Source organism: Rahnella sp. 2050 (genome assembly GCF_040544515.1).
In the GTDB taxonomy this organism is placed as follows: Bacteria; Pseudomonadota; Gammaproteobacteria; order Enterobacterales; family Enterobacteriaceae; genus Rahnella; species Rahnella aceris.
On sequence record NZ_JBEPKE010000005.1, the window covers coordinates 286,920 to 344,590 of the forward strand.

The following is a 57,671-nucleotide window of genomic DNA, read 5'->3' on the forward strand; positions in this document are numbered from 1 at the left end:
ATGCGCTGATTGTGCCGGATACGCTGACGCTTTCCGAAGCACTGGAAAGCTTCAAAGCGGCAGGCGAAGACTTTGCCGTGATCCTCAACGAATATGCGCTGGTGGTGGGTATTATCACGCTTAACGACGTGATGACCACGCTGATGGGGGATCTGGTGGGTCAGGGTATGGAAGAACAGATTGTGGCCCGTGATGAGCATTCATGGCTGGTTGAAGGCGGTACGCCAATCGAAGACGTGATGCGCGTGCTGCATATCGAAGAATTCCCGCAATCCGGTAACTATGAAACCATCGGCGGCTTCATGATGTTCATGCTGCGCAAGATCCCTAAGCGTACGGATTTTGTGAAATTCTCCGGCTTCAAATTTGAAGTGGTCGATATCGACAGCTATAAGATTGATCAGTTGCTGGTGACGCGTATTGTCGACCAGCCTGCTGCACCGCTGCTGCCAAAAACGCCGCAGGAAATTAAAGACGACAAGAAAGCGCAGGGGTAAGGCGCTTTTTCAAGCGTGGAAAATTCAAACGCCAGAAACACTAACGGCTCCTTCAGGGAGCCGTTTCTTTTTGCGCACGCTGCTATAAAGCAGTGACAACACGCAGGGCACACTTAGCCCATTTCTGCCTGCAAATGCGTAACCTGACGGTTAACTTCAGACATCACGCTAAAGTGGCGCTTATCGCGTACCTTTGGCAACAGGATCTTGCCTTGGTCGAATTCAAAAGCGCCGACGTCCTTGATATACAAACGTCCACGAAACAGTGTCTTAACGTACTTTGCGACTTTCATCGGATTGTAACGCTGGAATATTCTCATTTTTCTATTGTTCTCCGTTAAATCACTGCAGGTACCGGCCACGTCGCAAGGCGACAGATACCGGGACAGAAAAGTGTTTTGCAGTGAAGAGACCTATAACATAGCAGGGCACTCAGGTATTGCCAGTGGATTTAACTGCTTTTACATTGATTTTCAGTATTGTCTTAAACCCTGACATTCAAACACAGTATAACCCTGCTTTATGTGGCAATTTTGTAATCAGCAACACAAATTTAACATACCAACAGGACAGACCACTTAGGGCGTCCTATGATTGGCGTGACTGTTCTTTTGCGCCCCGGAGAATCTATGCTTTTAAGAAGTCTTTTTGTGATCACTTTTATGACATTTTCGCTTTTTGCATCTGCCCACAACTTTACCGTCGGCCAGCGTCTGGCACCGGTTGGGGTGGATGATAAAGGCGAACTGAATGACGTTAAGGATGCATTCAGTTACAGCAAATGGAACAGCGCAAAACTTCCTGGAAAAGTGCGTATTGTGCAGCACATGGCGGGAAGAAGCAGCGCCAAGGCCCTGAACGAACCGCTAATTACGGCGATCAGAGCCGCGAATTTGCCCCATGACCGTTATCAGACCACGACTATCGTCAATACCGACGACGCTATTATCGGTACCGGCATGTTCGTCCGTAAAAGCATAGAAAGCGGCAAACGTGAATTCCCGTGGTCGCAGGTAATTGTCGACAGCAACGGTGCGGTGAAAAAGGCATGGGACCTGCAACCGGAAAGTTCAGCGGTGGTGGTTCTGGATAAACACGGGGTAATTAAATTCGCCAAAGACGGGCAGTTGTCACCGCAGGAAGTCCAGCAGGTGATTACGCTGGTGGATCAGCTGGTAAAAGAATAAAACGTAAAAACCCCGGCGTAAACCGGGGTGTCATATCAGAATAAAGACACTCTGAAGCCCGGATTCAGGAACGATTCGCGTGGCACGTAGTTCAGCGTCTGCCCTTTCCAGTCATGTACCTGCGCACCGGCAGCCAGCGCGACAGCATGACCGGCGCCGGTATCCCAGATATTAGTCGGTCCGAAGCGCGGATAAAGTTGTGCCGCACCTTCCGCCACCAGACAGAATTTCAGCGACGAGCCGATCGCTACCGTCTGATGTTCGCCCAGTTGCGCCAGGTAATCCTGCAATTCAGGGTCATTACTGAAGTGTGAACGACTGACGACCACCAGCGGCGGATGCGCTTCTTTCACTGCAATCTGCTGACGTTCGCCCTGCTCTTCTTTCCAGGCTTTGCCTTCTGCGGCGCTGTACATCACCTTGGTCACCGGCACGTACACCACGCCTAACACCGGGATACCGTCTTCGATCAGTGCAATATTAACGGTGAATTCACCGTTACGTTTCAGGAATTCTTTGGTACCGTCCAGCGGATCAACCAGCCAGTAACGCGTCCAGTTCTGACGCTCGCTCCAGCTTTGCGGGTCTTCTTCCGACAGCATCGGCGTTTGCGGATCCAGCGTTTGCAGGCCGGCTTTAATCACGTTGTGCGCTGCAATATCTGCTGCGGTGACCGGCGAATCGTCTTTTTTATGGCGCGCATCAAGCGGTTGTTCACCGTCATACACCGCCATGATCGCGTCACCCGCATCGCGCGCTAACTGACAAATTTGCTCTAACATCGTTTACCTCAGTGCTTTGATTCTCATTTCTCAAGCCTAGTTTTTTTTGCCGCGAATAGCCATCCCGTAATGTGAACACGTCATAAAGCTGTTACATCTCACATTTATCCATGACAACTGATTACATTCTCAGCAAATTTTGAGATACATATCCGGTTTTCTCTTACGGGCATCATCCCTTTCTCTGGAGGCAAGGCAATGAATAAACGTCATCTGACGTTATCCCTGCTGGCGGTACTGACGGCAGCATCCGTTCAGGCGTCACAGGTGGATCTGCGCATTATGGAAACCACGGACCTGCACAGCAACATGATGGACTTCGATTACTACAAAGATAAACCGACCGATAAATTTGGACTGGTGCGCACCGCGAGCCTGATCCATGCGGCACGGAACGAAGTCACCAACTCAGTATTAGTCGATAACGGCGACATCATACAGGGCAGCCCGCTGGGCGATTACATGGCGGCGAAAGGCCTGAAACAGGGCGACGTCCATCCTGTTTATCTGGCGATGAATACACTCGATTATGCGGTCGGTAATCTCGGTAATCACGAATTTAACTACGGTCTGGATTATCTGAAAAAAGCGCTGGCCGGGGCGAAGTTTCCTTACGTAAATGCCAACGTCATTGATGATAAAACCGGTAAGCCGCTGTTCACACCATTCCTGATCACCGATAACGCGGTAAAAGACCGGGAAGGTAAAACCCATAATCTCCGCATCGGCTATATCGGTTTCGTGCCGCCGCAAATCATGGTCTGGGACAAAGCTAATCTGCAAGGCAAAGTCACTGTGGCGGATATCACCGAAACCGCTAAAAAGTGGATCCCCGAAATGCGTAAGCAAGGTGCCGACATCATTGTCGCCATCCCGCACTCTGGTCTTTCCGGCGACCCATACAAAACCATGGCAGAAAACTCGGTGTATTACCTGAGCCAGGTGAAAGGCATCGACGCCATTATGTTCGGCCATGCGCACGCGGTTTTCCCGAGTGAGGAATTCGCCAGCATCAAAGGCGCGGACATCAGACAAGGCACGCTGAATGGTGTTCCTGCCGTGATGCCCGGCATGTGGGGCGACCATCTTGGTGTCGTGGATATGGTGCTGAACAACGACAGTGGCAGCTGGAAAGTCGAAACGGCTAAAGCTGAAGCGCGCCCGATTTACGATAAAGAGCAGAAGAAATCTCTGGCGGCGGAAGATCAGAGTCTGGTGAAAGTGCTCGCCCCTTCTCATGACGCAACACGTAAATTTGTCAGTAAGCCAATCGGCAAATCCACCGACAACATGTACAGCTATCTGGCACTGGTTCAGGACGACCCGACGGTACAAATCGTCAATAATGCGCAGAAAGCCTATACCGAACATTTCATTCAGGGTGACCCGGATTTAGCCGATCTGCCGGTACTTTCTGCTGCTGCACCCTTTAAAGTCGGCGGACGTAAAAACGATCCGGCCAGTTTCGTGGAAGTGGAAAAAGGCGAGCTGACTTTCCGCAATGCGGCAGATTTGTATCTGTATCCGAATACACTGGTGGTGATGAAAGTCACCGGACAGGAAGTCAAAGACTGGCTGGAATGTTCTGCCGGACAGTTTAATCAAATCGATATTCACAGCACCAAACCACAACCGCTGATCAACTGGGATGGCTTCCGTACTTATAATTTTGACGTTATCGACGGCGTGAAATATGAAGTTGATGTCAGCCAGCCGGCAAAATTCGATGGTGAATGCGCACTGATTAATAAAGATGCAGAACGCATTAAAAACCTGACCTACAACGGTAAGCCGATAGACCTGAAAGCCACCTTCCTGGTCGCCACGAATAATTACCGGGCTTACGGCGGAAAATTCGCAGGCACCGGCGATAAACACATTGCTTTCGCGTCACCGGATGAAAACCGTTCCGTGGTTGCGGCGTACATCAGTGCCGAAACCAAAAAAGCAGGCGCGGTCACGCCAACGGCGGACAACAACTGGAAGTTGGCGAAAATTGCAGCAACGCAACCGCTGGATATCCGTTTCGAAACGTCTCCTGGCGACAAAGCGGCGGCCTTTATTCAGTCTCACGCGCAATACCCGATGATGGCCAAAGGCACCGATGCCATAGGTTTTGAGATTTATCAGGTCGATTTGCAAAAATAATGCCCTGTCAAACGCCCCGCCCGGGGCGTTTTTTCTTTCTGTACTTCCTTTGAGCTATAGCCGCGCCTTAAACATGCATTTATAATACATGTTATAAATTCTTTCATTTAACGAGGCTTCATCATGGACTATCGCGACCAACCCCTTGGCGCTCTGGCTGTTGCCATTCCGCGCGCTACCCGTCTGTTCCGTCAGTACGATCTCGATTTCTGCTGTGGCGGTAAACAAACCCTGCTGCGCGCCGTCACCAAAAAAGAGCTGGATATTGATCTCATCGAACAGCAGATTGCTGAAATTGCCCGGCTGCCGGATACCTCCACTGACTGGAAAACCGCACCGCTGGCGCAAATTATCGATTTTATTATTCCTCGCTACCATGACCGCCACCGTCAGGAGCTGCCTGAACTGGTTCTGATGGCAGAGAAAGTGGAACGGGTACACGGTGACAAATTGCCTTGCCCCCATGGTCTGGCGGTTCAGCTGCAACTGATTCTGGAAGAACTGACCAGCCACATGATGAAAGAAGAACAGATCCTGTTCCCGATGATCCGCGGCGGAATGGGCCGTCAGGCTGCCGGTCCGATTTCAGTCATGGAACGTGAGCACGATGATGCGGGACAGATTCTTGAAGAGATTAAACGTCTGACCAATAACGTGACGCCGCCGGAAGGGGCGTGTGTGACCTGGCGGGCGCTGTACGCCGGGATCAACGAATTCATCACCGACCTGATGGAGCATATCCATCTGGAAAACAACCTGTTGTTCCCGCGCGCGCTGCGTGGCGAATAATTCAGGTTTCAGAGGTAAAAAAGGGCGCATATGCGCCCTTTCTTGTTTCTGCTATCCGGAAGGAATTACAGAATTTCCAACAGCTCAACTTCGAAGATCAGCGCGCTGTATGGAGGGATGGAAGCCCCCGCGCCACGTTCGCCGTAAGCCAGGTTATGCGGGATATACAGCTCCCACTTAGAACCGACAGGCATCAGGGTCAGTGCTTCGATCCAGCCCGCGATCACGCCATTGACCGGGAATTCAGCCGGCTCGCCACGCTGTACGGAGCTGTCAAACACGGTACCGTCGATCAGTTTACCGGTGTAATGAACACGTACGCGATCCTGACGGCCCGGAATGGTGCCTTCGCCCTGGGTGATGACAGAGAATTGCAGACCAGACTCGGTGCTGCTCACGCCTTCGCGCTGTGCATTTGCAGCCAGGAATTCCTGACCCTGAACAGCCAGAGCTTCCTGGCGTTCACGACGAACAGCATCAGCACGTTCGTGGACTTCACGCAGTGCGCGGTGAACCACATCAACAGGAACGGCTGGCGTATTCCCTTCCAGCGCGTCGCGTAAGCCTGCCAGCAGTGCGTCAGGCTCTAAACCCTGCAAACCTGATTCCTGCAACTGTTGACCGACCTGCAGGCCGATACCGTAACTTGCCTGCGCTTCTACGCTGTCAAATGAAGGGGTAGTCATGAAATTTCCTTAGCTCTTAAAAATGTCGAACGCGCAGCATAGCAGCGCAAGGCTTTTGGGTAAAATTCTCTGTGAGGCAACATGACGGCAGGCGCAGTTCCTTTCCCTTTTCGGTAAATTTTTCGCATTTGACGCCATTCACGACATCGTTCGGGTGATATTTGTGCTTTGTCCCTTTCCGCATCAAGCAGTTAAACGGCTATACTAGGCAGCAACAGGCAGTCGACATTACGACAGTTAACAAGAGAGGTCGTCATGGGCAGAATCCCGCCCAGGAGAAGGAAAGCCATCCGTATTTATCAACCCATGTTGAGATCCTGGATTGCCATTATGAAAAGGCCGATGCGAGACACCACAGCACCGCAGAGTGAAAGCGAGAGTGAAATCACTTCTGCAGAAACGGAAACCGGTACTTCCGCCGCCGCCCGGGGCAAAACGCTGCTGAGCAAAATCTGGCACATGAGCGACGATTTCCACTGGTTGTCGCCCCTGCCGTATGCGCACCGCCGCGGCATTATTCTGGCTGTGCTGGTCATCCTGCTGGCATTACTGTGGCCCTATACGCCAGAAAACACCTATGCGCCGTCGCAACCGCAACAACCGGCAAGTATCCCGATGCAGGCCGATTTGCGTAACGATCAGGGCCGCACAACGCAAATGGCGCAGCCTGAGCCTGTTCAGCCGCAGAGTAATGACAACAGCGGCACGTGGCGCAGTTATCAGGTGCAGTCGGGTCAGACGCTGGCGCAGTTGTTCCGCGATAATAATATGGCAGTAAATGACGTATTTTCGATGGCACGGGTAGAAGGGGCGGACAAACCACTGAGTACCCTGAAAACCGGGCAGGAAGTGAAGATACAGCGTGATGCGCAGGGGATGGTCATGGCCCTGCAAGTGACAACGGATCAAAATGTTACCGTGACGTTTACCCGTCAGCCGGACGGCAGTTTCCAGCGCGGTAACTGATCGGCTTCTTATCTTTGCATTGTTCATCATGCAGAAAAGCAAAACGCCGGCACATGGCCGGCGTTTCACAGGTTAACTTCAGCGCTATTACGCTTCAGCAACCACAACTACGTTCAGTTTAGCGAATACGTCGCTGTGTACCTGGAACTCAACTTCGTGTTCACCAGTGGTACGCAGAACGCCATTCGGCAAACGAACTTCGCTTTTAGCAACTTCAACGCCAGCAGCAGTTACTGCATCAGCAATATCGCGAGTACCGATAGAGCCGAACAGTTTGCCTTCGTCGCCTGATTTAGACGCGATGGTTACTGAACCCAGTTCGTTGATTTTAGTTGCGCGAGCTTCAGCAGCGTTCAGAACGTCAGCCAGTTTGGCTTCCAGTTCTGCACGACGTGCTTCGAAGAACTCAACGTTTTTCTTGGTAGCAGGAACAGCTTTGCCCTGTGGTACCAGGAAGTTACGAGCGTAGCCCGCTTTAACGTTAACTTGATCACCCAGGCTGCCCAGGTTTGCTACTTTATCAAGCAGAATAACTTGCATTACTTTATCCTCTCAAAGTCGTTAATAGACAGTGGCCGATTACTGATGACGATCAGTGTATGGCAACAATGAAAGGTAGCGAGCGCGCTTGATGCAACGAGCGAGCTGACGCTGGTATTTTGCACGAGTACCGGTAATACGGCTCGGGACAATTTTACCGCTTTCGGTAATGTAGTTTTTCAGTGTAGCGATGTCTTTGTAATCAATCTCTACAACGCCTTCCGCGGTGAAACGGCAGAACTTGCGACGACGGAAATAACGTGCCATTAGGCTAGTCTCCAGAATCTATCAAATCAATCTGCTCGGCATGTAACACCACTTTATTCAGACCATTGCGCCCTTGATGGCAGCTAATGAATCCGGTCACAGTGAGTTGCGTGCCGACCGTTATACTGTGAGTTAATGCTTGTGACGCTTGTCCACTGACAACCACGGGCATTCTGCACCATGCTTGTCGGTTAAATCCGGCTTCCTGCTGCGACGATTTGTGCTCTAGCACAAACTGGCAGTGTGGAATGCCCGAAGGACTGACTTTACGAATGGGGGTCTTGCACACAGTGCCCGACAACACCAGACGATTCGCCGTCACGGCAATTACTCTTCAGAATCCCCAGCTTCAGCATCATCGTTAGCTTCAGCAAAGTCTTCGCGGCGATCACGACGCTCGTCTTTTGCTTTAACCATTGGAGATGCTTCAGTTACCGCGTGTTTAGTACGCATAACCATGCTACGGATAACGGCGTCGTTGAAGCGGAAGTTAGTTTCCAGCTCATCGATCGCTTCCTGCGGAGCTTCAACGTTCAGCAGAACGTAGTGGGCTTTGTGCAGTTTGTTGATCGGGTAAGCCAGTTGACGGCGGCCCCAGTCTTCCAGACGGTGAATCTGACCAGCTGCGTTAGTGATTACTGCACTGTAACGCTCGATCATGCCCGGAACCTGTTCGCTTTGGTCAGGGTGAACCATAAAAACGATTTCGTAATGACGCATCGAATTGCTCCTTACGGATTATTCAGCCTCCTGTCAGGGTCAACCGCGGCCCATGGAAGCAAGGAACGTGTTTGTGTGCGGTCGAAAAAATGACGCGCAATTATATGTACAGCCTGTGGGAAACTCAAGGAGAAAGGCAGATTAATTTCTCTACAGCTTTGCAGCGAAGAATGCCGTGACTTCTGCCAGCGCATGAACCGAGACTTTATGCTTCGCGCCAGCTTCAGAAATAAAGGTCAGATTATCATCTGCACCGCTTTCAGCCAGTTCCTGCCGCAAGCGCTGGCTTTCAGCAAAAGGCACCACATCATCTTCTTCACCGTGCCAGACAAACAACGGAATATCTGCGATTAACGCCGCTTTCCCGGTGAAATCCAGACTCAGCAAAGGCGCGATTTCGCGTTCAAATACGTCACGCTGCACAATGCCACCGGCGTTGTAAGCTGGAAAAAGGTGGTGAGATAAACGCGCGAAATAACCAGAGCCCATCAGGTTAGCCGCCGCTTTAATCCATGGGAATTTGATCAGCGCCGCCATGGTGGTCATGCCCCCCATCGAAACCCCAGCGACGCCTAAACGCTGCGGATCCGCCAGACCGCGTCCGACAAACTCGTCTTTCAGACACGCCAGTTCATCAATGTTGTTCTGCAAAATGCTCCAGAAATTCGCCAGACATCGCGCTTCGTCGTTTTCTGCGCGCGCACCGTGCATTAATGCATCAGGCAATATCACGCGAAAACCCGCCTTTGCCAGCGTGTAGCCGAAATATGAGTAAATCTCTTTGGAAGACAGAAAACCATGATAGAAAAAAATCGTCGGAAGTTGTTGCTGATACTGTCCGGCTGGCACGGCATGAATGATCTGGATCCCTTCAATATTTTCTTCGTACATCTCAACCATCGTGCTTTCCCCTGTGCATTTAGAAAAAATATCGGCCTCTGTGAGTTTTGACATTCTACGGGTCTGCAAAACGGCGACCACAACCTTTTTCGTATGATTTATAACCCGTTATTCAAAATCCGCATTTTTCAGTTGGCTGACCTTAATTCAAATTCACACATTTATATTTATTTCATTGATTCAGATCAATTTTACATGAAATAAATAGTTACATTTGATCGTTAATCCTTTCCCGTTCTCCGCCGTTAGTGCGCTATCAGAAGCTAACGGGAAAAACCCATGAAAACGGCATCAAAACGCTCATTTCGACGGTGGAGCATTGGCGCAAAACTGGCCAGCATCGCCTCCCTGCTGGTCGGTTCCTTATTTATTATTTTCACTTTGTCACTGACTCACTCCGCCGGAAAGCAGGTCAATGAACTGGCCGTTAACGCCATTTCCGAGCAGGTGACCGGGGTGGTAGACATGATCGAAATGTACAATGCCAGCCTGAATGCGGAAGTGGACAGCTATACGCGTCTGTTCAGCCATTTTCTGCCATCGGATTTCGAACTTGATACTACCAGCCCGATGATGGTGGGCGATCAGTCAGCACCTGTCATAAAAGCAGGCGGTACGCCACTGAATCTGGATAGCAAAATCCCCGATGATTTTCTGGCGCGCACCGGCGCAATTTCCACAGTGTTTGCACGCCGCGGCGATGACTTTATCCGCGTAACCACGTCCCTGAAAAAACAGGACGGCACCCGCGCCATCGGCACCTTACTCGACAGTAGCAGCCCGGCTTACGCACAGATTATGGCCGGACAATCCTTCAACGGGCTGGCGACACTGTTCGGCAAGAAATACATCACCAAATATCAGCCGGTGCGCGATACGCAGGGCAGCGTGATTGGGATTTTATTTGTGGGTGTCGATATCACCCAGGAATATGCTGATATGCGCCAGAAGATCCTGTCCAAACGCATTGGCGAGAAAGGCTATTTCTTTGTGCTGAACAGCGCACCCGGTAAAGATCTCGGTAAATATCTGGTGCATTTCACTGATGAAGGAAAAACGCCAGCGTGGCCTGAAGGCGAACTGCAGCAGGTCATGTCACAGCCAAAAGGCCAGCGTGAATACACTGACGCAACCAGCCAGCATCAGCAATTCATGGTATATGCGAATGTGCCGGCCTGGCATTGGGTGGTGGTCGGCAGTACCGATAAAAACAGCCTGGTGGAACAGGTCAACAGCACGCGTAATCACTTCCTGATGGTGAGCCTGCTGGCGCTGGCATGTTTCGCTGCACTGTTTATCTGGCTGACGCGCAAGCTGGTCAGCCGCCCGCTGAGCGACGTCGTGAGTATTGCGCAACAATATGCCAGCGGTGACCTGCGCGCGCGGGCTGAAACCCAGCGTGTTGATGAAATTGGTGCCCTGATGCATGCGATCGACGGCATCGGCCACGGGCTGGAAAAAATTGTCGGTGAAGTCCGGCAGGTTTCCTCTGAAATTATGATGAATACGCAAGGACTTGCGCACGACAGCGAGCAGATTAATCATCAGATCGGCACGCAAGCCAGCAGTCTGGAAGAAACCTCAGCCAGCATGGAGCAGATCACCGCTACCGTACAGAACACGGCGGACAATGCCACACAGGCCACTCAACTGGTGCAACAGACCGACAAAGCGGCCACTGTCGGTGCTGATGCAGTAAATCAGTCGGTTGAGAGCATGGAGGCCATTAAGCACGCCTCAACGCGTATCGCGGATATCACGACCGTCATCGAGGGCATCGCCTTCCAGACCAATATTCTGGCCCTTAACGCCGCCGTAGAAGCCGCCAGAGCCGGTGAGCACGGGCGCGGATTCGCGGTTGTCGCTGCAGAAGTCCGGGCGCTGGCACAGCGCAGTTCAAATGCGGTGAAGGAGATTGAAAATCTGGTCGCGGATTCCCTGAGCAAAGTCGAGGACGGCCACCAGAGCGCAGCCAAAACGCAGGTAAACATGAACGATATTTTGCAGGGTATTCGCCAGGTCAAAGTGCTGATGAGCGATATCGATCTGGCCTCGCACGAGCAGTCGTCCGGTATTTCACAGGTAAACATTGCCATTATGCAGATTGGTAAAGCGACGCAGGAGAACGCCACGCTGGTGGAGAATTCACAGCAAACTGCGGCGGCGCTCAGCGAACAAGGCCGCCATCTCTCACAACTGGTCAGCGTCTTTAAAATTTCCGAACGGTAAGACGTGAATTGCGCGGCAATATACACCGCGCGGACTCGCCAGCACACCGGTGAAAGGGCTACACTTCAGGGTATCGCCCTTTTACCGGATATCACGATGAAACCCCTCCGAATCTCCGCTGCGCTGTTGTTACTGGTTGCGCTAAGCGGTTGCAGTAATCTGATGCAAACCACGCCGGTTCCGCCGCCTGCCGTGACAACCAAAGCGCAGGAAATTACCCGTGCGCAGACTTCCACTCTCACCAAAATTGGCAGCATCACGGTCGATGTGATTGGCAGCCCGATGGATGCCGAAGCAGAAGTGCAGCGCCGCGCCGATGCGGCGGGTGCGCATTACTATGTGATCATGTTTAACAGCGAAACTATTATTCCCGGCCGCTGGTATTCACAGGCCACACTCTACCGCTGATTATTCAGCGCCGATCGCCCGGTTAAGCAACAACTGGCACAAACGTTCCGGCAACAGCGTTTCTCCACGCGGATCAAGCACCAGGCGGCACCAGGCGTCTGCTAGCGGTGGCGACGCAAACTCCAGCATTTGCGTCGCGGTCAGCAGGTTAAATAGCTGACCGGTAAGCCAGCGCCCCTGAGCTTCTTCCGGCCTGCGCAACCGTTGTAAAAACTGGCGCGACGCCCGGTCAAAGACGCGGTTTTGTCCGCGCGCCTGATGCAAAATCTGCTGAACCATTTCCGCGCTGGCAGGCAGTTTTTTCAGCGTGCGCAGCACATCAAGACACATAACGTTTCCCGATCCTTCCCAGATACTGTTGACCGGCATTTCACGGTACAAACGCGGCAACTCGCTGTCTTCGCAATAGCCAATCCCTCCCAGCACTTCCATCGCCTCTGCCACAAACGGCATTCCCTGGCGGCACACTTCGAACTTTGCAGCGGGCGTCATCAGGCGGCATAACAATTTTTCCGCCGGATTATCCTGCGCATCCGACGCCGCAGCCAGACGCATCAGCAACATCGTCTGCCCTTCCAGCAACAGTGCCATCCGGCTCAGCGTCTGGCGCATCAGCGGTTGTTCGATAAGAGGTTTACCAAAAACCTGCCGCTGGAAGGCGTGGTAAAGCGCTACCGACAACGCCCGGCGCATCATAGCGTGGCTGCCCAGCGCGCAGTCAAAGCGCGTATGACCGCCCATTTTCAGGATATGGCGGACGCCCTCGCCTTCTTCGCCCAGCAGCCAGCCGGTGGCATTCTGAAACTCCACTTCGCTGCTGGCGTTCGAACGGTTACCCAGTTTGTCTTTCAGGCGTTCGATGCGGATCGCATTGCGCGTTCCGTCTGGCAATACGCGCGGCAGAAAGAAGCAGGACAGTCCGCCATCAGTCTGCGCCAGCACCAGATGCGCATCGCTTTGCGGCACGGAGAAGAACCATTTGTGGCCCACCAGATGATAAGGTTTTCCGCTGCCGCGTCCTTCCAGCGCCGTCGCCCGCGTGGTGTTGCTGAGCACGTCAGAGCCGCCCTGTTTTTCCGTCATGCCCATGCCGATCAGCACGCCTTTCTTCTGATCGCCAGATTGCAGATGCGGATCATAACGGTCAGATAACAGCGGTTTCATCCAGCCACTGAACTCCGGCGGCAGATATTTTTGCAGCAACGGGATCGCGCCAAATGTCATCGTCACCGGGCATAACGTCCCCGCTTCAACCTGACCGTGAAGAATAAAACGCGCCGCACGCGCCACCACCGAACCGATACGCGCATCTTCCTGCCAGGGTAAATTGTGCACGCGGTTGGCGATCAACCCTTGCATCAGCAGATGCCACGCGGGATGGAAACGCACGTCATCAAGACGTTCACCGGTGGTGTCATAACGCAAAAGATCGGGCGGATTGGTATTCGCCAGCCTTCCCAGCTCCAGCGATTCTGCAGAGCCTAACTGTTGCCCGAGGGACGCCAGGACATCGGCATCCCAGCCCGCCTGCTGGCGGGAAACCGCTTCGCGCAACGGGGTGTCGGAAAGGAATAAATTGCTGTTACTCAGTGGTTTGGGTTGATTGAAAACCCGGTGTGTTTCCCAGTCCATCGCCTGCTCCCTGTTAAAAGGATATGGCGTAAGTATGGTAAAAATCGGGAAATTAACAGGCGGACAGATCACAAAGGCAGAAATGCAAACGGGAGCCCTGAGGCTCCCGTTTAATCAGCGGATCAATAAACGACAATCAGCTTTTCTTCAGGCCGCGCTGACGTACCGCTTCGAACAGGCAAACACCGGTGGCTACGGAAACATTCAGGGAAGAGACGCTCCCCGCCATCGGGATGCTGATCAGTTCGTCGCAATGTTCGCGGGTCAGACGGCGCATACCTTCGCCTTCTGCGCCCATCACCAGCGCCATCGGGCCGGTCATTTTACTCTGGAACAGGTCATGATCGGCTTCACCGGCCGTGCCGACGATCCAGACATTATGTTCCTGCAATACGCGCAACGTACGCGCCAGATTGGTCACGTTGATCAACGGCACGTTTTCAGCGGCGCCGCTGGCAACTTTTTTGGCGGTGGCGTTCAGTTTCGCAGAACGGTCGCGCGGAACAATCACCGCGTGAACACCCGCCGCATCCGCGGTACGCAGACAGGCACCCAGGTTATGTGGATCCGTTACGCCATCCAGCACCAGCAGGAACGGACAATCGAGGCTTTCCAGCAACGCAGGCAGGTCATTTTCCTGATACTGGCGGCCTTCGCGCACTCGCGCAATAATCCCCTGATGCACAGCACCTTCGGATTTCTCATCCAGCCACTGGCGGCTCGCCACCTGGATCACGATACCACTGGCTTCCAGCTCGTCGATTAGCGGTTTCAGGCGTTTATCGTCACGGCCTTTCAGGATAAAGACTTCCAGAAAGCGTTGCGGATCGTTGTCGAGTAAGGCTTTAACGGAGTGAATACCGTAGATAATTTCGCTCATGATGCTCTTTAAAATAGACTTGCGGACAGCAAGCTGTCCGCAATTTAGTAAGGTTACAGACGATTCTATCATAGAAGAATCGTCAGAAAGGACTAGCTGTCAGACTGCTTTTTCTTCGCGCGTTTGGCTCTGGTGGCCGCCGCAATTTTTGCAGTTTTGTCAGAAGGCTTTTTGGCTTTCTTCGGTTTACCGTCTTTACCCACAGCACTGACCGCTTTCTCTTTCTTCGGTTTGGCTGGTTTTGCGTCATCTTTGCGGAACGCGCTGTCCGGCTCAAAATTCACGTTTTTCTTAGCGGTACGCCGACGGCCAGCATTAGCTGGCGCGGCAGAACGCATGGTACGTTCGCCACCTTTTTTGGCGCGGTCACGCGCGGTTTTGCCTTCACCCCGTGCTTTGCGGGTGCTGGAAACCAGCGCGAAATCGATTTTACGTTCGTCCATATGCACGGCTTCAACACGAATTTCTACCGTATCGCCCAGGCGATAAACCGCACCGGAGGATTCACCCACCAGACGCTGACCGATGTTATCGTAACGGTAATAATCATTGTCGAGCGATGACACGTGCACCAGGCCGTCGATGAACAGATCGTTGAGGCGGACGAAGAAGCCAAAGCCGGTGACACTGGCGATAATGCCGGTGAAGACTTCACCCACATGATCTTGCATGAAGTCGCACTTCAGCCAGTCCGCCACGTTGCGGGTGGCTTCGTCCGCGCGGCGTTCTGCCATCGAACAATGCTCGCCGAGCTGCAACATATCTTCGTAATCACTGTGCCAGCCGCCGGTTGGCGTCCAGCGATCTTTCAACGTGCCGTGCTCTTTCGCCAGCAGATACTTGATCGCGCGGTGCAATGCCAGATCCGGATAACGACGGATTGGCGACGTAAAATGCCCGTAAGAAGGCAATGCCAGACCAAAGTGGCCACGGTTTTCCGGATCGTAAATCGCCTGTTTCATTGAACGCAGCAACATAGTTTGCAGCATTTCGCGGTCAGGACGATCGGCCAGTTCATCCATGATCTGAGCATAATCTTTCGGCTCAGGCTTCATGCCGCCGCCCATCACCAGACCCAATTCACCCAGCACGCTTTTCAGCGCGGAGATATGGTCATCGCTTGGACGGTCATGCACGCGGAACAGCGCCGGTTCGTTATGTTTTTCAACAAAACGCGCCGCAGCAATGTTCGCCATGATCATGCACTCTTCGATCAGTTTGTGGGCATCGTTACGTACGGTCGGTTCGACACGTTCGATACGACGCTCAGCATTGAAGATAAATTTCGCTTCTTCGGTTTCGAACGCGATACCGCCACGTTCTGCACGCGCCTGATCCAGCACTTTGTACATGGTGTGCAGTTCAAGCAGATGCTTAACCAGCGGCGAATATTGCTCGCGCAGTTCCGGATCGCCTTCGATGATGCGCCAGACTTTGTTGTATGTCAGACGCGCGTGAGAGCTCATCACGGCTTCGTAGAATTTAGAGCTGGTCAGTTTGCCCTGCGCGGAGATAGTCATCTCACAGACCATACACAGGCGGTCTACCTGCGGGTTCAGCGAACACAGGCCATTAGACAGCACTTCCGGCAGCATCGGCACAACCTGTGACGGGAAATACACCGACGTAGCGCGGCTGCGGGCTTCATCGTCCAGCGCGGTGCCGTGACGGACGTAATAGCTCACGTCGGCGATTGCCACCCACAGGCGCCAGCCACCACCACGTTTTTTCTCACAGTACACGGCGTCATCGAAGTCACGGGCATCTTCACCATCAATGGTGACCAGCGGCAGACTGCGTAAATCCACGCGACCTTTTTTCGCTTCTTCCGGCACCTGTTCGCTCAGGTCTTCGACCTGTTTGAGAACCTGTGGCGGCCAGACATGCGGGATTTCATGGGTGCGCAGGGCGATATCTACCGCCATGCTGGTGCCCATTTTATCGCCGAGGACTTCAACGATTTTACCGACCGCTTTGGTACGGCGGGTCGGACGCTGTGTCAGCTCGACCACCACCATATATCCCATGCGTGCGCCGTTAATGGCATCGGCCGGGATCAGAATATCAAAGCTCAGACGACTGTCGTCGGGTACCACAAAACCGGCACCCGCATCGGTAAAGTAACGGCCCACAATCTGGCTCATTTTAGGCACCAGAACACGCACGATGCGCGCTTCACGGCGGCCTTTACGGTCGGTTCCAACTGGTTGTGCCAGGACCACGTCACCGTGGATGCACATTTTCATTTGTTCAGCAGACAAATACACATCGTCTTTCTTCACGCCTTCCAGGCGCAGGAAACCGTAACCATCACGATGGCCGATAACCGTGCCTTTCAGCAAGTCCAGACGCTCCGGCAGCGCGTAGCACTGGCGGCGGGTAAAGACTAACTGGCCGTCACGCTCCATTGCGCGCAAACGGCGACGCAGGGCTTCCAGCGCTTCTTCTCCGGAAAGATTCAGTTCGTTACCAATTTCTTCCCGGCTGGCTGGGGTTTCACGTTTCGCGAGATGTTCCAGAATAAATTCACGGCTGGGAATAGGTGATTCGTATTTTTCTGCTTCTCGTTCCAGGAATGGATCTTGTGACATAGCGGTTCCTCCGTTGTCATCAGCAGTTTGTTGAAAGTCTTTCATTCAACAAGCAATAATTTATAGAGCGTTGAGTTGTCTTTGACCATATCGGCCAGAGTGTACTGATTCAGCTCATCAAGAAAATGTTCTACAGCAGTGTGCAGGACTTGTTTTAGTCGGCATGCAGGCGTGATGTGACAAAAGTCGCTGGCGCAATTGACCAGCGAAAGAGGTTCCAGTTCGCGCACCACGTCGCCAATGCGAATGGTCTCTGCGGGCTTGCCCAGTTTAATACCTCCGTTCTTTCCGCGAACGGCAGTGACCAGACCAGCACGGCTCAACTGATTAATGATTTTCACCATGTGGTTGCGCGATACACCGTAAACCTCGGTGACCTGCGAAATGTTGGTCATCTGATCGTCAGGCAACGAAGCCATATAAATCAACGCTCTCAAACCATAATCAGTAAAACTCGTTAACTGCACACATACCTCTGGGTAGCTATTACCCGGTCTTTCCACGCCAGCAATGACAACAGGGTGAAGATGATTGTTTATTATGACACTTTGATGATAAACCAGCCGCGAACTTTGCAGCTAATCATTTAGATAGTGGATGGTTTATGGAAAGTAAACAAGTGAAGGGATTCAGAAAAAAATAAACCGGGCAATTTTGCCCGGTTATGACGTTTTTACACAATCAGCTCTGACTGTTATGCATCAAACGGGTCACGCAGAATCATCGTTTCGCTACGATCCGGGCCAGTAGAGATAATATCAACCGGCACTTCAGTCAGCTCTTCGATACGCTTGATATAGTTAAGCGCTGCCTGCGGCAGGTTTTCGACTTCTTTCACCCCAAAGGTGGTTTCGGTCCAGCCGGGCATGATTTCGTAGATTGGCTCGATACCTTCCCAGCCTTCAGCAGCCAGCGGTGTAGTCGTCATTTCACGGCCATCAGGCATGCGGTAACCGACACACAGCTTCACTTCTTTCAGACCGTCCAGCACATCCAGTTTAGTCAGACAAAAACCAGACAGGGAGTTGATCTGCACAGAGCGGCGAACCGCCACGATGTCCAGCCAGCCACAACGACGGCTACGGCCAGTGGTCGCGCCAAACTCGTTACCTTGCTTGCGCAGGAACTCGCCGGTTTCATCAAACAGTTCAGTCGGGAACGGACCTGCACCCACGCGGGTAGAGTAGGCTTTCACGATGCCGAGCACATAATCAACATAACGTGGACCAATACCTGAACCGGTAGCAACGCCGCCAGCAGTGGTGTTGGAAGAGGTTACGTACGGATAAGTCCCGTGGTCGATGTCCAGAAGCGTACCTTGCGCGCCTTCGAACATGATCAGATCGCCACGCTTACGCGCGCCATCCAGCAGCTCAGAGACGTCAACAACCATTGCGGTCAGGATGTCGGCAATCGCCATCACATCATCCAACGTTTTCTGGAAATCAACGGCTTCTACTTTGTAGTAGTTCACCAGCTGGAAGTTATGGTATTCGATGATTTCTTTCAGCTTGATAGCGAAAGTTTCTTTGTTGAAGAGATCGCCTACGCGCAGACCGCGACGGGCTACTTTATCTTCATAAGCCGGGCCGATGCCACGACCGGTGGTGCCGATCGCTTTATCGCCACGCGCTTTTTCGCGCGCCATGTCGAGTGCGACATGATAAGGCAGGATCAGCGGGCAAGCTTCAGACAGTAACAGACGTTCGCGTACAGGGATGCCACGAGCTTCAAGTTCGCCCATTTCTTTCATCAACGCGTCAGGCGCCAGTACAACACCGTTGCCGATGATGCTGGTCACGTTTTCACGCAGAATGCCAGAAGGAATTAAATGAAGAACGGTTTTTTCACCGTTGATAACCAGAGTGTGACCGGCGTTGTGACCGCCCTGATAGCGCACAACATATTTAGCCCGTTCAGTAAGCAGGTCTACGACCTTGCCTTTCCCTTCATCACCCCATTGAGTGCCGAGTACGACGACGTTCTTACCCATCTCAAGAATCACCAGGTTGCTTAAAAAAGGATTCTAACATCTCATTCTGTGCTTTCCAGCACTTTTAGCACACGTTTGCGGGAAAAATTTTAATTGCGTGCTACCGGTCTCAGCGAGACGTGACAAGCCCGGCGTAACAAACCCTCATCCACCCAGACGACTACGCAACATGTAGTAAATTACGAAGCCTGCGACCACAAGACCCCCGCCAAAACGGCGTAAAACCGTGTCCGGAAGATTCGCCAGCGAGAGGATCATTTTTCGCCATGTTTTTGGATAAAGCATCGGCCCCAGGCCTTCAAGAACCAAAACTAAGGCCAGCGCCAGCCAGATTGTCGCATTCATGATGAATCGTTCTCATTACATCCCTTCCCTAAAAAGAAAGAAGGATTTCAGAAAAGACAAAAGGCCCCTGAAGGGCCTTTTGGAAATTGCAGAAGCAATTATTTATTTTTTTCAGGTGACTTCATAAAGCGGAAGAAATCGCTGTCAGGGCTTAACACCATGACGTCGTTGCCGCTCTTAAAGCTGGCCTCGTAAGCACGCAGGCTACGGATGAATGCGTAGAAGTCAGGATCCTGGCTGAACGCATCAGCAAACAGTTTCGCCGCTTCGGCATCTCCTTCACCGCGGGTGATACGGGCAGTACGCTCTGCTTCAGCAACAGTACGGGTTCTTTCGTAATCCGCAGCAGCCTGAATTTTGGTCGCCTCTTCTTTACCCTGAGAGATGTGACGCAATGCCACCGCATTACGCTCAGCACGCATACGATCGTAAATCGCGCTGGACACTTCTTCCGGCAAGTTGATTTGTTTCAGACGTACATCCACCACTTCGATCCCCAATGCCGCCATGCTGTTCGGGTTCACCGCAGGTTGTTTACCTTTGGTTTCCTGCTCAACACGTTTTGCTGCAGAGGCAATCGCATCATCGGCTTCGGTGGTCGCTTCAGGCTCATCGCCTACGCTACCGGTGTTCAGGGCATCACGCACATCCAGCGTCAGACGGCCACGGGAATCGGTCACGATATCTTTCACATCAAGACGACCAATTTCAGAACGCAGACGGTCACTGAATTTACGTTTCAGCAGAATTTCTGCCTGAGATACATCACCACCGCCTGTTGCCAGGTAGTAGCGGCTGAAATCACTGATACGCCATTTCAGGTAAGAATCGACGATTAAGTCTTTCTTCTCGCTGGTGACGAAGCGGTCAGCCTGGTTATCCATGGTCTGGATACGCGCGTCGAGCATTTTAATGGATTCCACGAATGGAACTTTAAAATGCAGGCCCGGCGCATACACCAGCGGTTTATTATCGCTGTCACGCAGGACTTTACCAAAGCGCAGCACAATACCGCGCTGACCTTCCTGAACAACAAACAGTGAAGCATAAAGCGCCACCAGCACCACAACGACGATAAGTAAAAATGACTTACGCATTGTTATTCTCTCCCTACGCGAAGTGTATCGTCACGCTGTGCATTTGCACGGCGCTGGTCCATGACACTGCCAGACGAACGGGAACTGCTGTTATCGGCACTGCTTTTACTGTTACTGCTGGTTAAACCTGGAACGGAAGGCAACAAACCTGTTTCATCATTTTTGCTGGTGTCGTTGGCTGCTGCGTTATTTCCACGCAGCATTTGATCCAGCGGCAAGACCATCAGGTTATTCCCTTTATCACTCACCAGCACTTTACGGGTGTGGCTGAGGACTTTTTCCATGGTTTCGATATACAGACGCTCGCGGGTAATTTCCGGCGCGGCTTTATATTCAGGTAACAGTTTGGAGAAACGGGCCACTTCACCCTGTGCTTCCAGAACCGTACGATCTTTATAGGCTTTAGCATCTTCCAGTAAGCGCTGTGCTTCACCGTTTGCCAGAGGCTGAATCTGGTTCGCGTAAGCTTCTGCTTCACGAATAGACTGTTGTTCTCTTTCACGGGCGGCGATCGCGTTATCGAAGGAAGCTTTCACTTCTTCCGGCGGACGCGCGGTCTGGAAGTTGACGTCCTGAATGGTAATACCCATTTTGTACGGACGAATAGTTTCTTCCAGTACACGCTGGGTATCGCTACGCACGGTAGTACGGCCTTCCGTCAGGATTTTATCCATCGTGTATTTGCCGATAACGCCACGTAATGCGCTGTCAGTCGCCTGGCTCAGGCTGTCGTCAGGGTTGGCGACGCTGAACAGATAAGCTTCAGGATCCGTCACGCGATACTGCACGTTCATTTCAACGCGCACAACGTTCTCATCAGACGTCAGCATTACACCAGACGCAGCAAGTTCACGTACCGATTCTACGTTTACTGCACGAACTTGATCGATGAAGGTCGGTTTCCAGTTCAGGCCAGGCTCAACCAGATGGCTGAACTTACCAAAACGGGTCACAACGCCACGCTCGGCTTCTTTAATGGTATAGAAACCCGTTGCTGCCCAGATCACCACCACCGCTGCGACCGCGATGCCAACAATCCGGCCACCACTCATCCCATGACCGGAACCCGTTGGTGCGCCATTGTTGCTGTTATTGTTGTTGCCTGAACCTTTTCCACCGAAGCCCCCCAGCTTTTTGCTGAGCTTACGGAAGATATCATCCAGATCAGGTGGCCCCTGATTGCGGCCGCCTTTGTTGTCGTTATTTCCACCAGAATTTCCACCAGAGTTGCCGCTATTATTATTGCTGCTGCCCCAGGGGTCGCGGTCCTGTCCGTTATTACCGGGCTGATTCCACGCCATGTTATAGCTCCATTATTCTATGATTGGTGTTCTTCAGGCCAAATCAGACAGACTCTGGTTGCGGACATAGCTTTCCAGTTCCTGCTCTTGTTTGCAGAGGCGACGCCAGTCAACGATGGGCATTCGCACCATCAGACCAATACTGCCATCCTCTTCAATCCATTCTTTTTCAATGGCCTGAAGCTGGTAAAAACGGCTACGAAGTCGGCCTGCTTCCGGCGGTAAGCACAATTCATGCTGCGCAATCTCGCCAGAGAGTCGCTCCGTTAATGCCTGGAAAAGCAACGGAATACCTTCACCTGTCACGGCTGAGAGCCAGACCCTGACCGGCAAATTCTCCTCGTTGCGGTCGATACGCGGAACAAAGTCATCCAGCATATCTATTTTGTTCATCACTAACAGCGCAGGAATTTCATCTGCTTCGATCTCTGCCAGCACCGTATTCACCGCGTCAATATTTTCCTGAACACGGATGTCCGCTGCATCAATCACATGGAGTAACAGAGATGCCTGTCGGGTTTCCTGCAACGTTGCTTTAAAAGCCGCAACCAAATCATGGGGCAGGTGACGAATAAACCCTACGGTGTCCGCCAAAACCGTCTCCCCGACATCTGCCACTATAATACGGCGCAGCGTAGGATCCAGCGTAGCAAACAACTGATTGGCCACGTAGACATCGGCCTGAGTAATACGGTTAAAGAGTGTGGATTTCCCGGCGTTGGTATACCCAACCAAAGACACCGTCGGAATATCCGCACGAACGCGTGAACGACGACCCTGTTCACGCTGCTTAGCCACTTTTTCAAGACGGCTGAGGATCAAAGTGATTCTGTCCCGCAGCAAGCGGCGGTCAGTTTCGAGCTGGGTTTCACCTGGGCCACGCGCGCCAATGCCGCCGCCCTGCCGCTCAAGGTGCGTCCAGCCGCGAACCAGTCGGGTAGCAATGTGGCGTAATTGCGCCAGTTCTACTTGTAACTTACCTTCATGTGTTCGGGCCCGCTGGGCAAAAATATCTAATATCAATCCGGTGCGGTCGACAACTCGACATTCGCATAAGGCTTCCAGGTTTCTTTCCTGGCCGGGAGACAAGGCGTGATCAAACAGGATGACAGAGGCGCCCGTTGCTTTGACGGCATCTGCGATTTCTTGGGCCTTTCCTTCACCGACAAAGTATTTTGGGTGCGGTGCCTTGCGGCTCCCGGTGACGACTTGCAACGCCTCTACACCTGCAGAAGATACCAGCGATTCAAATTCGCTCAGGTCTTCCGTGTCTTTGTCCTGCGAGAAATAGATATGAACCAGTACGGCCTGCTCACCGGCTTCATAACGGTCAAACAAGCTTGCGACCTCTCATTTGGGAAAAATTCGCCAGCCGGGGGTGCATAAGCATAATCGGAATACTTATGAACCCCTTCGTGGTTGACCAACGTTGCGCTTTATTCAGCGTCATCGTTTTCCTGCTGCGGCTGTTGCGCAGACGGAGTGCTACCTTGGTGATAATTGTTGGTGCTGCCCGAACCTGGATTATTGCTATGGTGTGACACCGGGCGGGAAGGCACTACGGTGGAGATAGCGTGTTTATACACCATCTGGCTAACCGTATTTTTTAACAGAATGACAAACTGGTCAAAAGACTCAATCTGGCCTTGCAGCTTAATACCATTCACCAAGTAAATAGAAACCGGAACACGTTCACGACGCAATGCGTTCAGGAACGGATCTTGCAAAGATTGCCCCTTAGCCATTCTATCTTTTCCTTATTAGTTTGTTGTTTGTAACTTTGAGCCTATCGGCTCGAAAATAAATCACATAAAAAATTTGCGCGCTGAGTACTGATCAATTGTACACAATCACCCAACCTATGCACTAACAACCTGAATTACACGGTTTAAGGCCTCTTCTGGCTTCTCAGAATCGAGCCATTCGACACTCTCCCAACCTCGCAACCAGGTCATCTGACGTTTGGCCAGCTGTCGTGTCGCGCAAACACCACGATAAACCATTTCATCGTAATCGAATTCACCAGACAAATATGACCACATCTGGCGATAACCCACACAACGAATGGAAGGCAAATCTGTATGCAAATCGCCCCGGGCTATCAGCGTTCTGACTTCGTCTTCAAAACCATTGGACAACATCTGACTAAAACGTTCCTCGATCCGCACATGTAATAATTCCCGGCGGGTCGGCGCAATCGCAAACTGATGTACGCGATAGGGTAATGTTTCACCCGAAATTTTAGTCAGTTCCGTTAAAGTTTTACCCGAAATAAAAAAAACTTCCAGTGCTCTGGACAGTCTCTGCGGATCATTCGGATGAATTCGCATAGCCGCAACGGGATCTATTTTGCGCAACTGGTCATGTAACGCCTCCCAACCCTGTTCTGCAGCCTGCTTTTCGATACGCTCGCGCACGACAGGATCAGCAGGTGGCAAAGGGGAAAGACCTTCAAGCAATGCCTTGAAATAAAGCATAGTCCCACCTACCAATAACGGGATCTTATTGCGCGAGGTTATTTCTGCCATTTCGCGTAATGCGTCTCGACGAAAGTCAGCCGCCGAATAAGCCACCGTCGGGTCAAGAATATTAATCAACCGGTGCGGTGCTTCAGCCAGCTCTTCTGCCGTGGGTTTCGCCGTGCCAATATCCATCCCGCGATAAATCAGGGCGGAATCGACACTGATAAGCTCGACAGGCAGGTGTTTCAGCAGCGACATCGCCAATGCTGTTTTACCTGAGGCGGTCGGCCCCATAATAAAGATTGCCGGGGGAAATGCGTTGTTTTCAGAATCAGTCATGCTTAAAAGCCGCCAGCGCGGACTGTAAATCAAGAGGTTGCAGAAGGCCGGACGGGGGCGATTTCACCAATTGCGGGCAAAGACGCTCAACATCCGTGAGTAATTGTATGGCTTGCGAAATCGTCCAGACCTCATGCTCGCAGCCGCAGTGGCGGGCAAACCACATAGCTACCGCATCAGAAGTCACCTCCTGCTGAACAGCAAGGTAACCTAACAGATCAGGTATCAACTTTTGTAAATTTTGTTGGCGTAATGGTAAAGGTACCGCGCGAACCGTCACACGCTGTGACTCACTGAGCATTTCTAAACCAAAATGCTGTAATAACGCCTGATGGCGCGCCAGCACGGCGGTCTCTTCTTTCTGCATTGTCAGCTTCAGCGGAATTAATAACGGCTGCGGCCGCAATCCTTCTTCGGGTGGTGTCAGCTGCGCCCATTTCAGCCAGCGATCGGCCACCGGTAACGCCAGCAACACCAGTTGTTTGCCGCGCTCCAGTAACGCATATTCCGCGGAACATACCGTCAGCACGCGCCCGAAACTCTGGCTGTGTGATTCCAGCGCCGGTTCCGTCAGTGTACGGGCCACTGAAACGGCGGGCTTAGCGGGCTGTGCCACAGCAGGTGCCGGTTCCTGTAAGGAAAACGACTCCGGCGCGGGCTGCAACAAACGTCCGTAAGCTTTGCTTTCTGAAGGATTGTAAGCGGGTTCCGTGCTGCGATAAGCAGATTCACGTGGCTGGCTGGCGCGGGCAGTTTCAGGAAACACATTTTCGCGCGGGGAATTGTTTTCCCGCGATGCCGGCACTTTGCGTTCTGCCGGCTGCGAGAAATGATTGCCACCCGCCGCCTGACGATTTTCCTGCTGCCAGCGCGGCGTATCTTCCTGAAGCTGTGGCTCGTCAAGAACGGGTGCCCCGGCCTGCTGCAATACGGACATCACCGCCTGATAAATAAAATCATGTACCAGCCGCGACTGATGGAAACGCACCTCGTGTTTTGCCGGATGCACATTCACATCCACCTGATGCGGATCGACATCCAGATAAAGCACATACGCGGGCTGCTGATCATCTTTGAGCTGATCCTGATACGCCTGGCGGATCGCGTGATTAATCAGGCGATCTTTCATCATGCGGTTGTTCACATAGCAATACTGCATATCTGTCAGACTGCGCGAACCCGCCGGATCGGCGACCCAGCCACGGATCGCCAGATCACCGTGGCTCCATTCCACTTCCAGTGCGTGCTCGACAAACGCCGGGCTACAAATACTGGCCAGACGGCGGGAGAACTGTGAACGGTCTTTCACCGCGCGATACTGACGGATGAGTTTGCCGTTGTGGCTGAGATTGACGGAAACGTCAAAGCGCGCCAGCGCAATTCGCCGGACAACTTCATCGATATGGGTGAATTCGGTTTTCTCAGTGCGCATGAATTTACGGCGGGCGGGCGTATTGTAAAACAGATCCAGCACTTCAACCGTCGAGCCTTGCGGATGCGCCGCCGGTTTGACCGTCACCGCCATATCCCGCCCTTCAGCATAGGCCTGCCAGGCTTCATTCTGCTCTGCGGTGCGCGATGTCAGAATCAGGCGCGATACCGAGCTGATACTGGCCAGCGCTTCGCCGCGAAATCCGAGGCTCAGGATTGCTTCCAGATCATCAAGACAGGTGATTTTACTGGTGGCATGACGTGCCAGCGCCAGCGCCAGATCGTCTTTGCCAATCCCGCAGCCGTTGTCGCGAATGCGGATAAGCTTGGCGCCACCGCGATCGATATCAATATCAATACGCGTCGCGCCCGCATCAAGGCTGTTTTCCACCAGTTCCTTCACCACGGAAGCCGGTCTTTCGACAACTTCGCCCGCTGCTATCTGGTTAGCAAGTTGCGGCGGCAGTACCTTGATCGGCATAGCGGCTCCTGTGGCAGACGGTTATTCCCGCCTATGACTGTGGAATAGTTAAGGTTTGGCCGAGCTGTACCTCGCCAGACTTCATATGATTTGCGGTTCTGATGTCGTTCATGCTGACACCATATTTACTGGCGATCGCCGACAGCGTATCGCCGCGTTTCACTTTATGTTTCGCGGGTTTCTTCGCCGTTTTTGCTGTCGAATCCGGTGCTGCGGCTATTGAAGATGTGCGGGTTCCCGCAGGGACTTTCAATCGCTGGCCGACCCAGACGCCGTCTTTTTTCAACTTATTGAGGTCGCGCAGTGCCGCATTTGTCGTGCCATAGCTGTTCGCGATCCCGGTCAGGGTTTCACCCCGTGTCACTTTATGGATCTGCGTGGCACCGGCTGCCCCGGCAGTCACTTCAATCGGACCCGGTTGACTCACGGCAGAGCGGGTTGTCGCACTACTGTCTGCCGCCGCTGCTGATGAGGCCAGCAGCGGACGGTTTTCGACCTTTGGGCCGTTTTGTATCGGATGCGACTGGAAATAATTACGCAGGCCGATGTGGATAGCCCTCGCAATTTTATCCTGGTACGCGCTGCTGCCCAGCAGCCGCTCCTCAGTTGAATTACTGATAAAGCCGGTTTCCACCAGCAGGGAAGGAATATCCGGCGAACGCAACACGCCTAAACTGGCGTGCTCAGGCTTCGCTTTATGCAAAGAGCCAACGGATCGCAGTTCGCGCAGAACACGGGTCGCGACGTCATAACCCACACGTTGTGAATGACCGAACTGTAAATCCAGCACTGCCTGACTGAGATACGGGTCTGAAGCGGTATTCGCCAGCACATCCCCGGCGCCGCCGAGCAGTTCTGATTGTTTCTCGTGCTGCTCCAGCCAGTTACCCATTTCGCTGTTAGCACGACGGTTCGACAGCACCCAGACTGATGCACCACGTGCGCTGCGGCTTGGCGCGGCATCTGCGTGAATGGAAACCAGCACATTAGCGTTTTTCTTACGCGCCACATCGGAACGTCCCATGACGGAAATAAAGTAATCACCGTCGCGGGTCAAGACCGGCTGGAACATCGGGTCGGCATTCAGAATCGCCTGTAATTTACGGGCGATAGAGATGGTGACATTTTTTTCTTTCAGCCCGCCCGCGCCAATTGCGCCCGGATCCTGCCCGCCATGACCGGCGTCAATCGCGACAATTATCCTGCTGTCACTGGTCGACACGGTAGAAGAGCGTGAGTTATCCGGCGCCACCGTAGTAGCTACGACTTTAGTCTGATCATTGGTAAACGGGTTTGATTTTTCGGAAGGCGTAATCATTTTGCCCGCATTTGGCGATGGCGTGTTGGTCGCCACGGCAACCGGTGCACGCTGACGTGCCGGAGCAGAGGCGTTCATGGTCAGCACCACGGTGTACTGGCCGCCGTCTTTTTGTTTGGTGGCGTTGGTTCTGACTTTCTGATTCAGTTCAAATACCAGACGCTGACTCTGCGCATTGGGCGGCGTACTGGCACGCACACGCGTCACCAGATTCTGACCGTTGAAATTCAACGGCAAGCCTTTCATCACGCCGTCCTGACGGATATCCATCACTACGCGTTCAGGGTTGTGCAGAGGGAAAAAAGAGTAATCCGGTGAGCCATCAAATGTAATCGTAACGGTAGATTGCGTGGCACCGTTGGAAACATTGATGTTTTTCATGCCTGCTGCAAAAACCGGTGAGGCGAGCACAGCAAACAATATCAGCGTCGATAACAACATCGCGGCTGAAATATAAAGAGAGGTAAAACGTGAGTTCATCGCGTGATCATCCTTGCTGTTGAACACGATGCAGCAATTTTATGCCAGATTCAGAAACCGCCACCAGCTTCGCGGTGCGACCGGTCAGGGAATAATCCAGCGTCAGTTCAATATCCGGTTCTGGCAACACACCTGCCCCCTGCTGTGGCCATTCCACCAGACAAATAGCGTCCTGTGCGAAATAATCGCGGATCCCCATAAACTCCAGTTCTTCCGGATCAGCAAGGCGATATAAATCAAAATGATACACGGCAATCTTTTCCAGCTGATAAGGCTCAACCAGCGTGTAGGTCGGGCTTTTCACATTGCCCTGATGCCCTAATGCCTGAAGAAATCCCCGGCTAAAGGTTGTTTTACCGGCTCCCAGATCGCCATAAAGATGGATAACCGTTGAACCTTCACAGGCTTTCGCCAGGGAAGCACCTAGTTGCAACGTTGCCGCTTCGTCGGGTAAAGAGATATTAAGTTGATTCATTCAGTGATATCTATTTCTTCAGGTCTGGATTAACTAACGGGGCAATCACCGCTAAAAGATCAGTTGCCAGCATACCGCGCGTTCCCTGCCGGTGGGCAATTTCGTCTGCGGCAGCACCATGCACTACTGAGCCCGCGCAGGCCGCATCATAACTATTCAGTTTCTGAGCCAGCAGGCCGCCGATAATACCAGAAAGTACGTCGCCCATGCCGCCGGATGCCATACCGGCATTGCCGACATCCGCGACCGCCATCTCGCCACGCTCACTGGCAATCAGAGTGCCGGCACCTTTGAGCACCACCACGCCGCCATATCGCTCCGTGAGTTTCTTCGCTGAAAGTAAGCGGTCACTTTCAATTTCGTTCACGCTGCAACCTAACAAACGTGCCGCTTCGCCCGGATGGGGCGTCAGCACACGATTTTGCCGTTTCCGCGGATTGATTGCCAGCAGGTTAAGCGCATCAGCGTCCCATAAGGCCGGTTTATCCCAATTTTCTGCGCGTTCTACCGCCTGTTTGCCCCATTCTTTCTGACCCAGACCGGGGCCGATAACTAACACATCCGCCCATTCAAGCCCTTCATCGAGCGACTCTGCGGTGAGTTCCTGCACCATCAGCTCAGGTCTCGCGGTCAGTAACGGTCCGGTATTTTCTTTGTGAGTGAGTACTCGCACCAGTCCGGCCCCGCTTCGCAACGCGGCTTCCGAAGCCATGCGGATCGCCCCCGCAAAACCGGTATCGCCGCCCACTACCAGCAAACGCCCGTGTTCGCCCTTGTGAGAACAAGGGCGACGCGGGTGCAGCCATGCGCCTAATTGTGACGCATCCAGCCGTTGTAGGGGAGCAAGATGCCCGCCCAGCCAGCTTTCCAGCCCCAGCGCATCGCAGTGTAATTTGCCGGTGTAGTCGCGCGCCTGCCCGGTCAGTAAACCGGGTTTCAGGGCGATGAAACTGATCGTATGCGTGGCGTGAACCGCCTTCCCCGCAGTCTGACCTGTTTGCGCATCAAGACCGGAAGGGATATCTAAAGAGATGACAGGCAAAGACGCCGAGTTCATGGCTTCAATCAGCCCGTCATAAGGTGCTCGCGGCGCGGAAGATAAACCGGTGCCAAGCAAACCATCGATAATCAGATCAGCGTCCTGCGGCCATGCAAAGTCCGCAGGGTTAACCGTGCCGCCGCTTTTCAGCCAATCCTGCCGCGCTGTTTCTGCCTCTTCTGGCAGCGACTTACTGCCTGCCACGGCCAGCAGCGTCACGCTTATGCCTGCAGTTTTCGCCAGACGCGCAACTTCAAAACCGTCACCACCGTTATTACCGTGGCCACACAAAATCAGCCAGTGGCGGGTTTGCGGAAACTCACGCTGCGCCAGTAAAAAAGCGGCTTTTGCCGCACGTTGCATCAGTGTAAACAGAGAAATCCCCGTTTCCTGCGCCGCCTGGCGTTCAGCCTGTCGCAGCCAGTCAGCAGAAAACACAGAATGTGGTAAACTCGCCTCGTTTCGTTTTTCACGTTGGTTCGTCATGACACTCCCTCTCGATCTCGTTCAACTGGCTCAACATATCAAGCAATGGGGCCAATCGCTAGGCTTCCAGCAGGTTGGCATCTGCGATACAGACTTATCTGCCGAAGAGCCTAAACTGCAAGACTGGCTTGATAAACAATATCATGGCGAGATGGAATGGATGGCGCGCCACGGCATGTTACGCGCACGGCCGCATGAACTTCTGCCCGGCACATTGCGGGTGATCAGCGTGCGCATGAATTATTTACCCGCCAAAGCAGCCTTTGCCAAAATCCTGAATAATCCTCAACTCGGCTACGTCAGCCGCTATGCCCTTGGACGTGACTATCACAAAGTCTTGCGCCAGCGCCTGAAAAAACTTGGCGATATGATTCAGGCGCATTGTACTGAACATGCTGATCAGACCGTCACCTTCCGCCCTTTTGTCGATTCCGCCCCCGTGATGGAACGCCCGCTGGCGGCGAAAGCCGGTCTTGGCTGGGTTGGTAAACACTCACTCATTCTTAACCGTGAATCCGGTTCATGGTTCTTTCTTGGCGAACTACTGATTGATTTGCCCCTGCCTGTCGATCAGCCGCAGGAAGAGAAATGCGGAAAGTGCGTGGCCTGCATCACCACTTGCCCGACCGGTGCCATTGTTGCGCCTTATACCGTCGATGCCCGCCGCTGTATTTCCTATCTGACCATTGAGCTGGAAGGCGCAATACCGGAAGAATTCCGCGCGCTGATGGGTAACCGTATCTACGGCTGCGATGATTGCCAGCTGATTTGCCCCTGGAATCGCTATTCGCAACTGACGGATGAAGAAGATTTCAGCCCGCGCGCCGCGCTGCATGCACCAGAGCTGATTGAATTGTTTAGCTGGGCGGAAGAAAAATTTTTGCGTATCACGGAAGGTTCGCCGATCCGGCGTATCGGACATCTGCGCTGGCTGCGCAATATTGCAGTGGCGCTGGGCAATGCGCCCTATTCGGAAGACGTGCTTAATGCCTTACAGTCGCGGGAAGGGGAAAATGCGTTGCTGGATGAACATATCAATTGGGCAATCGCACAGCAGACAGAAAGAAGGAATGAACATCGGATAGAAGTGCAAACTTCACAGCAAAAACGCCTGATCCGCGCAGTGGAAAAGGGTTTGCCAAGGGATGCATAACCATTCCCCAAAGCAATGCATGAGAAAAGCGATATTTTCTGTGCATAAAAATAAAAATGCTTTGCCAATCAAGTGCAAAAAAAAGAGCAAGTGATCGTCATAACGTTTCTTTATAAATTTATATTGATTTAAATCAACAAGTTATATTTTGGCAATATGGCGGGCGCAAAAAACAGACAGTGTAAAAAAACAACTAAACCTGTGGATAAGTCTGTTTAAAACATTACTACAAATCGTGTAATGATCACGTCATTTATGCACAGAAAATGCAGGAAGAAAGCGTTAAGAAATGATTTTGAACTGAAGAAGAAAACTGGAGCGGGAAACGAGACTCGAACTCGCGACCCCGACCTTGGCAAGGTCGTGCTCTACCAACTGAGCTATTCCCGCATTGAGATGTCTGACATCTGCTGTACTGGCATTTGCTATAAATGTACAGCCTTTGAAACTTTGGAGCGGGAAACGAGACTCGAACTCGCGACCCCGACCTTGGCAAGGTCGTGCTCTACCAACTGAGCTATTCCCGCGTCGCATGGCACTGCTTTTTACGGCTTAAATCTTTGAATCTACGTAACTTAAAAATTTGGAGCGGGAAACGAGACTCGAACTCGCGACCCCGACCTTGGCAAGGTCGTGCTCTACCAACTGAGCTATTCCCGCTCTGCGCACTCAACGAAATTCTTCATCGGTACGGGGTGCGCATTATACGAGAAATCCTTTTAGCCGCAAGCCCCTGAAAGCAAAAAAATGAATTTTTCGTTCAAGTGTCGATTAAAACATCAAAGAGATGAATTAATCAGCGAAACACGGTGATTTCGTGCTCCGCAGCGCAATAAAAAAGATTTCAGTTATTCTGGAGATTAATAAAATGTTCGCGGTAGTAGGCTAATTCAGCGACGGATTCACGGATATCATCCAGGGCCTGATGGGTATTTTGCTTTTTAAAACCGGCCAGCACTTCCGGCTTCCAGCGACGCGCCAGTTCTTTCAGCGTGCTGACATCCAGGTAACGGTAATGGAAATACTCTTCCAGCTCCGGCATATACTTAAACAGGAAACGTCGGTCCTGCCCGACGCTGTTGCCGCAAATCGGCGATTTCCCCGCCGGAACCCACTCGCGCAGGAACTCGATAGTTTTTTGCTGGGCTGCATTGTCATCAAACGGGCTGGCTTTGACGCGATCCACCAGACCGCTGCCGGTGTGCGTACGCACATTCCAGTCATCCATCAGCGCCAGCTGAGCATCAGACTGATGCACCGCCATCACCGGCCCTTCGGCCAGAATGTTCAGATGCGCGTCCGTCACCAGCGTGGCAATCTCAATAATGCGGTCACGTTCAGGATCCAGACCGGTCATTTCCAGGTCGATCCAAATTAAGTTCGAGTCATTTGCAGCCATGATGTGTCCTGTTACAAAGTAGAGAGTTGACGGAGATCTCCGTCATTCGGGCAATTACTATAAAATAGCTGGTATCATAGTCGTTTTGGTCGCACCGAGCGATTAAAGCCAGTCAAGTGAGGCGCAGTGACTAAGTCAAAACTGTCTAAAGGGCAACAACGTCGCGTTCAGACTAACCATCAGCGTCGTCTGACACAGACCGACAAACGAAAAGAGCTGGACGATTCTCTGCATGGCGAACCGCAGGACGGCGTTGTCATCAGCCGTTTCGGGATGCATGCGGACGTTGAAGCGGCCGACGGCAGCCAGCACCGTTGCAATATCCGCCGTACCATCCGTTCTCTGGTCACCGGTGACCGCGTTGTATGGCGCGCCGGGGAAAATACCAGTGTGAAAGGTATCGTCGAGGCGGTCCACGAACGAACTTCCGTTCTGACACGCCCTGATTTCTATGATGGCGTCAAACCCATTGCCGCAAACATTGACCAGATCGTCATTGTCTCCGCCATTCTGCCGGAGCTGTCGCTCAATATTATTGACCGTTATCTGGTGGCGTGCGAAACCGTTGAAGTTGAGCCGCTGATTGTGCTCAATAAAATCGATCTGCTCGACGACGAAGGCCGTAAATTCGTTCAGGGCATGATGGATATCTACCGCAATATCAATTATCGCGTACTCGAAGTGTCGAGCCAGACCGGCGAAGGCATGCCTGCGTTTGAAAAGGCGCTGACTGACCGCATCAGTATTTTTGCCGGCCAGTCAGGCGTAGGCAAATCCAGCCTGCTGAACGCCCTGCTGCCACCGGATGAAAAACAAATTCTGGTGAATGAAGTCTCTGATAACTCAGGCCTGGGTCAGCACACCACCACCGCAGCGCGTCTGTATCACTTCCAGCATGGCGGCGACGTCATCGACTCCCCGGGCGTGCGTGAATTCGGCTTATGGCACCTTGCGCCAGAGCAAATCACCCAGGGCTTTGTCGAATTCCGTCCTTTCCTTGGCTACTGCAAATTCCGTGACTGCAAACACGGCAGCGATCCGGGCTGTGCAATCCGTGACGCCGTAGACCGGGGTGAAATAGCCGAAGAACGTTTCGACAACTACCACCGCATTCTGGAAAGCATGGAAGACGTAAAAACACGTAAAAACTTCGACACGCTGTAATGCTAATTAATTGAATTAACATGTTAATGGCAAACGGGTGAGGTTAACGGAAGTTGAACCGTTGATTTCACCCCGTTACAATCCTCCGCCATACAACACTGCGTGACCCTGAACTGATTTCAGGGTCTCCTGCAAAATGACCGGTAACGCCGGTCATTCATACCATCCAAGAGGTTTTCCCCGTGCTGGACAGTATCAAAATCAAACTGCAATACTTACTTCCTAAACAAGGACTGACCCGTCTTGCTGGCTGGGGCGCGGACAAACGTGCGGCCACGCTGACCCATTGGGTGATCAAAGCGTTTGCGCGTTTTTATAACGTCGACATGAAAGAAGCGCAAAACCCGGATCTCAAATCTTACACCACATTTAACGAATTCTTCGTGCGTCCGCTGCGCGATGGCGCACGTCCGGTCGTCAGCGGTCTGGATATGCTTTGCCTGCCAGCCGACGGCGCAGTTAGCCAGTTAGGGGCAATTACCGATGGCAAGCTGTTCCAGGCTAAAGGTCATTTCTACAGTTTAGAAGCGCTGCTGGCGGGTAACTATCTGCTGGCTGAGCAGTTCAAAGACGGCCAGTTCGCCACCATTTATCTGGCACCACGGGATTATCACCGCGTGCATATGCCGTGTGACGGCGTGCTGCGCGAAATGATTTATGTGCCGGGTGATTTGTTCTCCGTCAACCCGCTGACCGCCGCGAATGTGCCAAATCTGTTCGCCCGTAACGAACGCGTCATCTGCGTCTTTGATACTGAATTCGGGCCGATGGTGCAGATTCTGGTCGGCGCAACGATTGTCGGCAGCATTGAAACCGTCTGGGCCGGCTGTGTCACACCACCACGCGAAGGCATTATCAAACGCTGGACCTATCCGGCGGCGGGCGAAGAAGGTGCCATCGCGCTGGAAAAAGGTCAGGAAATGGGCCGTTTCAAACTGGGTTCTACGGTGATCAACCTGTTTGCCGCTAAACAAATTCGCTTCATGCCGAATCTGAGCAATGGCACCGTGACCCGCATGGGCGAACCGTTCGCTGAAGCGCTGCGTGCAGCGGCACCCGCAACAACTGACGCGCAAGCACCAGCAACAGAAGTACCTGTAGCAACAGAAACACCTGCTGGTGTGGCAACGGCTGAACCACAAGTCCCGAAAGATTATTAAGTTCGCCCTGAACAGACGAAAAGAACTGAGAAAAAGGATGTGACCGAGTGCGCCTGATCCCCGCCCTGCTGATGAGTTTACTGCTGTCCCTGCCATTGATGGCGGGTGCAGCCCCGACTGAAGATCAGCTCAAACAGGAGCTGAAACAGGCGGAAGCCAACAAAGAAATGGCCAATCAGACGCAGGTGGTTGAGGCGCTGCAAAGCGCACTCAACTGGCTGAATGAAGCCAGTGTTTCAGCCGGGCGCACGGCGGAATATCAAAAGGTCATTGATGATTTTCCAAAACTGACGCAGGCACTGCGCCAGGAATTGCGAAATCAGCCTGACAAGCCACCCGCGCTGGATAACAGCATCTCAGCCGCTCAGCTCGAGCAGCAAATTCTGCAAGTCAGCAGCCAGCAACTGGAAGAAACCCGCCAGTTACGTCAGGAGCAGGATCGTTCCCGTGACATCAGCGACTCACTAAGTCTGATCCCGCAACAGCAATCCGAAGCCCGCAACGCGCTGAGCGACATCGATCAGCGCATACAGGCGGCGACAGCGGCGGCCACCTCCTCACCCCTGGCGCAGGCGCAACTCAGCGCGCTTCAGGCCGAATCCGCAGCGCGCAAAGCGAAGGTGGATGAACTGGAACTGGCTCAGCTTTCTGCCAATAACCGGCAGGAACTGTCGCGGATGCGCACCGATCTCTACAAAAAGCGCGCCGATTTTCTTGATCAGCAATTACAGGTTTTACGCAACACGCTGAATAATCAACGTCAGCAGGAAGCCGAACAGGCGCTGGAAAAAACCGAGCTGCTGGCCGAACAGAGTGGCGAGTTGCCACACTCGATCAGTCAGCAGTTACAGGCAAACCGCGAGTTGTCGCTGGCGCTGAATCAGCAGGCGCAGCGGATGGACCTGATTTCCTCTCAACAACGTCAGGCCGCTGCACAGACTCAGCAGGTACGTCAGGCGATTAATACCATTCGCGAACAGGCGCAGTGGCTTGGCGCGTCTAATTTACTTGGCGAAACCCTGAGGGCGCAGGTTGCGCGTCTGCCGGATATGCCAAAACCGCAACAGCTTGACCGCGATATGGGCCAGTTGCGCGTTCAGCGTCTGCACTATGAAGATTTGCTGGATAAGCAGGCTATTTACCGTCAGGCGCGGCAGGACGATGGCAAACCGCTCACCACAGATCAGCAAAAAATTCTGGATGCGCAGCTGCGGACGCAACGTGATTTGCTCAATTCCCTGCTCTCGGGTTGCGATACCCAAATTCTTGAACTGACCAAGCTGAAAGTGGCAAACAGCCAACTGGTGGAGGCGCTGAATGACGTACATGACGCCGCCCACCGTTATCTGTTCTGGGTGGCAGACGTCAGCGCCATCGGCATTTCTTACCCGGTGCAGGTCGCGCATGACCTGAAACGGCTGGTCTCGCTGGATTCGCTCAGCCAGCTTGGCGGCGCGTCGATGATGATGGTCACCAGCAAAGAAACACTGTTGCCGCTGTTTGGCGCACTGATTCTGGTGATTATCAGCATCAGTTCCCGCAAGCACTATTATGCATTTCTGGAACGTGCCAGCAGTAAAGTCGGCAAAGTCACGCAGGATCATTTCTCGCTGACCCTGCGTACCGTGTTCTGGTCAATTCTGGTGGCGATGCCGTTACCTGTGCTGTGGGCCGCGCTGGGATTCGGGCTGCAAAGTGCCTGGCCGTATCCGATTGCGGTGGCGATCGGCGATGGCGTCACCGCGACGTTGCCAATCCTGTGGGCGTTTATGGTCAGTGCCGCGCTGGCACATCCTCAGGGATTGTTTGTGGCACACTTCGGCTGGCCGCAGCGTGCGGTGTCAAGGGCACTGCGCTATTACGCGCTGTCGATCTGGGTGCTGGTGCCGCTCATTATGGCGCTGATTACCTTCGATAATCTCAACGATCGCGAGTTCTCTAATACGCTGGGACGTCTGTGCTTCGTGATTCTGTGTCTGGTGGTCGCACTGGTCACCAATAGCCTGAAACGCGCGGGCATTCCGCTGTATCACGATAAAAAAGGCAACAGCGAAAACATCATTAACAAGACGCTGTGGTGGATGCTGCTGGGCGCACCGATTGTCGCTGCGCTGGCTTCACTGATGGGCTACCTCGCGACCTCACAGGCGCTGCTGGCCCGCCTGGAAACCTCGGTCGCCATCTGGTTCGTGTTGCTGGTGATTTATCACATTATCCGCCGCTGGATGCTGATTCAGCGACGTCGTATCGCCTTCGAACGCGCCAAGCAGCGCCGTGCGGAAATGCTGAATCAACGCGCCCGCGGTGAGGAAGATGGCCATCAGATCAGCACCAGCAATGAAGGCACGGTCGAGATTGAGGAACCGGTGGTGGATCTGGATGCCATCTCTGCCCAGTCGCTGCGGCTGGTGCGTTCTCTGCTGACGTTGATCGCGCTGATCTCGGTGATCTTCCTGTGGTCTGAAATTCACTCGGCCTTCTCTTTCCTGGAAAATATTCATCTCTGGCAGGTTGCGTCTACGGTTCAGGGGGTGGAAAGCATGCAGCCGATCACCCTCGGATCGGTGCTGATCGCCATTCTGGTGCTGATTATCACCACGCAACTGGTGCGTAATCTGCCCGCATTGCTGGAACTGGCGCTGCTGCAACACCTGGATCTGACGCCGGGTACCGGCTATGCCGTACTGACCGTCACCAAATACGTATTGCTGCTGATTGGCGGCCTGACCGGTTTCTCGCTGATCGGGATCGAGTGGGCAAAACTGCAATGGCTGGTGGCGGCACTCGGTGTCGGTCTCGGCTTCGGTTTGCAGGAGATCTTCGCTAACTTTATTTCCGGCCTGATTATCCTGTTTGAAAAACCGATCCGTATCGGCGATACCGTAACGATCCGCAACCTGACCGGCAGTATCACCAGGATCAACACCCGTGCCACGACGATCGCTGACTGGGACCGCAAGGAGATTATCGTGCCGAACAAGGCCTTTATCACCGAGCAGTTCATCAACTGGTCGCTGTCGGATTCCGTCACGCGTGTGGTGCTAACCGTGCCTGCACCGTCGGAGGCCAACAGTGAAGAAGTGACAGAAATTCTGCTCAACGCTGCGCATCGCTGTTCGCTGGTGCTGGATATGCCTGCGCCGGAAGCCTATCTGGTGGATCTCCAGCAGGGGATTCAGATTTTCGAGCTGCGTATGCATGCCGCTGAAATGGCGCACCGTATGCCGCTTCGCCATGAAATTCACCAACTGATCCTGGCTGGATTCCGCGAGCACGGCATTACACTGCCATTCCCGCCATTCCAGGTGCGTATGGAAACACTGCACCGCGCGCAAAATGGCAATAACGCGACCTTTACCAGCAGCAGCGGAAGTGGCCGCAGCGGAAACAGTTCGCGCTCACCGGGCGATTTGTAAGAGAAAAGAGAACAGCAAAAGGGCAGACTCTTCTGCCCTTTTTTACGTCTCAGGATGACAGACTGAGTTTACAGATCGGCGATCAGCGCCGCTGCGGCTTTGCGATGCTGAGATATCAGCGAGCGGATATCCATGCCGACAATTTCACCGTCAGTCACCCGCCATTTCCCGCCGATCATCACCCGATCGGCTTTTTCCGCACCACACAATAGCAGCGCGGCAATCGGATCATGACTGCCGCTGAAACGTAATTCATCGAGTTTAAACAGCGCCAGATCAGCCTGTTTGCCCACGGCAATCTGCCCGATATCATCGCGACCGATAAGCTTCGCCGAACCGCACGTCGCCCAGCCCAGCACTCGCTCCGGCGTGACATATTCCGCCCCGTATTTCAGACGTTGCAGATACAGCGCCTGCCGCGCTTCATACATCAGGTTTGATGCATCATTCGACGCCGAACCGTCAACGCCCAGACCAATCGGTACGCCAGCGGCCTCCAGATCCCGCGTCGGGCACATACCGGAAGCCAGCCGCATATTCGACACCGGACAATGACAGATACCGGTGCCCGCCGCGCCCAGACGGCGGATTTCGTCGTCGTTAAAGTGAATACCGTGTGCCAGCCATGTCCGGTCACTCAGCCAGCCAACGCTTTCCAGATAATCGACTGTACGCAGACCAAACATTTTCAGGCAAAACTGTTCTTCATCCAGCGTTTCCGCCAGATGCGTATGCAGCCGGACATCTTCCCGCTGCGCCAGTCTGGCGCTCTCACGCATAATTTCGGTGGTGACCGAAAACGGCGAGCAAGGTGCCAGTGCAATCTGCATCCACGCGCCCTCGCCGCGCTGATGATAGCGGTCAATCAGGCGCTGGCTGTCCTGCAAAATCACCTCGCCCGACTGGACCGTCTGTTCCGGCGGCAAACCGCCCTGCTCCTCGCCGAGACTCATCGAGCCGCGCGTCAGTAACGCACGCATGCCCAGCTCACGCACGACGCCCACCTGCACATCGATCGCCTCCTCCATGCCCTGCGGGAAAAGATAATGGTGGTCAGTGGTGGTAGTGCAACCGGAGAGCAACAGTTCAGCCATTGCGACGCGGCTTGCCAGGCCCAGCGCCTCCGGCCCTAAACGCGCCCAGACGGGATAAAGTTTTTTCAGCCACGGGAATAACGGCACGTTGACCACGGGCGCCCAGGCCCGGGTCAGCGTCTGATAAAAATGATGATGAGTGTTAATCAGCCCCGGCAGCAGTACAGACTCGGAGGCATCATAAATATGATCTACCGGCTGCGAAGGTGGCTGACCCGCGGTCAGCAACTCAGCAATTTTCTGCCCTTCAGTGACGATGCCGCCACGGGCATCCAGTGAGTTGGCGGTAAAAACCGCCAGCGGATTTTTGATCCACGTGCGTTGCTCTGACATGTCTGACTTCCTTTTTAAGGTCACATTAAATTCAAAAAGTGAGTCAGCTCAGTTATGCCCTGTCTGCTGATCCAGGGGCGCAACGCGCAGAATTTCAGTGAACCTTGATCTCCTCCGCGACCACGCTGGTGCGTTCTGCAGGCATCAGTAAATTGAGCAGAATAGCGATAACGCCACCGCTGGTCACGGCATGCCCGAAGATATTGCCAACGATGGGTGGGAACTGACCAAGCACATCTGGCACGGCTTCAATGCCCAGACCGATGCCAAAGGCGATGGCAATTATCAGCATTTCACGACGTCCGACCGGCGACTGCGTCATGATTCGGATACCCGCCGCGACCACGCTGCCAAACATCACCAGCGTTGCGCCACCCAGCACCGGCGCAGGAATTTGCTGCAACACTTCGCCGATAAACGGAAACAGGCCTAGCACCAGTAATACCGCGCCAATATACATGCCGACAAAACGGCTGGCGACGCCGGTCATCTGGATCACGCCATTGTTCTGTGCAAATGTTGTGTTAGGAAATGACGAGAAGGCTGCGGCGATAAGGCAACTGATACCGTCAGCCAGAATCCCGCCCTGCAGACGTTTACGGAAGCTTTCTCCTTCAATCGGTTGCTGCGACAACATGCAGTTAGCGGTCAGATCACCCACCGCTTCCAGGATGCTGATAAACGATACCAGCGCGATCGGCACAAAAATAATCCAGTCAAACTTAAAACCAAAACGGAACAGTTGCGGCAATGCAAACCAGTCGCCCTGCAAAGGTTTCACCGTCAGATGGCCGGTCAGCGCAGCGGCGATACAGCCGACAACAATGCCTAAAACTATTGATGAAAGGCGCAGCCAGCGCACGTCGATGCGGTTGCAGGCGACAATCACCAGCAGCGTCAGTGCCCCCAGCCCGAGGTTAGCCGGTGCGCCGAAATTCGCGGCACCATGGCCGCCCGCCCAGTCGGTAATGCTGACTTTAATCAGGCTGATGCCAATCAGCGCGATTACGGTGCCGCTGACCAGCGGTGTAAACACGCGGCGCATCTGCCCGATAAACCGGCTAACCAGCAGCGGGATAAACGCCGCCACAAAGTTCACCCCAAAAATCATCGCCATGATGTCTTCAGGAGAGCCACCGCGGCTTTTCACCAACATACCGCCGGAGAGGATCACCCCCAGAAACGCAAAACTGGTACCTTGCAAACAAATCATCCCCGCGCCCACCGACATAAACCGGCGCGCCTGAATAAATGTCCCGATGCCGGAAGCCAGCAAAGACATGCTGATCAGATAAGGCAAGTAGGCATTCAGCCCGAGAACCGAGCCGATAATCAGCGGCGGCGTGATAATTCCGACCACGCTTGCCAGCACGTGCTGGATGGCGGTGAAAAATGCCGGTGCCGGTGCAATGCGCTCTTCCAGTCCATAAAGAAGTTCTTTGTCGTTGGATTCTGACATAACGAGTTTTCCGGATAATAAGTGATGATCCGGTAATGCATAAATCAGGCCAGCAGCAAAAAATTTAGCTTAACTCAGGCAGAAGACCCTGTTTATGGCGCTTGGCGAGAAAGGGCCAGCACTGAAACTTTAAAATCAGCGCTGCGTCATTTAGGTACTTTTGTTTCAGTAAAAGTGCAGTTTTGGGTTTATTGCACAATGAAGGGGCAAAAAAGGGAAATCGTGGAAGGAAGCCCTGACCTTGGGAACAGGGCTTAAGCACTCATCAGGCGCGTGTCACCGGGAAGGCCAGGACATCACTCAGGCTGGCAGCACCCAGCGCAATCATAATCAGGCGGTCAACACCCAGCGCCACACCTGAACACTCCGGCATACCGTGTTCTAACGCATCCAGCAGATTGTTATCGACAGGATGCTGCGGCAGGCCGCGTGCCGCGCGTTTGCGGTTATCCTGCTCGAAACGCTGACGCTGCTCACGGCTATCCGTCAGTTCACGGAAACCATTCGCCAGCTCAATGCCTTTGTAATACACCTCGAAACGCTCGGCGACGCGGTGATCTTCCGTACTGATTTCTGCCAGAGCGGCCTGCGTGGCCGGGAAATGATAGACGAATGTTGGTTTGTCGCGACCAATGTGCGGTTCTACACCCATCGTAAACAACAACTGTAGCAGGGTGTCACGGTCTTCTTCGGTATCAGCAATGTTGGATAAATCCAGTTTTGCCGCCGCTTCACGCAGTTCCGTTTTGTCGGCGGATAACGGATCCACACCGAGATGGCGGGTAAACGCCTGCTGATAAGACAGGGTTTCAGCACTATCGCAATCGAGAACCTGCTGGAGTAAATCATCCACTTCATTCATCAGACGGTACATGTCATAACGCGGACGGTACCATTCGAGCATGGTGAATTCCGGATTATGATGACGCCCGGCTTCTTCATTACGGAAACTGCGTCCCATCTGATAAATCGGCCCGCTGCCCGCAGCCAGCAAACGTTTCATGTGATATTCCGGGCTGGTCATCAGATACAACGTCATGCCATCAGCCGCACCCGGCCCGACAAAACGCGTCTCAAACGGCACCAGATGAATGTCGGTCACCGTGGCCTGGCTCATTGCTGGCGTTTCAACTTCCAGTACGCCGCGATCGGCAAAGAAACGTCGAATCTCAGCGAGGATAGCCGCACGCTTCAACAAATTGGCGACGGGAGCACTGGGTTGCCAGCTTGCTGTTTCGCTCATGGTGATTTACTCCGAATTCAGAAAAGTCATGCAGTCTACCTGCATCCCCGCAGGCAAACAAATATCTCATTTTACGAAGCGCAATGCAGAGAAAGCCTAAACCTGCATTCACATCAAATTACCATGACTACCCCTTTGGTATAATAATTCTCTTACAAACAATAAGAATATCAGCCACCGGGACAGCGCCTGTATGTCATCGGGGTTCACTAACTCTTCGATTATGAAGAGCTTTTCGCGGGTGTTTCAAACCCGATCTCATTGATGATAGTGGAGGAATGCAGTGCAAACCTTTAACGCCGACATTGCAATTATAGGTGCAGGTGGGGCGGGTTTACGCGCAGCAATAGCCGCAGCGGAAGCCAATCCCAACCTGAATATCGCGTTGATTTCGAAAGTGTACCCAATGCGCAGCCACACCGTGGCGGCCGAAGGCGGTTCTGCCGCTGTGACGCAAGATCACGACAGCTTTGATTTTCACTTCCAGGATACCGTTTCCGGAGGCGACTGGCTGTGTGAGCAAGACGTAGTGGATCATTTCGTTCATCAATGCCCGACTGAAATGGCCCAGCTTGAACTGTGGGGCTGTCCGTGGAGCCGTAAGGATGACGGTTCCGTCAATGTTCGCCGCTTCGGCGGAATGAAGATCGAACGCACCTGGTTTGCCGCGGATAAAACCGGCTTCCATATGCTGCACACCCTGTTCCAGACCTCGCTGAAATACCCACAAATCAAACGATTCGATGAGCATTTCGTCCTCGATATTCTGGTCGATGAAGGCCAGGTACGCGGCGTTGTCGCCATCAATATGATGGAAGGCACACGCGTGCAAATTCGGGCTAACGCCGTGGTCATGGCGACCGGCGGCGCAGGCCGTGTTTACCGTTACAACACCAACGGCGGTATCGTCACCGGCGATGGCATGGGCATGGCGTTCCGCCATGGCATTCCGTTGCGCGACATGGAGTTCGTGCAATATCACCCGACCGGCCTGCCGGGTTCCGGCATCCTGATGACAGAAGGCTGCCGCGGTGAAGGCGGCATTCTGGTCAACAAAGACGGTTACCGTTATCTGCAGGATTACGGCATGGGGCCGGAAACCCCTCTGGGCGAGCCGAAAAACAAATACATGGAACTCGGCCCGCGTGACAAAGTATCACAAGCGTTCTGGCACGAATGGCGCGCCGGACGCACCATCGAAACGCCGCGTGGCGACGTGGTATATCTGGATTTACGCCATCTCGGCGAGAAAAAACTGCGTGAACGTCTGCCGTTCATCTGCGAACTGGCCAAAGCGTATGTCGGCGTCGATCCGATTACGGACCCGATCCCTGTTCGCCCTACCGCGCACTACACCATGGGCGGCATTGAAACCGATGCACAGTGTGAAACCCGCATCAAAGGTCTGTTTGCGGTCGGCGAATGTTCGTCCGTCGGTCTGCACGGCGCCAACCGTCTCGGCTCAAACTCACTGGCAGAACTGGTGGTGTTCGGGCGTATGGCCGGTGAAAAAGCGGCAGAACGCGCAGTTGAAGCCAAAGACACCGGCAACAGCGCCGCACTCGAAGCGCAGGTGCGTGATATCGAAAACCGTGTTGCCGCGCTGATGGCACAGGAAGGCGACGAAAGCTGGGCCGCCATCCGTGACGAAATGGGTCTGGCGATGGAAGAAGGTTGCGGGATTTATCGCACTACCGAGCTGATGCAAAAAACCATCGATAAACTGGCCGAACTGAAAGAACGCTTCAAACGGGTGAAAATTCAGGATACCTCCAGTGTCTTTAATACCGACCTGCTGTATACCATCGAACTGGGTCATGGCCTGGAAGTAGCAGAATGTATGGCGCATTCCGCCATCAATCGTCGCGAATCACGCGGCGCCCATCAGCGTCTCGATGAAGGCTGTACCGAACGCGATGACGTGAATTTCCTCAAACATACTCTGGCCTTTTATCAGCCAGATTCCGCCCCGCGTCTCGAATATGGCGACGTGAAAATTACCACGCTGCCACCGGCAAAACGCGTGTACGGCGGGGAATCTGAGACTCACGATAAAAAAGATAAGGAGCAATCACGTGGCTAAAATGCGCAGCCTGAAGGTTGAGATCATGCGCTACAACCCGGAAACGGACAGCGCGCCGCATCCGGTGGTGTATGACGTGCCTTTCGATGAAACAACGTCACTGCTCGATGCTCTGGGCTACATCAAAGATCATCTGGCCGCTGACCTTTCCTATCGCTGGTCGTGCCGTATGGCAATCTGCGGCTCGTGCGGCATGATGGTGAATAGGGTGCCGAAGCTGGCGTGCAAAACCTTCCTGCGGGAATATCCGGACGGTATGCAGATTGAGGCGCTGGGGAACTTCCCGGTGGAACGTGATCTGGTGGTCGATATGACCCACTTTATCGAAAGCCTCGAAGCCATCAAACCTTACATTATCGGCAATACCCGCACGATCGGCGAAGGCCCGGGCAAGCAAACTCCGGCGCAAATGGAGAAATATCACCAGTTCTCCGGCTGTATCAACTGTGGTTTATGTTATGCCGCCTGCCCGCAGTTTGGACTGAATCCTGAATTCATCGGCCCGGCAGCTATCACGCTGGCGCATCGCTACAACCTCGATAACCGTGACCACGGCAAAGCACAACGTATGCCACAGCTCAACAGTCAGAATGGTGTCTGGAGTTGTACGTTCGTCGGTTATTGCTCCGAAGTCTGTCCGAAGCACGTCGACCCTGCCGCCGCCATTCAGCAAGGCAAAGTCGAAAGTTCGAAAGACTTCATGATCGCAAGGCTGAGACCGCAATGAGGGAGGAAAATATGACGACTCAAAGTACGGGCAGCAAACGTAAACCCTACGTGCGTGAGATGAAAGCCAGCTGGTGGAAAAATTTACCGTTCTACCGTTTTTATATGCTGCGTGAGGGCACGGCGGTTCCGGCAGTATGGTTCAGTCTCTTACTGCTGGCAGGGGTTTGCTCGTTACGTAACGGGCCTGAAAGCTGGGCGGGTTTTGTGAATTTTCTGCAAAATCCGGTGGTCTTGCTGATTAACCTGATCGCCCTGCTTGCGGCCCTGTTGCATACCAAAACCTGGTTCGAACTGGCACCGAAAGCCTCCATCCTGGTGGTGAAAGGTAAAAAGATGGGACCTGAACCGGTGATTGCCGGTTTCTGGGGCGTGACGATCGTTGTGACGCTGGTTGTTCTCGTCATCGCACTGTTTCTTTAAGGAGGCGACATGAAAAATACTCTTCCTAAACGTTCAGACGAGCCGGTGTTCTGGGGATTGTTTGGCGCGGGTGGTATGTGGAGCGCAATTTTTGCGCCGGTGATGATTCTGCTGGTGTGCTTCCTGCTGCCGCTGGGCTTTTTCCCCGGCGACGCACTGAGCTATCCACGCGTGCTGGCATTTGCGCAAAGCGGGATCGGGCGTCTGTTCCTGCTGCTGATGATCGTGCTGCCTCTGTGGTGCGGTCTGCACCGGATCCATCACTGCATGCACGACCTGAAGATCCACGTTCCGGCCGGAAAATGGGTGTTCTACGGGCTGGCGACGATCTTAAGTATCGTCACCCTTATCGTGCTGATCCGCCTCTGATCCGCAAAGATCTGACTTTCCAGCGGCCATCTCTCTGGCCGCTGTTTTCATTCTTTATCCGCAGGTTTTCCCTTTTTCTTTTTTGTTACCTACACTTAGAGAACATACTAAGGAAGGAAACTCCATGCGTATCTGGTCAAAACTCAGCGTTATCATCACAGCACTTATGTCAGTCGCGTGCAGCGTAACGCCGCCTGCTGACGTCAAAGTCGTCAATAATTTCGAACTCACCCGCTATCTCGGTACATGGTATGAAGTCGCCAGACTGGACCATAGTTTTGAAAGCGGACTGGAACGCGTCACCGCCAATTACAGCCTGCGCGATGATGGCGGCGTAAAAGTGATTAATCGCGGGTTTAATCCGCAGAAGAATAAATGGCAGGAAAGTGAGGGCAAAGGTTACTTCACCGGATCACCTGCGCGCGCGGCGCTGAAAGTGTCATTCTTCGGTCCGTTCTATGGCGGTTATAACGTCATAGAACTGGATAAAGATTATCGTTACGCGCTGGTCTGCGGACCGGATAAAAGCTATCTGTGGATCCTGTCCCGTACGCCAACGCTGGATGACAGCGTGAAGCAGCAACTTCTGCAAACGGCGCAGCAGTACGGATTTGATACCAGCAAACTGGTGTGGGTGAAACAGCCTTGATGCTTACACAATAAAACTCGCGCCATAAAAATAACACTGCCTGCATCAACGTGCAGGCAGACATCAGTTTACTTAACGTTATTCGCTCGCTATTGCGCGCTTTTCTGAATGGCTTCCCCACCGGCAGACACATCTTCACCTACGCCACGCGTGGTGTTGCAGGCTGTTAAGGCAGAAGACAAGATAAGAACAGACAAGATAGCGAGGATACTTTTCTTCAGCATATAAATCTCCTTCCTATAAGAGAATGTAAAGTACGACACTTTTAGTGTAGCTAATTTTCTGGATATAGAAGGGAACAGGCAGGATTTTAAGACATTTGGTAAAACGAGGCTGAAGGGATCAGCCTGCTTTGGAAATTGCGCCACCCAGATGCTGGATGTCTTCACCGAAACCATGAACCGTGTTGCAGCCGGATAACGAAGCCAGCAGCATCACTGAAACCACGATAAACATCATCTTCTTCAACATGGTAAACATAATCCCATTCAACAAGTTGGGGCTGGAAAGCTGCGACAGGCATTCACCTGTGGCAGCTTTCATCCGGCGTAATAAGTATTGAGAACTTATTTAACGCGGGAAACGTATTCGCCAGAGCGGGTGTCACAACGGACGATTTCGCCGATCTGCACGAATAATGGCACTTTAACCACAGCGCCGGTGCTCAGGGTCGCTGGCTTACCGCCGGTACCTGCGGTATCACCTTTCAGGCCAGGATCAGTGTCCACAACTTCAGCTTCGATGAAGTTTGGTGGCTGAACAGCGATAGGACGGCCATCCCACAGCGTCACGATACATTCTGCGTTGTCCTGCAGCCATTTAGAGGCGTCAGAAACAGTTTTCTCTTCAACCTGATGCTGTTCGAAAGTCTCAGGGTGCATGAAGTGGTAGAACTCACCATCGTTGTAGAGGTAGTTCATGTTGGTATCTACAACATCAGCGCCTTCGCATGAGTCAGTAGATTTGAAGGTTTTTTCTACACGGGAACCGGTCAGCAGACGACGCATTTTAACGCGTGCGAAAGCCTGGCCTTTGCCTGGTTTTACGAATTCACTGGATTCGATAGCGTAAGGCTCGCCCTCGAACATGATTTTAAGACCCGGACGGAAATCGTTGCTAGAATAAGTCGCCATGATGGCCCTCTAATTTTAAACTGGTATTAGCCAAAAAAATGGCAAACATTGTAACCCTAAACACGCCATTTAGAGAAGATTGGTTGTATCAACTCGGCGATGTTATCACTGACCCGGATGAACTGCTTACTCTTCTGGCACTTAACGACAATGCAGAACTGCAAAGTGGGCGTGAAGCCCGTCGTTTGTTCCCGCTTCGCGTGCCCCGCGCCTTTGTGACACGTATGCAGCCGGGCGATCCACAGGATCCTTTATTGCTTCAGGTATTGACCGCACGCGAGGAATTTATTGCCGCGCCGGGCTTTACCACTGACCCGCTTGATGAACAACGCAGCGTTGTTCCGGGTTTGTTGCACAAGTATAGCAATCGCGCCCTGTTACTGGTGAAAGGCGGATGTGCGGTAAATTGCCGCTACTGTTTCCGTCGTCATTTCCCGTACCAGGACAACCAGGGAAATAAGGCTAACTGGGTTCAGGCGCTGGATTATATCCGCACTCGCCCGGAACTCGATGAAATTATTTTCTCCGGTGGTGATCCGCTGATGGCCAAGGATCATGAACTCGACTGGTTGATCGGTGAACTCGAAGGGATCCCGCACATTAAGCGGCTGCGTATTCATACCCGTTTGCCGGTGGTTATCCCTGCACGTATCACGGATGCCTTCTGCCAGCGCCTTGAAAAATCACGTCTTCAGGTGCTGATGGTGACGCATATCAATCACGCCAATGAGATTGATAATGCATTGCGCGCCAGCATGGCGAAGCTGAAAAGCCATGGCGTGACGCTGCTCAATCAGAGCGTGTTGTTGCGGGGCGTAAATGATTCTGCTGATGTGCTGGCGACACTGAGCAACGCGCTGTTTGACGCGGGTATTTTGCCTTACTACATCCACGTGCTGGATAAAGTACAGGGTGCGGCGCATTTCATGGTGAACGACGACGAAGCGCGCGTCATTATGAAAGGGCTGATGAGTAAAGTGTCAGGTTATATGGTACCGAAACTGACCCGTGAAATTGGCGGCGAGCCGAGCAAAACCATTCTGGATCTGCGGCTGAAGCAGTCTTAACACGTTCTTCCAACCCCAAATAATTCAAGTTGCAGGAAGGCGGCAAGTGATGGAGTCCCGATGAGCTTACTCAGGTAAGTGATTCGGGGGACTGAACGTAGCCAACGCACCTGCGGCTTGAAGTATGAAGGGGGAACGCAAAAAGGGATGCCATTGGCATCCCTTTAGTATTTATAGCCTTCACGCGACTATGGGCACTTATAAACCTGACCGACCATTTTGCTGTCAACCGGTGCAAAGCTGGACAGGAAGTTCTGGGACGGGCTGTTGGCACCATAAATGGTGTTGCCGCCCATCGCTGCCGCTTTGTTACGCAGGTCATTGGCTGCGCCACGCATGGAGCTGCCGTCACCGCCGGTACCGGAGAACCAGTTGCTTTGGGCACCGGTGACTTCGCCAAGCAACTGACAATTTGCGCCTGGTTTGTCGTCCGTGAATTTCACCTGCTGGCCCGCTGCATCCAGTTGATGAGTGGTACTGCACCCGGCAAGCAGCGCGATAGCTGACAGGCCCAGTAACATTTTAATCCGCATCACTTTCCCCATTTGTTTTTGTAATCACATAAAGCCTATCAGAAAACACCTGGCTCTCTTAGGCATCCGTTGCCACGCATACCCAAGTTTGTGCTATCGGTAAAAATCCGAAATCCACGCAGAAACAAGTCTACACGTTAAAGGCCGGAGACAATGAGAGTTATCTTACTGAACCTGATAAAAAAGGGTCAAATAAAAAAACCCGGCCTTTACAGACCGGGTTTCTTCAGTACGTTGCCTCAGTGAGCAAAAAAGCCCGCTGATTTTACGTACCTGCGGATGAACGCAGGGGGATGATGATTACATCATGCCGCCCATGCCGCCCATTCCACCCATACCGCCAGCGCCGCCCATATCGACTTTATCGTCTTTAGGCAGGTCGGTGATCATGCACTCAGTGGTGATCATCAGGCCAGCTACAGAAGACGCGTACTGCAGAGCAGAACGGGTGACTTTAGTTGGATCAAGGATACCCATTGCGATCATGTCGCCGTATTCTTCGGTGTAAGCGTTGTAGCCGAAGCTGCCTTCGCCCGCTTTCACTTTGTTTGCGATAACAGAGGCTTCTTCGCCAGCGTTCACAACGATCTGACGCAGTGGAGATTCCATTGCGCGCAGAGCAACGCGGATACCCACGTTCTGGTCGTCGTTGTCGCCGGTCAGGTTAGCCAGAGTGTGAGCAACGCGAACCAGCGCCACGCCACCACCAGCAACCACGCCTTCTTCTACCGCAGCACGGGTTGCGTGCAGGGCATCTTCAACGCGAGCTTTCTTCTCTTTCATTTCAACTTCAGTCGCTGCGCCCACTTTCAGAACGGCTACGCCGCCTGCCAGTTTAGCCACACGCTCTTGCAGTTTTTCACGGTCATAATCAGAAGTCGCTTCTTCAATCTGCTGACGGATCTGAGAAACACGGCCCTGGATGGTTGCTTCTTCGCCAACGCCATCGATGATGATGGTGGTGTCTTTGTTGATAACAACACGTTTAGCCTGACCCATATCTTCCAGAGTGGCTTTTTCCAGTTCCAGACCGATCTCTTCAGAGATAACGGTACCGCCAGTCAGGGTTGCGATGTCCTGCAGCATAGCTTTACGACGGTCGCCGAAGCCTGGTGCTTTAACCGCAGCCACTTTCACGATGCCACGCATGGTATTCACAACCAGAGTCGCCAGGGCTTCGCCTTCAACGTCTTCAGCAATGATCAGCAGTGGTTTACCGGCTTTCGCAACGGCTTCCAGTACTGGCAGCATTTCGCGGATGTTAGAAATTTTCTTGTCAGCCAGCAGGATGAACGGGCTTTCCAGTTCGATTGAACCGGTTTCTGGTTTGTTGATGAAGTAAGGAGACAGATAACCACGGTCGAACTGCATACCTTCAACAACGTCCAGCTCATCTTGCAGGCCAGTGCCTTCTTCAACAGTGATGACGCCTTCTTTGCCCACTTTTTCCATCGCTTCAGCGATCAGTTTACCGACAGTTTCATCGGAGTTAGCAGAGATGGTACCAACCTGTGCAATGGCTTTAGAGTCAGAGCAAGGGACAGATAATTTTTTCAGTTCTTCAACCGCAGCAACGACAGCTTTGTCGATACCACGTTTCAGATCCATCGGGTTCATGCCCGCGGCAACAGCTTTCAGGCCTTCAGTGATGATGGCTTGAGCCAGAACGGTTGCGGTAGTGGTACCGTCACCCGCGGCATCGTTCGCTTTGGACGCGACTTCTTTCACCATCTGTGCGCCCATGTTTTCGAACTTGTCTTCCAGTTCGATTTCACGTGCAACGGACACGCCGTCTTTAGTGATGGTTGGTGCGCCGAAAGATTTGTCCAAAACCACGTTACGGCCTTTAGGGCCCAGGGTCACTTTTACTGCATCAGCAAGGATGTTTACGCCACGCAGCATTTTCACACGGGCGTCGTTACCGAATTTTACTTCTTTAGCTGCCATTGTTAATTTCCCTTAAATTCGTTCTGTTCAGAAAAAAGTGGATCGGGGGACAATCAGGCTTCTACGATTGCCAGAATGTCACTCTCAGACATGATCAACACTTCTTCATTGTCGATCTTCTCAGCTTTCACGCCGTAACCGTCGTTGAAAATGACGATGTCGCCAACTTTCACGTCCAGCGCTTTAACTTCACCATTTTCCAGAATGCGACCATGGCCGACAGCCAGGATTTCGCCACGGGTAGATTTACCGGCAGCGGAGCCAGTCAGAACGATGCCGCCAGCGGATTTAGATTCTACTTCTTTACGCTTGACGATAACGCGGTCATGCAATGGACGAATTTTCATTGATAACTCTCCTGTGAGCGGGTCCATATCTATTTTTAGGGTTGAATGCCTGGCAAAGTCCTGCCCGGCCTCGTGGTTTGTTTAATGGGGGCGATACGCAGCCCTTCAAGGGGAAGAACAGAAAAATTTTCTCTTTTTCTTTCGCTGCTCTGTTGACGAAAATCGACCTTCGCAGTGCTTCCCAACAATCTTTTAACAATTGAGGCCACAGAGATTAGCGATCGCGGTGCTCTGTGTCGTCATCTTTTTTAGGTGTAACCAGACGTTCCTGCGTTTCATCCGTCCGCTGGAACTCGCCATCAAAGGTATTCCCCGTTGGCGCGCTGCTCCCCCAGTTACCGCCGGAACGCACAATGTTCAAATGCGGCATCAGTTTTAGCGTCAGTCGTTTCTGGATGGGTGGCAGCAAAAGCAGCAAACCGAGGAAATCAGTAAAGAAGCCCGGTACCAGCAGCAGGAATCCGGCGATCACCAGCGAAACACTTTTAACCATCTCGGCTGCCGGGCTTTCCCCAACCGCCAGTTTTTGCTGCAACTGCATAAACGTCTTCATGCCCTGATTCTTCACCAGAGAGACACCTACGCAAGAGGTGAAAACAACCAGCAATAACGTTGTTGCCACGCCAACCACCGCAGCCACCTTGATAAATAAGGTGATTTCAATGTAAGCCAGCAGGAATAACAGTAATAACGGTAACCAGCGCACCGCATTCTCCTTGTAATTTGGCTCCGGAAGCGCTGTCGCAGCGGCATTCCAAACCCTGAATAAGTGCCTGCTTGAGATCTTCGCTATCAAAGAAATGCAGGCTGACTACACTGAGATGGTGATCACTCATCATGATTTCAACCACCAGACCTGATTTAATTGAGCAGGTAAATGAATTGTGAGAATTCTCACAGATACTAAAAACATGCACGATAATAGGGCAGGATAGTGATCTTAGTACGTGCAATTCGTCTGAAGCAGCATATGATCGCCTCCGTTGCTCAAACAACGGTTGATCGTTTTAAATTTACTACGGCCAGTAACATAATTTTAAACATCGCATAACGCATTCAGTACCGAAGAGAAGGTTCTCATGTCAAACACCATTCGTATCGAGGAAGACCTGCTGGGCACGCGCGAAGTACCGGCAGAAGCTTATTACGGCATTCACACCCTGCGGGCGATTGAAAACTTCTATATCAGCAACACCAAGATCAGTGATGTTCCTGAGTTTGTTCGCGGCATGGTGATGGTGAAAAAGGCGGCAGCTCTTGCTAACAAAGAGCTGCGCACCATTCCACGTCACATTGCGGATATCATTATTCAGGCGTGCGACGAAGTGCTTGATAAAGGCAAATGCATGGACCAGTTCCCTATCGACGTCTATCAGGGCGGTGCGGGAACCTCGGTAAATATGAACACGAATGAAGTGCTGGCGAACATCGGTCTGGAACTGATGGGACACCAGAAAGGCGATTACCAGTTCCTCAATCCAAATGATCATCTGAACAAATGCCAGTCCACCAATGATGCCTACCCTACTGGTTTTCGTATCGCCGTGTACGCGTCCTTGCTGAAACTGGTTGATGCTATTTCCCAGCTGGGCGACGGTTTTGAGCGTAAAGCGAAGGAATTCGAAAACATCATCAAGATGGGCCGTACACAGTTGCAGGACGCCGTTCCGATGACGCTCGGTCAGGAATTCCACGCGTTCAACGTGTTGCTCAAAGAGGAAACCCGCAATCTGTTGCGTACCGGCGAATTACTGCTGGAAGTGAACCTCGGGGCGACAGCAATCGGTACCCGCCTGAATACGCCGGAAGGTTATCAGCAACTGGCGGTAGAAAAACTTGCAGAAGTCAGCAATCTGGCCTGTGTACCCGCTGAAGACCTGATTGAAGCAACGTCCGACTGTGGCGCATACGTGATGGTTCACAGCTCGCTGAAACGTCTGGCCGTGAAGCTTTCTAAAATCTGTAACGACCTGCGTCTGCTCTCTTCCGGTCCTCGCGCTGGCCTGAATGAAATCAACCTGCCGGAATTACAGGCGGGTTCTTCTATCATGCCAGCCAAAGTGAACCCGGTTATCCCGGAAGTCGTGAACCAGGTGTGCTTCAAAGTCATCGGTAACGACGTCTGCGTGACGATGGCGGCAGAAGCGGGCCAGCTTCAACTGAACGTCATGGAACCGGTAATTGGTCAGGCGATGTTTGAGTCAGTGCATATCCTGACTAACGCCTGCTACAATCTGCTCGAAAAATGCATCAACGGCATTACAGCGAACAAAGAAGTATGTGAGTTCTACGTTTTCAACTCTATCGGCATCGTCACCTACCTTAACCCGTTCATCGGCCACCACAATGGCGATATCGTCGGCAAGATTTGTGCTGAAACCGGTAAGAGTGTCAGGGAAGTGGTGCTCGAGCGCGGCCTGCTGACTGAGGCGGAGCTGGACGACATTTTCTCCATCGAAAACCTGAAACATCCGGCTTACAAAGCAAAACGCTATACCGATGAAAATGAACAGTAACAGACTCAAATACTGACCTTTTAAAGGCTCGTTGTTCTGCAGAACAGCGGGCCTTTTTACTTTGTACAACACAACAATTACACAACAATTAATTATCAATTCCTTAAGGAGTGCTGGGAATATGGACGGACAACCATGTTAATTATCGAATTTATTATTGTACTGGCGGCAATTTTCCTCGGCGCGCGCTTAGGCGGCATCGGCATTGGTTTCGCGGGCGGGCTTGGCGTTCTGGTGCTCGCCCTGATAGGCGTTAAACCGGGAACTATCCCTTTCGACGTAATCTCTATCATCATGGCGGTGATCGCCGCGATCTCGACCATGCAGGTAGCAGGCGGGATGGATTATCTGGTGCAACAAACTGAAAAGCTGCTGCGCCGTAATCCCAAACACATCACCCTCCTCGCGCCCATCGTCACCTATTTCCTGACGATTATGGCGGGCACCGGCAACATTTCACTGTCGGCATTACCGGTTATTTCTGAAGTCGCTAAAGAGCAAGGGATTAAACCCTGCCGCCCGCTTTCCACCGCCGTGGTTGCTGCGCAGATAGCCATTACCGCCTCACCGATTTCTGCCGCAGTGGTGTACATGGCATCCACCATGGAAGGCCACGGCGTCAGTTATCTTCATCTGCTGATGGTGATGATCCCGTCCACACTGGCTGCAGTGATCCTGATGTCGCTGATTGTCAGCTGGTGCTTTGACGCAAAGCTTTCCAATGACCCGGTTTATCTCAAACGGTATGAAGAAGGTTTGATCCAACTGCGTGGCGATAAAGTGCTGGAAATCAAACGCGGCGCCAAACTCTCGGTGTTGCTGTTCCTGCTCGGCGTACTGACGGTGGTCGCTTATGCGGTTATTAACAGCCCGAGCCTGGGTTGGGTCGCACAACCGGTGATGACCACCAACAGCGCCATCCTGATTATCATGCTCAGTGTCGCCACGTTAATCACCTTGCTGTGCAGCATTGATACCGACGCCATTCTGACCTCCAGCACGTTCAAATCCGGCATGAGCGCCTGTATTTGTATCCTCGGCGTGGCCTGGCTGGGTGACACTTTTGTGCAGGCCAATCTCGGCTGGATCAAAGAAACCGCGGGTGGCCTGATCCAGGCGCATCCGTGGCTGCTGGCAGTGATTTTCTTCTTCAGCTCTGCGCTGTTGTATTCGCAGGCCGCCACGACCAAAGCCCTGCTGCCAATGGCGCTGGCACTGAGCGTATCGCCGCTGACCGCCGTGGGTTCTTTTGCCGCTGTTTCCGGTTTATTCATTCTGCCGACGTATCCGACGCTGGTTGCCGCTGTGCAGATGGATGACACCGGCACTACCCGCATCGGGCGCTTCGTCTTCAACCATCCATTCTTTATTCCCGGCACGATTGGCGTGTTCCTGTCTGTAGTTTTTGGATTTGGTTTCGGCAGTATTATTCTCTGACAGTTTTCCGGGGGCTGCGGCCCCCGTTAAGCACTCGGGGCTTTCTGCTCAGGGATTGCTCAGGGTATACTCACAATTCATTAACGCGCTATGGCATGACGCCGTGCGCATCTTCTGTCGATTCACTCAGTGGCTGTTCATCTGCCGCGACAAAGAGAACTTTACTCCGCATGGATCACCGCATTCTTCGAATTTTCTTCCTGCTGTGCAGCCTGAGTCTTTTGCCGTTTCAGGCGAATGCCTCTTTATTTGGCAAACCCGCCGCGCCACAGTTTGTCCCCGTCGATCAGGCATTCAGTTTTGATTTCCAGCAGCAAGGTCACGACCTCAAACTGAACTGGCAAATCCGTGACGGCTATTATTTATATCGCAGCAAGATTGAGCTGGAACCGAAGAATGCTCAGCTCGCGGCGTTTTTGATGCCCAAAGGCCGTGATCATCATGATGAGTTTTTCGGTGACAGCGAAGTTTATGAGAATGCCCTGCATCTGACGATCCCTCTCCGCCAGGCCAGCGCGGATGCAACCGTTCGTGTGACCTATCAGGGATGTGCCGCCGCAGGATTCTGCTATCCGCCGGAAACTCGTGACGTACCGCTGAGTGCCGTCACGGAACCGACGCGTGTCAGCACGCCCGCTACTGATACAGCATCCGCACCGGTTATCGCGACGCCTGAAAAGCTATCCACACCACTACCATTTTCTCCGCTGTGGGCCTTGCTGATCGGCATCGGTATTGCCTTTACGCCTTGCGTACTGCCGATGTATCCGCTGATTTCCGGCATTATTCTCGGGTGCCAGCGCCCTCACAGCATGAAGCGAATTTTCCTGCTGGCGCTGGTTTACGTGCAGGGCATGGCGCTGACTTACACACTGCTTGGTATGGTGGTCGCTGCGGCAGGTTTGCAGTTCCAGGCGGCGTTGCAAAGTCCGTGGGTACTGATTGTGCTTTCGGTGATGTTCATTGTTCTGGCGCTGTCGATGTTTGGCACGTTCAGCCTGCAACTGCCTTCTGCCGTCCAGACCCGGCTGGCTTTATGGAGTAACGAGCAAAAAGGCGGCTCGCTGCCCGGCGTCTTTATTATGGGCGCACTGGCCGGGTTGATTTGTTCGCCCTGCACCACCGCGCCGCTCAGCGCGATCCTGCTGTATATCGCCCAGAGCGGGAATCTGCTGGCGGGGGCTGGCACGCTGTATCTGTATGCGCTGGGGATGGGCATTCCGCTGATTATTGTGACGATGTTCGGCAACAAATTACTGCCCCGCAGCGGGCCGTGGATGCAATACGTCAAAGAAGGATTTGGCTTTGTCATTCTGGCACTGCCGGTATTTTTACTCGAACGTGTGATTGGCGATATCTGGGGGCTGCGTTTATGGAGCCTGCTCGGCATGGCGTTCTTCGGCTGGGCATTCCTGCTCAGCCTGAAAAGCCAGCGCGGCATGGTGCGGACGCTGCAATTACTTTTCCTGGCCGCGGCGCTGATCGTCAGCCGTCCTTTGCAGGACTGGGCATTTGCGCCAGCCGCTAACACGACAACACAGGTACACGCAC

General features: G+C 52.9%; 54 protein-coding genes and 3 tRNA genes (2 of these 57 cut by a window edge). 20 read left to right on the forward strand and 37 right to left on the reverse strand.

All coding sequences use genetic code 11. The features are described 5' to 3' along the window. Positions 1-497 carry the 3' portion of a polyamine export protein PaeA gene (gene paeA / locus ABIC79_RS19380; RefSeq protein WP_013573786.1) on the forward strand. 853 nt of this gene lie to the left of the window's left edge, so the window shows 497 of its 1,350 coding nt (coding positions 854-1,350); its start codon lies beyond the left edge, outside the window; the stop codon is at positions 495-497. 113 nt (positions 498-610) lie between these two features. Here paeA and ABIC79_RS19385 read toward each other — a convergent pair whose 3' ends face one another. Continuing rightward, on the reverse strand, positions 611-817 hold the full coding sequence (locus ABIC79_RS19385) for a DUF1107 domain-containing protein (RefSeq protein ID WP_013573785.1): 207 nt from the start codon (positions 815-817) through the stop codon (positions 611-613). Positions 818-1,126: 309 nt separating this feature from the next. Between ABIC79_RS19385 and ABIC79_RS19390 the strand changes: the two genes are divergently transcribed. Then, positions 1,127-1,684, forward strand: a complete 558-nt coding sequence (locus tag ABIC79_RS19390) for a YtfJ family protein (protein WP_121020152.1) — start codon at positions 1,127-1,129, stop codon at positions 1,682-1,684. Positions 1,685-1,719: 35 nt separating this feature from the next. Here ABIC79_RS19390 and cysQ read toward each other — a convergent pair whose 3' ends face one another. Continuing rightward, the gene (gene cysQ, locus ABIC79_RS19395; protein ID WP_013573783.1) at positions 1,720-2,466 is read right to left on the reverse strand and encodes a 3'(2'),5'-bisphosphate nucleotidase CysQ; all 747 of its coding nucleotides are present in this window, start codon (positions 2,464-2,466) and stop codon (positions 1,720-1,722) included. A 198-nt stretch (positions 2,467-2,664) separates the two neighbouring features. On the opposite strand from cysQ, the gene ABIC79_RS19400 reads away from it, so the two are divergent. Further along, positions 2,665-4,614, forward strand: a complete 1,950-nt coding sequence (locus tag ABIC79_RS19400; RefSeq protein ID WP_112152038.1) for a bifunctional 2',3'-cyclic-nucleotide 2'-phosphodiesterase/3'-nucleotidase — start codon at positions 2,665-2,667, stop codon at positions 4,612-4,614. A 123-nt stretch (positions 4,615-4,737) separates the two neighbouring features. Then, a complete protein-coding gene (gene ytfE, locus ABIC79_RS19405) occupies positions 4,738-5,403 on the forward strand; it encodes an iron-sulfur cluster repair protein YtfE (protein WP_013573781.1) in 666 nt (221 codons plus the stop codon). A gap of 65 nt (positions 5,404-5,468) precedes the next feature. On the opposite strand, the gene bamJ is transcribed toward ytfE, so the two are convergent. Next, positions 5,469-6,089, reverse strand: a complete 621-nt coding sequence (bamJ, locus tag ABIC79_RS19410; RefSeq protein WP_037034256.1) for a BamJ family beta-barrel-assembly machinery protein — start codon at positions 6,087-6,089, stop codon at positions 5,469-5,471. A 255-nt stretch (positions 6,090-6,344) separates the two neighbouring features. On the opposite strand from bamJ, the gene ABIC79_RS19415 reads away from it, so the two are divergent. After that, positions 6,345-7,055 (forward strand): LysM-like peptidoglycan-binding domain-containing protein, encoded by a 711-nt coding sequence (locus tag ABIC79_RS19415; protein WP_013573779.1) that lies wholly within the window; start codon positions 6,345-6,347, stop codon positions 7,053-7,055. Between the two features lie 87 nt (positions 7,056-7,142). Here the strand turns inward: ABIC79_RS19415 and rplI are convergent, their stop codons facing one another. The 5 genes from rplI to yjfP all read right to left on the reverse strand — a co-directional run bounded on the left by rplI (position 7,143) and on the right by yjfP (position 9,482). Then, the gene (gene rplI / locus ABIC79_RS19420; RefSeq protein WP_013573778.1) at positions 7,143-7,595 is read right to left on the reverse strand and encodes a 50S ribosomal protein L9; all 453 of its coding nucleotides are present in this window, start codon (positions 7,593-7,595) and stop codon (positions 7,143-7,145) included. Positions 7,596-7,634: 39 nt separating this feature from the next. After that, positions 7,635-7,862 (reverse strand): 30S ribosomal protein S18, encoded by a 228-nt coding sequence (gene rpsR / locus ABIC79_RS19425; RefSeq protein ID WP_002210155.1) that lies wholly within the window; start codon positions 7,860-7,862, stop codon positions 7,635-7,637. Positions 7,863-7,866: 4 nt separating this feature from the next. Continuing rightward, a complete protein-coding gene (gene priB / locus ABIC79_RS19430) occupies positions 7,867-8,184 on the reverse strand; it encodes a primosomal replication protein N (RefSeq protein ID WP_013573777.1) in 318 nt (105 codons plus the stop codon). 5 nt (positions 8,185-8,189) lie between these two features. After that, the gene (gene rpsF, locus ABIC79_RS19435; RefSeq protein ID WP_013573776.1) at positions 8,190-8,582 is read right to left on the reverse strand and encodes a 30S ribosomal protein S6; all 393 of its coding nucleotides are present in this window, start codon (positions 8,580-8,582) and stop codon (positions 8,190-8,192) included. A 150-nt stretch (positions 8,583-8,732) separates the two neighbouring features. Beyond that, on the reverse strand, positions 8,733-9,482 hold the full coding sequence (gene yjfP, locus ABIC79_RS19440) for an esterase (protein WP_013573775.1): 750 nt from the start codon (positions 9,480-9,482) through the stop codon (positions 8,733-8,735). A gap of 279 nt (positions 9,483-9,761) precedes the next feature. On the opposite strand from yjfP, the gene ABIC79_RS19445 reads away from it, so the two are divergent. Further along, complete coding sequence (locus ABIC79_RS19445; protein ID WP_119261160.1) at positions 9,762-11,711, forward strand: methyl-accepting chemotaxis protein; 1,950 nt, start codon at positions 9,762-9,764, stop codon at positions 11,709-11,711. A gap of 96 nt (positions 11,712-11,807) precedes the next feature. Beyond that, positions 11,808-12,119, forward strand: coding sequence for a biofilm peroxide resistance protein BsmA (gene bsmA / locus ABIC79_RS19450; RefSeq protein ID WP_013573773.1), 312 nt, complete (start codon positions 11,808-11,810; stop codon positions 12,117-12,119). Here the strand turns inward: bsmA and ABIC79_RS19455 are convergent, their stop codons facing one another. The 15 genes from ABIC79_RS19455 to nnr form a co-directional block, all read right to left on the reverse strand. Further along, the gene (locus ABIC79_RS19455) at positions 12,120-13,751 is read right to left on the reverse strand and encodes an isovaleryl-CoA dehydrogenase (protein WP_013573772.1); all 1,632 of its coding nucleotides are present in this window, start codon (positions 13,749-13,751) and stop codon (positions 12,120-12,122) included. 136 nt (positions 13,752-13,887) lie between these two features. Beyond that, a complete protein-coding gene (rlmB, locus tag ABIC79_RS19460; protein ID WP_014411562.1) occupies positions 13,888-14,631 on the reverse strand; it encodes a 23S rRNA (guanosine(2251)-2'-O)-methyltransferase RlmB in 744 nt (247 codons plus the stop codon). Positions 14,632-14,723: 92 nt separating this feature from the next. Continuing rightward, positions 14,724-17,222: a ribonuclease R gene (gene rnr, locus ABIC79_RS19465; protein WP_013573770.1), complete on the reverse strand. Its 2,499-nt coding sequence runs from the start codon at positions 17,220-17,222 to the stop codon at positions 14,724-14,726. 41 nt (positions 17,223-17,263) lie between these two features. Continuing rightward, positions 17,264-17,689 carry a nitric oxide-sensing transcriptional repressor NsrR gene (gene nsrR, locus ABIC79_RS19470; protein WP_013573769.1) on the reverse strand — a complete coding sequence of 142 codons (426 nt, stop codon included), beginning with the start codon at positions 17,687-17,689 and terminating at the stop codon, positions 17,264-17,266. A gap of 227 nt (positions 17,690-17,916) precedes the next feature. Further along, the gene (locus ABIC79_RS19475) at positions 17,917-19,215 is read right to left on the reverse strand and encodes an adenylosuccinate synthase (protein WP_013573768.1); all 1,299 of its coding nucleotides are present in this window, start codon (positions 19,213-19,215) and stop codon (positions 17,917-17,919) included. 144 nt (positions 19,216-19,359) lie between these two features. Further along, positions 19,360-19,560: a DUF2065 domain-containing protein gene (locus ABIC79_RS19480; RefSeq protein ID WP_013573767.1), complete on the reverse strand. Its 201-nt coding sequence runs from the start codon at positions 19,558-19,560 to the stop codon at positions 19,360-19,362. A 98-nt stretch (positions 19,561-19,658) separates the two neighbouring features. Beyond that, the gene (gene hflC, locus ABIC79_RS19485) at positions 19,659-20,657 is read right to left on the reverse strand and encodes a protease modulator HflC (protein ID WP_013573766.1); all 999 of its coding nucleotides are present in this window, start codon (positions 20,655-20,657) and stop codon (positions 19,659-19,661) included. Positions 20,658-20,659: 2 nt separating this feature from the next. After that, positions 20,660-21,958 (reverse strand): FtsH protease activity modulator HflK, encoded by a 1,299-nt coding sequence (hflK, locus tag ABIC79_RS19490; RefSeq protein WP_013573765.1) that lies wholly within the window; start codon positions 21,956-21,958, stop codon positions 20,660-20,662. 33 nt (positions 21,959-21,991) lie between these two features. Beyond that, positions 21,992-23,296, reverse strand: coding sequence for a ribosome rescue GTPase HflX (hflX, locus tag ABIC79_RS19495; protein ID WP_013573764.1), 1,305 nt, complete (start codon positions 23,294-23,296; stop codon positions 21,992-21,994). Between the two features lie 98 nt (positions 23,297-23,394). Further along, complete coding sequence (hfq, locus tag ABIC79_RS19500; protein ID WP_013573763.1) at positions 23,395-23,703, reverse strand: RNA chaperone Hfq; 309 nt, start codon at positions 23,701-23,703, stop codon at positions 23,395-23,397. A 114-nt stretch (positions 23,704-23,817) separates the two neighbouring features. Then, a complete protein-coding gene (miaA, locus tag ABIC79_RS19505) occupies positions 23,818-24,759 on the reverse strand; it encodes a tRNA (adenosine(37)-N6)-dimethylallyltransferase MiaA (RefSeq protein WP_121020156.1) in 942 nt (313 codons plus the stop codon). Beyond that, the gene (mutL, locus tag ABIC79_RS19510; RefSeq protein WP_037034274.1) at positions 24,752-26,671 is read right to left on the reverse strand and encodes a DNA mismatch repair endonuclease MutL; all 1,920 of its coding nucleotides are present in this window, start codon (positions 26,669-26,671) and stop codon (positions 24,752-24,754) included. The genes miaA and mutL overlap by 8 nt, the downstream gene beginning before the upstream one ends. A 31-nt stretch (positions 26,672-26,702) precedes the next feature. After that, positions 26,703-28,469 (reverse strand): N-acetylmuramoyl-L-alanine amidase AmiB, encoded by a 1,767-nt coding sequence (gene amiB / locus ABIC79_RS19515; protein WP_119261158.1) that lies wholly within the window; start codon positions 28,467-28,469, stop codon positions 26,703-26,705. Positions 28,470-28,476: 7 nt separating this feature from the next. After that, positions 28,477-28,944, reverse strand: coding sequence for a tRNA (adenosine(37)-N6)-threonylcarbamoyltransferase complex ATPase subunit type 1 TsaE (gene tsaE / locus ABIC79_RS19520; protein WP_013573759.1), 468 nt, complete (start codon positions 28,942-28,944; stop codon positions 28,477-28,479). A gap of 10 nt (positions 28,945-28,954) precedes the next feature. After that, complete coding sequence (nnr, locus tag ABIC79_RS19525; protein ID WP_354568213.1) at positions 28,955-30,469, reverse strand: bifunctional ADP-dependent NAD(P)H-hydrate dehydratase/NAD(P)H-hydrate epimerase; 1,515 nt, start codon at positions 30,467-30,469, stop codon at positions 28,955-28,957. Here nnr and queG point away from each other — a divergent pair. After that, positions 30,468-31,622: a tRNA epoxyqueuosine(34) reductase QueG gene (gene queG, locus ABIC79_RS19530; RefSeq protein ID WP_014411559.1), complete on the forward strand. Its 1,155-nt coding sequence runs from the start codon at positions 30,468-30,470 to the stop codon at positions 31,620-31,622. The genes nnr and queG overlap by 2 nt on opposite strands. A 314-nt stretch (positions 31,623-31,936) precedes the next feature. Here queG and ABIC79_RS19535 read toward each other — a convergent pair. From ABIC79_RS19535 to orn, 4 genes are all read right to left on the reverse strand, one after another. Further along, positions 31,937-32,012, reverse strand: a tRNA-Gly gene (locus ABIC79_RS19535). Positions 32,013-32,073: 61 nt separating this feature from the next. Then, positions 32,074-32,149 (reverse strand) — tRNA-Gly (locus tag ABIC79_RS19540). Between the two features lie 57 nt (positions 32,150-32,206). After that, positions 32,207-32,282, reverse strand: a tRNA-Gly gene (locus tag ABIC79_RS19545). Between the two features lie 184 nt (positions 32,283-32,466). Next, positions 32,467-33,021 (reverse strand): oligoribonuclease, encoded by a 555-nt coding sequence (orn, locus tag ABIC79_RS19550; protein ID WP_014411558.1) that lies wholly within the window; start codon positions 33,019-33,021, stop codon positions 32,467-32,469. 126 nt (positions 33,022-33,147) lie between these two features. Between orn and rsgA the strand changes: the two genes are divergently transcribed. The 3 genes from rsgA (at position 33,148) to mscM (ending at position 38,761) form a co-directional block, all read left to right on the forward strand. Further along, positions 33,148-34,185, forward strand: coding sequence for a small ribosomal subunit biogenesis GTPase RsgA (rsgA, locus tag ABIC79_RS19555; RefSeq protein ID WP_013573755.1), 1,038 nt, complete (start codon positions 33,148-33,150; stop codon positions 34,183-34,185). Between the two features lie 182 nt (positions 34,186-34,367). After that, a complete protein-coding gene (gene asd / locus ABIC79_RS19560) occupies positions 34,368-35,345 on the forward strand; it encodes an archaetidylserine decarboxylase (RefSeq protein WP_119261156.1) in 978 nt (325 codons plus the stop codon). 47 nt (positions 35,346-35,392) lie between these two features. Then, the gene (gene mscM / locus ABIC79_RS19565; RefSeq protein ID WP_013573753.1) at positions 35,393-38,761 is read left to right on the forward strand and encodes a miniconductance mechanosensitive channel MscM; all 3,369 of its coding nucleotides are present in this window, start codon (positions 35,393-35,395) and stop codon (positions 38,759-38,761) included. Positions 38,762-38,829: 68 nt separating this feature from the next. Here mscM and ABIC79_RS19570 read toward each other — a convergent pair whose 3' ends face one another. From ABIC79_RS19570 to epmA, 3 genes are all read right to left on the reverse strand, one after another. Further along, positions 38,830-40,188 (reverse strand): 8-oxoguanine deaminase, encoded by a 1,359-nt coding sequence (locus ABIC79_RS19570; protein WP_013573752.1) that lies wholly within the window; start codon positions 40,186-40,188, stop codon positions 38,830-38,832. Positions 40,189-40,282: 94 nt separating this feature from the next. Further along, complete coding sequence (locus ABIC79_RS19575) at positions 40,283-41,647, reverse strand: uracil-xanthine permease family protein (protein ID WP_013573751.1); 1,365 nt, start codon at positions 41,645-41,647, stop codon at positions 40,283-40,285. Positions 41,648-41,912: 265 nt separating this feature from the next. After that, a complete protein-coding gene (gene epmA / locus ABIC79_RS19580) occupies positions 41,913-42,890 on the reverse strand; it encodes an elongation factor P--(R)-beta-lysine ligase (RefSeq protein WP_013573750.1) in 978 nt (325 codons plus the stop codon). A gap of 283 nt (positions 42,891-43,173) precedes the next feature. Between epmA and frdA the strand changes: the two genes are divergently transcribed. From frdA to blc, 5 genes are all read left to right on the forward strand, one after another. Continuing rightward, complete coding sequence (gene frdA / locus ABIC79_RS19585) at positions 43,174-44,973, forward strand: fumarate reductase (quinol) flavoprotein subunit (RefSeq protein WP_014411553.1); 1,800 nt, start codon at positions 43,174-43,176, stop codon at positions 44,971-44,973. A 1-nt stretch (position 44,974) separates the two neighbouring features. After that, positions 44,975-45,700 (forward strand): succinate dehydrogenase/fumarate reductase iron-sulfur subunit, encoded by a 726-nt coding sequence (locus ABIC79_RS19590; protein ID WP_191996300.1) that lies wholly within the window; start codon positions 44,975-44,977, stop codon positions 45,698-45,700. 11 nt (positions 45,701-45,711) lie between these two features. Next, complete coding sequence (gene frdC / locus ABIC79_RS19595) at positions 45,712-46,122, forward strand: fumarate reductase subunit FrdC (protein WP_037034293.1); 411 nt, start codon at positions 45,712-45,714, stop codon at positions 46,120-46,122. Between the two features lie 9 nt (positions 46,123-46,131). After that, a complete protein-coding gene (gene frdD, locus ABIC79_RS19600; RefSeq protein WP_014333645.1) occupies positions 46,132-46,491 on the forward strand; it encodes a fumarate reductase subunit FrdD in 360 nt (119 codons plus the stop codon). A gap of 124 nt (positions 46,492-46,615) precedes the next feature. Next, entirely contained in the window at positions 46,616-47,140 is a 525-nt protein-coding gene (gene blc / locus ABIC79_RS19605; protein ID WP_013573745.1) for an outer membrane lipoprotein Blc, read from the forward strand. An 89-nt stretch (positions 47,141-47,229) separates the two neighbouring features. Here blc and ABIC79_RS19610 read toward each other — a convergent pair whose 3' ends face one another. The 3 genes from ABIC79_RS19610 to efp form a co-directional block, all read right to left on the reverse strand. Then, positions 47,230-47,364, reverse strand: coding sequence for an entericidin A/B family lipoprotein (locus tag ABIC79_RS19610; protein ID WP_013573744.1), 135 nt, complete (start codon positions 47,362-47,364; stop codon positions 47,230-47,232). Between the two features lie 118 nt (positions 47,365-47,482). Continuing rightward, positions 47,483-47,611 (reverse strand): entericidin A/B family lipoprotein, encoded by a 129-nt coding sequence (locus ABIC79_RS19615; protein ID WP_013573743.1) that lies wholly within the window; start codon positions 47,609-47,611, stop codon positions 47,483-47,485. A 95-nt stretch (positions 47,612-47,706) separates the two neighbouring features. Next, positions 47,707-48,273 carry an elongation factor P gene (gene efp / locus ABIC79_RS19620; RefSeq protein WP_013573742.1) on the reverse strand — a complete coding sequence of 189 codons (567 nt, stop codon included), beginning with the start codon at positions 48,271-48,273 and terminating at the stop codon, positions 47,707-47,709. 38 nt (positions 48,274-48,311) lie between these two features. On the opposite strand from efp, the gene epmB reads away from it, so the two are divergent. Then, a complete protein-coding gene (gene epmB / locus ABIC79_RS19625) occupies positions 48,312-49,340 on the forward strand; it encodes an EF-P beta-lysylation protein EpmB (protein WP_354568220.1) in 1,029 nt (342 codons plus the stop codon). 188 nt (positions 49,341-49,528) lie between these two features. Here the strand turns inward: epmB and ABIC79_RS19630 are convergent, their stop codons facing one another. The 4 genes from ABIC79_RS19630 to ABIC79_RS19645 all read right to left on the reverse strand — a co-directional run bounded on the left by ABIC79_RS19630 (position 49,529) and on the right by ABIC79_RS19645 (position 52,873). Beyond that, on the reverse strand, positions 49,529-49,873 hold the full coding sequence (locus ABIC79_RS19630) for a DUF4156 domain-containing protein (protein ID WP_014333641.1): 345 nt from the start codon (positions 49,871-49,873) through the stop codon (positions 49,529-49,531). A 300-nt stretch (positions 49,874-50,173) separates the two neighbouring features. Then, positions 50,174-51,820 (reverse strand): chaperonin GroEL, encoded by a 1,647-nt coding sequence (groL, locus tag ABIC79_RS19635; protein ID WP_013573739.1) that lies wholly within the window; start codon positions 51,818-51,820, stop codon positions 50,174-50,176. A 53-nt stretch (positions 51,821-51,873) separates the two neighbouring features. Then, the gene (locus tag ABIC79_RS19640; RefSeq protein ID WP_009636718.1) at positions 51,874-52,167 is read right to left on the reverse strand and encodes a co-chaperone GroES; all 294 of its coding nucleotides are present in this window, start codon (positions 52,165-52,167) and stop codon (positions 51,874-51,876) included. 214 nt (positions 52,168-52,381) lie between these two features. After that, positions 52,382-52,873 carry an FxsA family protein gene (locus ABIC79_RS19645; RefSeq protein ID WP_013573738.1) on the reverse strand — a complete coding sequence of 164 codons (492 nt, stop codon included), beginning with the start codon at positions 52,871-52,873 and terminating at the stop codon, positions 52,382-52,384. Positions 52,874-53,246: 373 nt separating this feature from the next. Between ABIC79_RS19645 and aspA the strand changes: the two genes are divergently transcribed. From aspA to ABIC79_RS19660, 3 genes are all read left to right on the forward strand, one after another. Continuing rightward, positions 53,247-54,683, forward strand: coding sequence for an aspartate ammonia-lyase (gene aspA, locus ABIC79_RS19650; RefSeq protein ID WP_013573737.1), 1,437 nt, complete (start codon positions 53,247-53,249; stop codon positions 54,681-54,683). Positions 54,684-54,818: 135 nt separating this feature from the next. Next, positions 54,819-56,120: an anaerobic C4-dicarboxylate transporter gene (locus tag ABIC79_RS19655; protein WP_014411551.1), complete on the forward strand. Its 1,302-nt coding sequence runs from the start codon at positions 54,819-54,821 to the stop codon at positions 56,118-56,120. A 170-nt stretch (positions 56,121-56,290) separates the two neighbouring features. After that, positions 56,291-57,671, forward strand: partial view of a protein-disulfide reductase DsbD gene (locus ABIC79_RS19660; RefSeq protein ID WP_126124599.1) — the 5' portion only. 356 nt of this gene lie beyond the right edge of the window; only the first 1,381 of its 1,737 coding nucleotides appear in the window; its start codon is at positions 56,291-56,293; its stop codon lies off the right edge, out of view.

What these genes read in the sequence shown, in the direction of transcription:
- ABIC79_RS19385 (WP_013573785.1), bottom strand. Translation starts at nt 817, where the DNA reads ATGAGAATATTCCAGCGTTACAATCCGATGAAAGTCGCAAAGTACGTT.
- ABIC79_RS19390 (WP_121020152.1), top strand. Translation starts at nt 1,127, where the DNA reads ATGCTTTTAAGAAGTCTTTTTGTGATCACTTTTATGACATTTTCGCTT.
- cysQ (WP_013573783.1), bottom strand. Translation starts at nt 2,466, where the DNA reads ATGTTAGAGCAAATTTGTCAGTTAGCGCGCGATGCGGGTGACGCGATC.
- ABIC79_RS19400 (WP_112152038.1), top strand. Translation starts at nt 2,665, where the DNA reads ATGAATAAACGTCATCTGACGTTATCCCTGCTGGCGGTACTGACGGCA.
- ytfE (WP_013573781.1), top strand. Translation starts at nt 4,738, where the DNA reads ATGGACTATCGCGACCAACCCCTTGGCGCTCTGGCTGTTGCCATTCCG.
- bamJ (WP_037034256.1), bottom strand. Translation starts at nt 6,089, where the DNA reads ATGACTACCCCTTCATTTGACAGCGTAGAAGCGCAGGCAAGTTACGGT.
- ABIC79_RS19415 (WP_013573779.1), top strand. Translation starts at nt 6,345, where the DNA reads ATGGGCAGAATCCCGCCCAGGAGAAGGAAAGCCATCCGTATTTATCAA.
- rplI (WP_013573778.1), bottom strand. Translation starts at nt 7,595, where the DNA reads ATGCAAGTTATTCTGCTTGATAAAGTAGCAAACCTGGGCAGCCTGGGT.
- rpsR (WP_002210155.1), bottom strand. Translation starts at nt 7,862, where the DNA reads ATGGCACGTTATTTCCGTCGTCGCAAGTTCTGCCGTTTCACCGCGGAA.
- rpsF (WP_013573776.1), bottom strand. Translation starts at nt 8,582, where the DNA reads ATGCGTCATTACGAAATCGTTTTTATGGTTCACCCTGACCAAAGCGAA.
- yjfP (WP_013573775.1), bottom strand. Translation starts at nt 9,482, where the DNA reads ATGGTTGAGATGTACGAAGAAAATATTGAAGGGATCCAGATCATTCAT.
- ABIC79_RS19445 (WP_119261160.1), top strand. Translation starts at nt 9,762, where the DNA reads ATGAAAACGGCATCAAAACGCTCATTTCGACGGTGGAGCATTGGCGCA.
- bsmA (WP_013573773.1), top strand. Translation starts at nt 11,808, where the DNA reads ATGAAACCCCTCCGAATCTCCGCTGCGCTGTTGTTACTGGTTGCGCTA.
- ABIC79_RS19455 (WP_013573772.1), bottom strand. Translation starts at nt 13,751, where the DNA reads ATGGACTGGGAAACACACCGGGTTTTCAATCAACCCAAACCACTGAGT.
- rlmB (WP_014411562.1), bottom strand. Translation starts at nt 14,631, where the DNA reads ATGAGCGAAATTATCTACGGTATTCACTCCGTTAAAGCCTTACTCGAC.
- rnr (WP_013573770.1), bottom strand. Translation starts at nt 17,222, where the DNA reads ATGTCACAAGATCCATTCCTGGAACGAGAAGCAGAAAAATACGAATCA.
- ABIC79_RS19475 (WP_013573768.1), bottom strand. Translation starts at nt 19,215, where the DNA reads ATGGGTAAGAACGTCGTCGTACTCGGCACTCAATGGGGTGATGAAGGG.
- ABIC79_RS19480 (WP_013573767.1), bottom strand. Translation starts at nt 19,560, where the DNA reads ATGAATGCGACAATCTGGCTGGCGCTGGCCTTAGTTTTGGTTCTTGAA.
- hflC (WP_013573766.1), bottom strand. Translation starts at nt 20,657, where the DNA reads ATGCGTAAGTCATTTTTACTTATCGTCGTTGTGGTGCTGGTGGCGCTT.
- hflK (WP_013573765.1), bottom strand. Translation starts at nt 21,958, where the DNA reads ATGGCGTGGAATCAGCCCGGTAATAACGGACAGGACCGCGACCCCTGG.
- hfq (WP_013573763.1), bottom strand. Translation starts at nt 23,703, where the DNA reads ATGGCTAAGGGGCAATCTTTGCAAGATCCGTTCCTGAACGCATTGCGT.
- miaA (WP_121020156.1), bottom strand. Translation starts at nt 24,759, where the DNA reads ATGACTGATTCTGAAAACAACGCATTTCCCCCGGCAATCTTTATTATG.
- mutL (WP_037034274.1), bottom strand. Translation starts at nt 26,671, where the DNA reads ATGCCGATCAAGGTACTGCCGCCGCAACTTGCTAACCAGATAGCAGCG.
- amiB (WP_119261158.1), bottom strand. Translation starts at nt 28,469, where the DNA reads ATGAACTCACGTTTTACCTCTCTTTATATTTCAGCCGCGATGTTGTTA.
- tsaE (WP_013573759.1), bottom strand. Translation starts at nt 28,944, where the DNA reads ATGAATCAACTTAATATCTCTTTACCCGACGAAGCGGCAACGTTGCAA.
- queG (WP_014411559.1), top strand. Translation starts at nt 30,468, where the DNA reads ATGACACTCCCTCTCGATCTCGTTCAACTGGCTCAACATATCAAGCAA.
- nnr (WP_354568213.1), bottom strand. Translation starts at nt 30,469, where the DNA reads ATGACGAACCAACGTGAAAAACGAAACGAGGCGAGTTTACCACATTCT.
- orn (WP_014411558.1), bottom strand. Translation starts at nt 33,021, where the DNA reads ATGGCTGCAAATGACTCGAACTTAATTTGGATCGACCTGGAAATGACC.
- ABIC79_RS19570 (WP_013573752.1), bottom strand. Translation starts at nt 40,188, where the DNA reads ATGTCAGAGCAACGCACGTGGATCAAAAATCCGCTGGCGGTTTTTACC.
- ABIC79_RS19575 (WP_013573751.1), bottom strand. Translation starts at nt 41,647, where the DNA reads ATGTCAGAATCCAACGACAAAGAACTTCTTTATGGACTGGAAGAGCGC.
- epmA (WP_013573750.1), bottom strand. Translation starts at nt 42,890, where the DNA reads ATGAGCGAAACAGCAAGCTGGCAACCCAGTGCTCCCGTCGCCAATTTG.
- ABIC79_RS19590 (WP_191996300.1), top strand. Translation starts at nt 44,975, where the DNA reads ATGCGCAGCCTGAAGGTTGAGATCATGCGCTACAACCCGGAAACGGAC.
- frdC (WP_037034293.1), top strand. Translation starts at nt 45,712, where the DNA reads ATGACGACTCAAAGTACGGGCAGCAAACGTAAACCCTACGTGCGTGAG.
- frdD (WP_014333645.1), top strand. Translation starts at nt 46,132, where the DNA reads ATGAAAAATACTCTTCCTAAACGTTCAGACGAGCCGGTGTTCTGGGGA.
- blc (WP_013573745.1), top strand. Translation starts at nt 46,616, where the DNA reads ATGCGTATCTGGTCAAAACTCAGCGTTATCATCACAGCACTTATGTCA.
- ABIC79_RS19610 (WP_013573744.1), bottom strand. Translation starts at nt 47,364, where the DNA reads ATGCTGAAGAAAAGTATCCTCGCTATCTTGTCTGTTCTTATCTTGTCT.
- ABIC79_RS19615 (WP_013573743.1), bottom strand. Translation starts at nt 47,611, where the DNA reads ATGTTGAAGAAGATGATGTTTATCGTGGTTTCAGTGATGCTGCTGGCT.
- efp (WP_013573742.1), bottom strand. Translation starts at nt 48,273, where the DNA reads ATGGCGACTTATTCTAGCAACGATTTCCGTCCGGGTCTTAAAATCATG.
- epmB (WP_354568220.1), top strand. Translation starts at nt 48,312, where the DNA reads ATGGCAAACATTGTAACCCTAAACACGCCATTTAGAGAAGATTGGTTG.
- ABIC79_RS19630 (WP_014333641.1), bottom strand. Translation starts at nt 49,873, where the DNA reads ATGCGGATTAAAATGTTACTGGGCCTGTCAGCTATCGCGCTGCTTGCC.
- groL (WP_013573739.1), bottom strand. Translation starts at nt 51,820, where the DNA reads ATGGCAGCTAAAGAAGTAAAATTCGGTAACGACGCCCGTGTGAAAATG.
- ABIC79_RS19640 (WP_009636718.1), bottom strand. Translation starts at nt 52,167, where the DNA reads ATGAAAATTCGTCCATTGCATGACCGCGTTATCGTCAAGCGTAAAGAA.
- aspA (WP_013573737.1), top strand. Translation starts at nt 53,247, where the DNA reads ATGTCAAACACCATTCGTATCGAGGAAGACCTGCTGGGCACGCGCGAA.
- ABIC79_RS19655 (WP_014411551.1), top strand. Translation starts at nt 54,819, where the DNA reads ATGTTAATTATCGAATTTATTATTGTACTGGCGGCAATTTTCCTCGGC.